Genomic DNA, 57,671 nt, shown 5'->3' with positions numbered 1-57,671 from the left:
GTCGCGTCCGTCGACCTCCCCGTCACCGGTCAGTTCACCCGGGCCGAGCCCGAGCAGCCGGCCCTGGGCTTCGGTCTCACGCTGGAACCGTCCGCCGTCGCCGAACTGCTGCTGCTGGCCGGCCCCGGCGACGTCCCCCGCACCGGCGCCGCACCGTCGGGCATCGCCGTCAGCGACGCCCCGGCCGCGCTGCTCGACGCCGTGGTCCGGCTGCTGCGCCTGCTCGACGAACCCCGCGACCGCGCCGTACTGGCCCCGCTGGTGAAGCGCGAGATCCTGTGGCGCGTGATCACCGGAGAGCAGGGCGCGACGGTACGTCAGCTCGGACTCGCCGACAGCGGCCTGAGCCATGTTTCGCGGGCCGTGCGCTGGATCCGCGAGCACTACGCCGAACCGTTCCGGGTGGAGGACGTGGCACGCAGGTCCGGCATGAGCGTCTCCGCGTTCTACCGCAACTTCCAGGCGGTGACCGCGATGAGCCCCATCCAGTTCCAGAAACAGATCCGGCTCCAGGAGGCCCGGCTGCTGCTCACCACCGACCCGGGCGATGTCACGGGGGTCGGTCACCGGGTCGGCTACGACAACCCGTCGCAGTTCAGTCGCGAGTATCGCCGCCAGTTCGGTCTGCCGCCGAGCCGGGACGCGGCCCGTCTGCGGGGCGCCGCACCCGGCCCGGCGGTCGCTCTTCCCTGACGAGATCTGCGCAGCGGAGAGGATCGTGCATGCGAGAGCGAGGATAGTTCTACCGTATGCCCAGGTCACAGCAGTTGAATGGAATCAATCGTTCTTCCGCGGAGCAGGAAAGTGTCTGCACCGCATGGATCCCGTCAACTCGCTGAGGAGCTCGGCATGAAGACCGTTCTGATCACTGGCGCATCGTCCGGATACGGACGCGAGACCGCTCTGCACTTCCACGCACAGGGCTGGAACGTCATCGCCACGATGCGCACCCCGCGTGCGGGGATCCTGCCCGAGTCGGACCGGCTCCGCGTCGTCCGGCTCGACGTCACCGACCCCGAGTCCATCACCGCCGCGTTCGAGGCCGCGGGACCGGTCGACGTCCTGGTCAACAACGCGGGCATCCCCTCGATCAGCGTCTTCGAGGGCATGCCCCTGGAGCGGGTACGCGAAGTCTTCGAGACCAACACGTTCGGCGTGATGGCCACGACCCAGGCGGTACTGCCCCAGTTCCGCGAACGCGGCTCCGGCGTGGTGGTCAACGTGACCTCCAGTGTGGTCCTGGGCCATATGCCGCTCTCGGCCGTCTACAAGGCGAGCAAGATGGCCGTCGAGGGATTCACCGCGTCCCTCGCACTCGAGCTCGCGCCCTTCGGCGTACAGGCCAGGACGGTGCAGCCGGGCGCCTGCCTGACGACCGGCTTCGCCGCCAACGCCACGAACGGCGCCTCGCCGGACGAGCTGGTCCCGGCCCCCTACGCGGCGTGGGCGAAGGAGGCCATGGGCGGCTTCACCGGCCAGGACCTGTTCACCAAGGAGAGCGACGTCGCCGAGACGGTGTGGCGGGCCGTGCACGACACGACCGGACGGCTGCGGTTCCCGGCCGGCCCCGACGCGGTCCGGCTCGCCGAGGCGAGGTGAGCCGGCCGCCGCCCGCCGGGGCCGGGCTCACCGGCGCTGAAGGCCGTGGCCGCCCTCCAGGGGTGCCAGTTGCCGGCTGAGCCTGAGTACGTTCTCGATGGCCCGCGGGTCGGCGGCGCCGCGGAAGAGCGGGACGGGCCGGGCCTCCGGGCCGATGAGCAGGCCGGTCCGCCCGTCGAGCGAGGCGTCGGTGGCGGCGAAGACGGACGGCCGGGCGGCCGCCGAGGCGGGGCCCGCGGTGGACCGTTCAAAGGTGCGGCGGACCAGCGGCCACAGTAGGCGCAGCGGCGGGGAGACGATCGTCGGTGAGGTCATGGTGCCGTCCGTCATGCCCGTGGCGGCACCGCCGGGGTCGGCCGCGAAGACGGTCACCCCGGTGCCGCGGAGACGTTCGGCGAGGTGCACGGTGTAGGCCAGGTTGGCGAGCTTGGCCCGGCCGTACCAGTGGAAGCCGTAGTAGCCGCCCGGAGGTTCCACCGCGTCGAAGGTGCGCTTCGCGGCCTTGATCGCGGCGGACGAGACATTGACGATCCGGCTCGGCGCGTCCGCCCGGAGCCGGTCGAGCAGCAATTCGGTCAGCAGATACGGCGAGAGGTGATTCACGGCGAACGATCCCTCGATGCCGTCGACGGTCTGTTGCCGTCGGGCGAACATCGCCCCGACGTTGTTGACCAGCAGCGCCAGCGGTCCTTCGGCCGCCAGCCGCGCGGCCAGCGCCCGGACCTGGTCGAGCGACGCCAGGTCGGCGGCCAGGAACCGTGGTTCGCCTCCGCCGGAGACCGCCGCGATCTCCTCCACGGCGCTCGCGCCCCGCCCGGGGTCACGGCCGACCACCGTGACCGCGAAGCCGCGCCGCGCCAGCCCCTTCGCCGTCTCCAGGCCGATGCCCCCGGTACCCGCCGTCACTACCGCCCGCCGACTCATGGCCACCCCTTCACTCCTTCGCCGCCGCATCGCACATCAAACGGATGAGTATCCGTTTCGGTGAGCGCACGCTAGCACATACGGATAGCTATCCGTTTACTGTGTGGGCGGCACGGGTCCGCAGAGGTGCGAGGTCGCGTAACGGCCCCCGTCAGCGGGGCGGGCGCAGGCCTTCCAGCAGGACGTCCAGATAGAGGTCCCTGACACCGCCGCCCCCGGAGCGCACGGCGTGTCCCACGCCGCACAGCAGACGGCGTACGTCCTCAGCGTCGACGGAGCTTCGTACCGCTCCGGACAGGCGGGCGCCGTCCAGCAGGCCCATGACCGTCCCGTCGAGCTCGGCCTTCATGTGCGACGTCCGTACGTCGGTGTCGCCCGCGGACTCCAGCACGGCCGCGAAGTCGGGATCGTCCAGCATCCGGTCGAGGGCGAAGCGCAGCAGTCGGCGCAGGCCCGTGAACGAGTCCTCCTCGGCGGCCGCCGCCTGTGCCTCCTCGACCAGTTCGCGAAAGCGGTCCGCCGAGAGGGCCTCCACCAGCGCGTGCCGGTTGGGGAAGTGCCGGTAGACCGTCCCGACGCCCACCCCGGCGAGCCGGGCGACGGCGTTCAGCTGCAATGTGTTGTCCCCGGCGGCCAACTGCCCGCGGGCAACCTGGAGAATGCGGGCGCGATTGCGTGCCGCATCGGCCCTCAGCTCCTTCTCCTGCCCTGCTCGCGGTGTCACCCACCCAGCATAGGCAGGCGATGAGGGCTCACGGAGCGGGCACCGTGATGACCGGGCAACGGGCCCGGTGCAGGAGGCCGTGCACCACGGAACCGACCTTCATCCCGGTGTATCCGCCCTGACCCCGGCGGCCCACCACCATGCCCAGGGCCCGTTCGCCGGCTTCGGCCAGAACCTCGACCGCGGAGCCGATCCGCACCTCGGGGCGCAGCTCCACATCGGGGTACTTCTCCCGCCATCCCGCGAGCGTCTCGGACAGGTGACGGCGCTCGTCGTGGAACAGGGTGTCGCCGGGGCTGAGCGTGAACACGGGCGGCTGCCACACGGCTATGGCGTGCAGCGCGCAGCGTCGGAGATCGGCTTCCTCGAAGGCGAGGGCCAGCGCGGCTCCGGTAGCCTCGCTGCCGTCGACGCCCACCACGAGGTACGGCGGATCCTGGCCGCCCTCGTCGCCATCGCCCACGACGACCACCGGGCAGCCCGCCTGGGCGGTGACGGGAACGACCACCGAACCGGAGCTCAGGATCTCCTCCACCCGACGCAGACGCCGTGTCCCCAGAACCACCAGGCGCACCTCACGGGACAGCAGGGCCAGTTGACGCCCCGGAAAGCCGTCCAGGAGCGAGCCGGTCACCTCGGCCTCGGGACTTCGTGCCTGTGCCCACGAGATCGCCTCCGTCAGCGTTCGCCGGCCGTCCTCCTCAAGTCTCCGGTGGTGCGGGCTGTCGTCGGCGTGCCGGGTTCCGCCCCGGGGCGGAACGGAGAGGGCGAGGCGGAGCTGAAGTCTCCGGAGCTGCGCCTCGTCGGCACCCCAGGCCACGGCCGGTTGCCAGCCACCGCGAGGGTCGACGCCCACCACGATCTCCTGACGGGTCTCTGTGCTGTCCATGGCCTGCTCCCGATGTTCGACTCCCCGGCCGAGCACGGCCGCGGCATCCCGGGGCGAGACTCTCCGCACGGACTGCGGCCCGCACGGACGCGGCGGCTCTCTTCCAGGCTTTGACACCTGCCCCTCCTCGCGAAAGGGGCCGCAGGGGCAAGCAGGGGGCCAAAGGGCCCATGCCGGCGGTCGCCCGCGCCGGAGCGGGGCACGGGCAGAACCGGTCGGGCCCCGGACGGGGCCGTTCGGCCCCGGTGCCCGGGGCGGGCGGTGCCGGCAGGTGATGACAGAAGCCCAACGCGAAGGAGCCGGTCAGACCATGTTCACGATCGAGCAACGCGTCACCTCGGTCATCCCTTCGCTCGTCGAGGAGGCCGCGGCCGCACCTCCATGCACAACGCGCAACCCTGGAGGTTCGTCCACCGCTCCGGAACCCGTCTTCTCTCGCTGTACGGCGATCCGTACCGTGTGCTGCCGGTCGGCGACCCGGACCACCGTGGTCTGCACATCGGATGCGGTGCGGCGCTGCTGAATCTACGGGTGGCTGCCGCGCATCGCGGGTGGAGTGCCGAGTGCGAGCTTCTGCCCGACCATCGCGACCCGTGGCGCCTCGCCGACATCACGCTGGAGGAGCAGGAGGAGAAGCGGCCCGATCCGGAGGAGTGGGAGGCGTCCGGGAACGCCGGCCGGCGGCTCGCCGATCTGCACCCTGCCGTGAAGCTCCGGCACACCAGCCGCTTTCCGTTCTCGGACGAGCCGATTCCGTCCGAGATCCTGGGCGGGTTGAGCGCGGCCGCGCTGCGGAAGGGGCGCGGCCGGCCGTTCCCGGAGCCTGGCACACCGGCACCGTGCTGGATCTGGTGCACGACGCGGAACTCTTCGAATCCGCCAGCGATGCCATGCGGGCCGAGATCATCACCTGGACCCGCACGGGCAAGGCCGGGGAGGGCCCGCCCGCCGAGGGCGTTCCCTCGTACGCCTTCGGCCCCCGGCAGCACGGTGCGACCGCCCCGGTACGGGACTTCGACATACCGGGCGGCTCGCCGGGCCGGACGCCGGCCGTGTTCGAGGAGCGGCCGCAGACAGCCCTGCTGGGAACGGAGGCGGACCTGTCCCCGGACTGGCTGAGGGCGGGGCAGGCCATGGAACGCGTACTTCTTCAGGCCACGGCCGACGGGCTCGCGGCCTCCTTGATCTCGCAGCCTCTGGAGTGGCCCGCGCTTCGCGACCTCACTCGTGACCCGAATTCCAGGATGGGCTACGTCCAGATGATTCTTCGACTCGGCTACGGACCCGCCGGACCGGCCACGCCCAGACGCCCCGTCACGGAGGTCCTGGACATCGTCTGACGCGCTCCGGTTCGACGCGGGCGGCCCGGCCACGGCCCGTACCGGCCGACCGCGCGGCCGCCGTTTTTGGTGTTGACTATCGTTTTCATATAGCGTTTCCCCACCAACGACGAAGGTGGTCCCATGGCAGTCCCGAAGCGGAAGATGTCCCGCAGCAACACCCGTCACCGCCGCGCCCAGTGGAAAGCGGTGACACCCCAGTTGGTGCCGGTCACGATCGACGGTTCCGTGTACCGGGTGCCGCAGCGGCTGGCGAAGGCCTACGAACGCGGCCTCCTGCACCCCGAGGGCTGATCCTCATGACGCGCGACCTCCTGCCCGTCACGGTGCTGTCCGGTTTCCTGGGGGCCGGAAAGACCACCCTGCTGAACCATGTCCTCGGCAACCGTGACGGCCTGCGCGTGGCGGTGATCGTCAACGACATGAGCGAGGTCAACATCGACGCGGCGCTGGTCCGCGAGGGCGACGCGTCGCTCTCGCGGACCGAGGAGCGCCTGGTCGAGATGACCAACGGCTGCATCTGCTGCACCCTGCGCGACGACCTGCTCGAAGAGGTGGACCGGCTCGCCCGCGAGGGGCGTTTCGACTACCTGCTGATCGAGTCCAGCGGCATCTCCGAGCCGATGCCGGTCGCGGCGACCTTCTCCTTCCCCCGCGACGACGGAGCGACGCTGGGCGACCTCGCCCGGCTCGACACCATGGTCACCGTGGTCGACGCGGCCGGCTTCCTCACGGAGCTGACAGCGGGCGACGGGCTCGCCGGGCGGGGCCTCGACCAGTACGAGGACGACGAACGCACGGTCAGCGACCTGCTCATGGACCAGATCGAGTTCGCCGACGTCATCGTGCTCAACAAACTGGACCTGGTGGACGAGCGGGAGCGGACACGGCTCGGCGCGGCGCTCCACCGCCTCAACCCCGAGGCCCGCCTCCTGCCCGCCACGCAGGGGCGCGTGGAGCCGGGTGACGTCCTGGGCACCGGCCTCTTCGACCTGGAGCGGGCCCAGCAGGCTCCCGGCTGGGTCCGGGAACTGAACGGCGACCACACGCCGGAGACCGAGGAGTACGGCATCTCCAGCACGGTGTTCCGCGCCGACCGCCCCTTCCACCCCGGCCGCCTGTGGGCGTTCGTCACCGAGGGCCTGGACAGCGGGCGGTACGGGCAGGTCCTGCGCTCCAAGGGCTTCTTCTGGCTGTCCAGCAGGCCGAGGGTGACCGGGCTGTGGTCACAGGCCGGCTCCGTCGCCCGCTTCGAGCCCTCCGGGGCACGCGACGCCGGCACCACGCAGGGCCAGGAGCTGGTCTTCATCGGCACGGACCTGGACGCGGACGCCTTGCACGAGGCCCTTGCCCGGTGCCTGCTGTCCGAGGAGGAGTCGTGGTTCACGGCCGCCGATCCGTTCCCGGAGTGGGAGACCCACGGCCTCGATGACGCGTGCGAACACGAGGAACGGGTGACCTCGCACCTCTGATCTCCGGACCGGGCGATGGTCGCAGCCACGGCATCGCCCGGTCCGGCCCTGTTGCACAAGTGAACCCCGCCAACCGGACTGCCGGTCGGCGGGGTTCACCCGTGGGCGGGCATCGCAGCCGCAGCCGTCACACCCGCCGCGGCAGCTGCCAGACCTCGGCGATCGCGTCGTCGGTCAACAGCGCACCGGGATCCCCCTCCGCGAGCAGCCGCCCGTCCCGGAGCAGCAGGAGATGTCCGGCCGCCCTGGCCGCCTCCAGGTCGTGCGTGGCCTGCACGACCGTCACGCCTTCCCGCGTCACCTCGGCGAGCACATCGGCGATCAGCCGCTGCGCCGTCGCGTCGAGACCCGTGGCCGGCTCGTCGAGCAGCAGCAGATCAGCCTCCTGCGCCAACCCCTGCGCGACCAGGGCGCGTTGGCGCTGCCCGCCCGACAACTCCCCCAGCTGCCGATGGGCGAGAGAGTCGACGCCGAGTCGGGTCATGCTCGCCTCCACCACCGCCCGGTCCCGGCGCGACAGCCGTCGCCACAGCCCGCGGCGCTCCCATCTCCCCATCGCCACCGCGTCCCGCACCGTCATCGGCAGCACGTCGGACGCCGCGCTCCGCTGGGCCACGTAGGCCACGCGCCGGTCGGTCCGGTGTTCCACCCGGCCCGCTGTCGCCCGGATCACACCGGCGACGACACCGAGCAGCGTGGACTTGCCGGAGCCGTTGGGGCCGACCACCGCCGTCGTGGTGAACGCCGGTACGTGCGCGGTGAATTGCTCCATGACCACCCGGCCCGGATACCCGGCCGCCACCGCGTCGAGCCTTACCTGCCACTGCATGCCCCGAACCTCTCCCTGTCACGATTTTGGAATGATAATCATTTTCATTGTAGTGTCCCGCTCCATGGAATGGTTGATGGGCCCCTTCGAGGTGACCTTTGTCCAACGAGCCCTGTGGGGCGGCCTGCTCGTGTCACTGATCTGCGCCCTGGCCGGGACGTGGGTCGTTCTGCGCGGCATGGCGTTCCTCGGCGACGCGATGTCGCACGGCATGCTTCCCGGCATCGCGCTCGCGTCGCTACTCGGAGGCAATCTGCTCGTCGGCGCCGCCGTGAGCGCGGCCGTCATGGCCCTCGGGGTGAGCGTCGTCGGGCGGTCGCCGCGCCTGTCGCACGACACGAGCATCGGCCTGCTGTTCGTCGGCATGCTGTCGCTGGGCGTGATCATCGTGTCGCGCTCGCAGTCCTTCGCGGTCGACCTGACCGGCTTCCTCTTCGGCGATGTCCTCGCCGTACGTCCGGAGGACCTGCTTCACCTCGGCGGCGCCGTGATCATCGCGCTGGTGGTCTCCGTACTCGGCCACCGCCCCTTCGTCGCCCTGGCGTTCGACGAGCGCAAGGCGCACACGCTGGGGCTCCGGCCGCGGTGGGCGCACGCGGCGCTGCTGGCCCTTCTCACGCTGGCCATCGTCGCCTCGTTCCACGTGGTGGGGACGCTGCTGGTCTTCGGCCTGCTGATCGCACCGCCCGCGACCGTGCTGCCCTGGGCCCGGCGCATCCCGGTGATCATGGCCGGCGCCGCCGTACTGGGCGCGAGCGCCACGTTCATCGGCCTGCTGCTCTCGTGGCACCTGCACACGGCGGCCGGGGCGAGCATCGCGGCGACGGCCGTCGCCCAGTTCCTGCTCTCCACCGCCGCCTCCGGCCTGCGCCGAAGCCGGGTCCGTACCACTCCCCCGGCCACCGCCACCCCCGACCGCCCCCACGCGAAGAGCGGACACCTGTCATGAGACTCCGGAAAACCCGTACCACCACGGCGCTCTGCTGCGCCGCCCTCGTCGGATCGACGCTGCTCGCCGGCTGCGGGAGCGGCGGTGACGCCCCATCCGCCCCGGTGGCGTCGAAGGCGCCGCCACCCCACGGATACGTGGAGGGAGCCGAGGAAACGGCGGAGCAGCAGTCCCGCCTCGTACTGGCGGAAGCCGGAACGGGAAAGGTCGAGATCCTGGACCTGACCACCGAGGACGTGACACCGCTCGCGGGCGTCAGCGGCCCGCGGGCCCTGCGCACCGACGGCCGGTTCGCCTTTCTGAGCGGCACCGCCGGCACCCATGTCCTCGACTCCGGCGCCTGGACCGTGGACCACGGCGATCACGTCCACTACTACCGGGCGGCGATCCGCGGCATCGGCCCGCTGACGACGACGGAGGCCGGTCGCGTCCACAGCGATCGGACCGTCACCGCGGTCTCGTCCCAGGACGGTGCCCGGCTGTTCGACCGCACGAAGCTGGAGGACGGCGCCGTTCCCCGCGGCAGCACGCTGGACGGCACGGGCGCCGGAGCGGTGGTCCCGTATCAGGAGCATCTGCTGGTCGCCGGAACGGGCGCCGACGAGGGCGCCATCGAGGTTCGCGACCGCGAGGGCACACGTGTCACCGTGCTGGAGGAGCCGTGCGACCGGGCGCGCGGCGAGGCGGTCACCCGCCGGGGCGTGGTCGTCGGATGCGCCGACGGCGCGCTGCTCGTCAGCGAGGACAAGGGCACGTTCGAAGCCGAGAAGATCCCGTACGACGCGAAGCCGCCGGAGCCGGAACGGGCCGTCGACTTCCGCCACCGGCCGGGCAGCACCACGCTCGCGGCCCTCTCCGGCGACGACGCCGTCTGGGTCCTCGACGTCACCGACCGCACCTGGGCACGTATCGAAACGGGCCCGGTCGTCGCCGCCAACACCGCCGGGGAGGGTTCGCCCCTGCTCGCACTCGGCAAGGACGGCGTCCTCACCGCCTACGACCTCACCACCAAGAAGGCCACCGCCCGCAAGCGGCTCCTCGCGAAGGCCGGAGCGTCTGCGGTGATCGAGGTCGACAGCGCTCGCGCGTACGTCAACGACGCCGCGGCGCGCAAGGTCCACGAGATCGACTACGCCGACCGCCTCCGGGTCGCCAGGACCTTCCCGGTCGGCATAGCCCCGACGTTCATGGTGGAGACGGGCCGATGAACCCGACCACCGCCGCTCCTCGCGGACATCGCGCACCCGCCCGTCTCGTCCTCGCCGCCCTGGCCGGTGTGCTGCTCCTGGGAGCGGGCGGGTGTACGGAGAACGACACGGGACGCGCCTCCGTGGTCGTCACCACGAACATCCTCGGGGACATCACCCGGAACATCGTCGGCGACGAGGCCGAGGTGACCGTGCTGATGCAGGCCGACGCCGACCCGCACTCCTTCGGCGTCTCGGCTCCGCAGGCGGCGGCCGTGGAGCGGGCCGATCTGGTCGTCCACAACGGACTCGGCCTGGAGGAGAACGTCCTGCGGCATGTGCGGGCCGCCGAGGACTCCGGCGTCTCCACCCTGGCGGTCGGGGAGGCCGTCGACCCGATCACCTACTCGGCCGGCGAATCCGCCCGCGAACCCGATCCGCACTTCTGGACCGATCCCGAACGCGTACGCAGCGCGGTGAAGGTGATCGCGCAGCACGTCGTCGAGCACGTGGACGGGGTCGACCGGTCCGTGGTCGAGAAGAACGCGTCCGCCTACGGGGCCCGGATCGCCGAACTCACCGGCTGGATGGACGAGCAGTTCGGCCGCATACCGCCCCAGCAAAGGCAGTTGGTGACCAATCACCATGTCTTCGGCTACCTGGCCCAGCGCTTCGGGTTCCGGATCGTGGGCGCGGTGATCCCGAGCGGGACCACGCTCGCGTCGCCGAGCGCCTCCGACCTGACGTCCCTCGCCACCGCGATCAGGACATCCGGGGTCCGGGCGATCTTCGTGGACTCCTCCCAACCCGACCGTCTCGCGCAGGTGTTGAAGCGCGAGAGCGGTGTCGACGTCGATGTCGTGCCGCTGTTCTCCGAATCGCTCACCGCGAAGGGGAAGGGTGCGGCCACCTACCTGCAGATGATGCGCGCCAACACCGAGTCCATCACCACGGGACTGACCACCGAATGAACGCCTCGCCGCGCACCCCGCGCGACGACCGGAGAAGGAAATGCATCTGATGAAGCACGCAGCACGCCCGAGGACGACGGCCGCCGTCGCCGCCCTGATCGTGGCATCCCTGGCCCTCACCGCCTGCGGCAACGACGCCGGGGACTCCGCGGCCGAGTCGACGGAGAAGAAGCCGGGTTCACCGGCCGCCCGGATCCAGGACCCGATCGTCACCACGTACGACGGAGGCCTGTACGTCCTGGACGGAGCGACACTGAAGCTCGCGAAGGACATACCGCTGGCCGGGTTCAACCGCGTCAATCCCGCAGGCAGCGAGCGCCATGTGATGGTCTCCACGGCCACCGGATTCCAGGTCCTCGACGCGGTGGGCGGAAAGCTCACCGACGTCGAGTTCGAGGGCAGCAAGCCGGGCCACGTCGTCCGCCACGCGGGCCGGACCGTTCTCTTCTCCGACGGCACCGGTGTCGTCACGGTCCTCGATCCGAAGGACCTCGGCGACACGAAGCCGAAGACCGAGACCTACACCTCCGCGGCCCCGCACCACGGTGTCGCGATCCAGCTCGCCGACGGCACCCTGGTGACCACCCTCGGCACGGAGGAGAAGCGCGTCGGCATCACCGTACTCGGCAAGGACCGCAAGGAGATCACCCGCAGCGAGGAGTGCCCCGGCGTCCACGGGGAGGCCACCGCCCAGGGCGAGGCCGTCGTCATCGGCTGCGAGGACGGCGTTCTCATCTACAAGGACGGCGCCGTCAAGAAGGTGAAGAGCCCGACGGACTACGGCCGGATCGGCAACCAGGCCGGTTCCGACGAGTCGCCCGTCGTCCTCGGCGACTACAAGAAGGACAAGGACGCCGAGCTGGAGCGCCCCGAGCAGGTGTCCCTCATCGACACCCGGACCGGCACGATGCGGCTGGTCGACATCGGCACGAGCTACACCTTCCGCTCCCTGGCGCGCGGCCCGCACGGGGAGGCTCTCGTCCTGGGCACCGACGGCAGCATCCACGTGATCGACCCCGACACGGGCAAGGTCACCAGGAAGATCGCCGTCCTCGACCCGTGGCAGGAGCCGCTGGACTGGCAGCAGCCCCGCCCGGCGCTGTTCGTACGGGACCACACGGCGTACGTCTCCGACCCCTCGGGCAAGAAGCTGCTGGCCGTCGACATCGAGTCGGGCGAGCGACTGGCCTCCGCCGACCTGCCGAAGGCTCCGGACGAGCTGAGCGGCGTCAAGCAGCACTGACGCCGAGGAGCGGGCGGGGAGCGCGGGTCCCGCGGGGTCGCGCCCCGCCCGCTCCTCGTGGGCGGCCCGGTCCGGCGCGCCCGGAGGCAGCAGCACCACGGCGGACTTAAACTGCGAGAAAAGCAGGATATGTCCGCCTTGGTGCCTGCGCGGAACAGTCCCGCGCCCCCCGCGAAGGAGTCTGCGAGATGTCCACGACCACGGCGCACCAGCCTCACCCCGCGCACCCGCACACACACGCCCCGGGATGCGGCCACGTGGCGATCCCGCACGGCGACCACATCGACTACGCGCACGACGGGCACCTGCACCGGGTGCACGAGGACCATGCGGACGAGTGCGCGACCACGTCGCACACGGTGCACGACGGACACGAGCACCGGCACGGAACGGACTGCGGTCACGTCGCCGTACCGCACGAGGACCACGTCGACTACGTCCACGACGGACATCGGCACGCCCAGCACGGCGACCACTGGGACGACCACTGAACGACCTCCGCCGGAGGGCCGTCGGGCGACATCGAAGGCGGGGGCGGTGAATCAGGAACGTCTTCTCCGGCACTACACGGCGCTGATGAGCGCCGTGCCGCAGTCGGTCTGGGTGCTGTCCGCCGACGGGGTCATCACGCTTCTGTCGCACAGCGGCATGAAGGAGCAGCTGTGGCACCCGGACGGCGAGGCGTCGTGGATGGACGCCGTACATCCGAAGGACCGGGACTGGTTCCGGCGGGCCTGGCGCAGGACCACCGAGGAGAGGTCTCCGCTCGACACGATCGTACGGGTGCGGCTCAAGGACGCCCCCGACCGTTTCCGCCACATCAAGATCATCGCCGTGCCCGTCCTGGACGAGGCAGGTGACACCGAATGGGTCGGCACGGCCGCCGACGCCGAGGAGCACTGGCGCAATCGGATGCGGGAGAAGCTGCTGGCCCGTATGGCGGCGGTACCGGCCGCGCACGACCTGTCCGAGGCGTTCCTGACGACCGCGGCCGCCGTCGTCCCCGAACTCGCCGACGCCGTCGCCGTGTTCCATGTGCAGGGCGAGCCCGGGCCCGGTCACGGGCTCGCCGACGGCATGGCGTCCGCGGCATCGACGGAGAGCGTGGGGCTGGCGCCCGGGCTGCCGTCGCTGTACCCGCTGGACCGGGACATCCTGTGGGGCGGGGCCCCACGTCAGGTCATCGAGAGCCAGGAGGCCCGCCTGCTGACCTTCCCGGCCGGGGAGCCTCCCGAGGACGGCCTCTCGAAGGCGTCCGTACGGTGGCTGCGCAAAGCCGGTGCGACCAGCGTCGCGCTGCTTCCCGTCGTGGTGGACGGCCGGGCCGTCGCCCTGGCCACCACGACGACCTGTCGGGGGAACCCGCCGCCGGACGAGGCCGATCTGAACCTGTTGCAGGACGTCTTCCAGCAGATGAGCGGCCCGCTGCGCCGAACCATGGAGCTGCAGAGAATCCGCGACAAGGCGCTCGCCCTGCAGCAGTCCTTCCTCTCTCCCCCGTCGGCCGTCGACGGCATCTCGATCACCGCGCTCTACCATCCGGCCGACTCGGCCGCGGAGGTCGGCGGGGACTGGTACGACGCGGTCAGGCTCTCGGAGGACGCGCTCGCCCTGTCCATCGGCGACATCGCGGGCCATGACCTGGACGCGGCCGCCGCGATGGGCCGTGTCAACAGCCTGTTGCGAGGGCTCGCCTACGACAGCGGGCCGGCCGCCAGCCCGGCGGTCACCCTGAGCCGGCTCGACCACATCGTGCAGGCGCTCGACGGGCCGTCGATGGTCACGGCGGTGCACGCGGTCATCCGCCGGCTGGCCCCTCACCTCTGGCGTGTCACCCTGTCCAACGCCGGTCACCCGCCGCCCCTGCTGATCCCTCGTGACGCGCCGCCGCGCTACCTGCACGACCTCGCGGCCCCGGACCCTCCGCTGTGCGTCACCGACGGCCTGCCGCGTACCGATCTCCACACGGTCATCCGGGAGGGCGACACCCTGGTCCTCTACACCGACGGGCTGGTGGAAACACCGGGTACGGACATCGGCGACAACCTCCGGCGTCTGCGCCGGCGCACCGAAGCCCTGGTGCGGGCGGGGGTGCCCCTGGCGACACTGATCCGAAGACTCCTGCCGGCCGCCCAGAACCGGCGGGACGACATCGCCGTCATCGCCCTGCAAGCCCGTTCGGGCCAGTAGCCCGGCGACGGAAAGAGGTGCGGTCCGGAAGCGTCACCCCGGCCCCGGCGGCCGGTCGTGGCCCCGGCCGCCCCGCTCACGTACCCGACACCGCCCGATACCGTCGAACCAGCCGCACCTGACCGAAAGAGGCCCCGCATGAGCAACCCCCAAGACCCGCAGAGCCGACTCGCCACCTCCCGCGCCCACTCCGCCCGGGTCTACGACTACATCCTGGGCGGGAAGGACCACTACCCCGTCGACGCCGAAGCCGGCGACGCGATGAGCCGCCACTGGCCCGCCCTGCCGGTCCACATGATGGAGAACCGCCGGTTCATGCACCGCGCCGCCCGTTTCCTCGCCGAGGAGTGCGGCATCCGCCAGTTCCTCGACATCGGTACGGGGCTGCCGACCCCTCCCAACCTGCACCAGATCGTGCAGGAGGTGGCGCCGGAGTCGCATGTGGTCTACGTGGACAACGACCCCATCGTGCTCGCGCACGCGCGGGCCCTGCTGCAGAGTTCGGCCGAGGGCGCCACCGCGTACGTGGACTCCGACATGCACGATCCCGACGCCATCCTCGGCAGCCAGGAGTTCCAGGAGCTGATCGACCTGGACCGGCCCGTCGGCCTGATGGTGATCGGCATCATGCACTTCATCCTGCCGCCCGACGACCGGCGCCTGATCAGCAGGCTGCTGGATCCGCTGCCGTCCGGCAGCTATCTGGCCATGACCATCGGCACCGCGGACTTCGCACCGGAGGAGGTCAACCGGGTGGCGGAGGAATACCGTCAGCAAGGTATGCCCTTCGTCCTGCGTGATCTGCCGACCGCCACCTCGTTCTTCGACGGGCTGGAGTTGCAGGACCCGGGAGTCACCCAGGTGCACACCTGGCGCCCCGGTCCGGAGCAGAGCGGCGTCGACGGCCGGGACATCGCCATGTACGGCGCGGTGGCCAGGAAGCCCTGACGGCCGGCGTCATCGGTCCCGGGGTGCGGCCGCCCGACCGACGGGGCCCGGGGCTCCGGCCTCCTCCGGTGGGGAAGACTGAGCCCCATGAACGACATGGTTTTCACCCGCCGGAGCGGCTGGATCCCGAACGTGGTCCGCGACGGCGGTGAACTGAGGCTGATGCTGGGCGCCGGGGCCGACGCCAACCATGAGCCCCGCACCTTCACGTTCCCGATGCGGGAGGCCCATCTCGCGGTGATCCGCGAGGATCTGGGCAGACACCTGCTGCTGTGGAGCGCGGTTCTTCCGCTGTGCGACGCCGCCGGCACCCGCGGCCCACTGGACGAGGGCGCCGCCGTCGCACTGCTGGACCCGATCCTCCTCTCCTCGCCCACCAACGTCGACGCGCTCTTCCGGCGCATCCCGTGGGACAGGGGCCGGCTCATCGCGCACGGGGCCGACATCGGTCTGCTGGAGAGCGGTGAGGTCTGCGCGGCGATGCGTACGGCGACGGAGACGGCCGACGCGAAACGGGCCCAGGAGTACCACGCGGACCGCCGTCGCGCCGAGCGCGGAGCCGTACTCGGCCCGCTCGACGCCGCGATTCTGCGGTACACGGGCCAGTATCTGCACGGGGCGACGATTCCGAGGCGGTTGCCCGACGCCGTCGCTCCCGCGCTGCTCCCCGAGGTCATGCGGGTGATCGCCACCGCGGAGCAGGCGTCCGCCGGGATGCGGATCAGCCGCGATCCGCGACGGGGAAAGCGTGCCACGGACAAGGGCGACTGGAATCGGATGGCGGCGGCGGTCGAGGCGGACGTGCGCCGTGCGCACCCCGCGCTCGCCGATGACGCGGTGCGCACCCTGAGCTTCCTGATGTGCTCGGAGGCCGCCCATCGCTCCAGGGACACACCCGTGGAGGATGAGGAAGAGGCTGCCGGGGACGGCGCCGATGCCGGCGGACGGGCGAGGAAGACGGCTCTGTCGTTCACCGACGACAAGGGCGCCGAGAGGAAGTGGCTCTCGGGCGGCTCCCGCACCGCCACCGCGGAGTTCTGGGAGTTCGTCGGCGAGCGCTCCGCCTCGGACAACGAGGTGTTCACCATCGAGGACGAGGCGATGGGCGAAGGGATCCAGCTCCACTTCTACGCGGACTCCATCGCCCGGGTCACGACGGTGCGTGCGGGTGTGGGCGGGGCGGATCCGGAGTACCGGGTCGAGTACAGCCTGGTCGACGGGATCGGCGGATACCGGAAGCTGGTAGGCGCGTTCGTCCGGGGTGGCTGCGCGGCGCTCGGACCGCACGGCCGCTGGATGTCGGACGTCGCCGAGTTCGAGCGCGCGCGCCGCCGCAGGAGCGGGGCCTGACGTCTGCGCGGCACAGAGGAGACAAGAGCACCCCTTAGCGGGACGCCCCGAAAAGATGGAGCCTGAACGCAAGCGCTTTCCCCATTCCACCGGTCTTCTCGGGCAGGAGTTGAGAGAACTCCGCCCCATGGATTTTCCAACGATAGACAGAAAGCGCTTGCCGACCCGTTGCCTTTTCCGTGGGGCCTGCCCTTCACTGTGAACGGCAGCCCGTCAGCCACTGGACCGCCGGCTGCCTTCGGCCCTCAAGGAGGAAGGCCCATGCGGCGTTTGGCCGTACTCGTCTCAGCCCTGTTCCTCGTCTCCCTCACCCAGGGTCAGGCCGCGGCCCAGCCCCCCGACATACCGCCCCAGGAACCGGGCGTGACCATGCGGGTGTTCGACGTACAGATGGCGTTGGAAGACTTCTGCACGCTCAAGCCGGGGCAGACGCCCAACGTCGACGAGTTGAAGCCGACCATCGACTGGACCACCGCCGAGGACTTCGGGCTGAGCGGCAAGTTCGTCACCGAGGTCACCGCGTACCTGAACGTCGAGTCGGCCGGGACGTACGACTTCCGCATCACCAGCGACGACGGCTCGCGGCTGATCATCGACGGCACGCAGATCATCGACAACGGAGGCAAGCACGGCGCCCAGCCCAAGGAAGGCTCGGCCGAACTGACCGAGGGCCACCACGCGTTGCGCATCGACCACTGGGACGGCGAGTACGACCAGCGTCTCCTGCTGGAGTGGCGACCGCCCGGGTCGGACGCGTACACCGTCGTGCCCACCTCGGTGCTGAGCACCGACGCCGACGTCACCCGGGTCACCTCGCCGGGCCGCAAGCTGTGCGAGGGCATCGACGAGTCACCGGGCGACGGCCTGCCGCTGGCCGGCGTGCACCCCGACTACACGCTGACCGATCTGCGCCCCGACGGTTTCGAACCGCAGGTCACCGGCATGGACTGGCTGCCGGACGGCCGACTGGCCGTCAGCACCTGGGGCGGCAGCAGGGAGAGCGAGCTCGGGCAGGTGTATCTGCTCGACAACGTCACCGGGAACACCGACCCGTCGAAGGTGACCAAGAAGCTGGTCGCCGAGGACCTGCTGGAGCCGATGGGCCTCAAGTACGTCGACGGCACCCTCTACGTCTCCGAGAAGGACGGTCTGACCGCGCTGGTCGACAAGGACGGCGACGAGGTCACCGACGAGTACCGCCAGATCGCGACCTGGCCGTTCGGCGGCAACTACCACGAGTTCGCGTTCGGGCTGCTGTACGAGAAGGGGCACTTCTACGTCAGCACGGGCATCGCCATGGTGCCGGGCGGCGCGACCCAGGACCCGCAGAACGTGCCCAACCGCGGCTCCACCCTCAAGATCAACAAGAAGACCGGCAAGGTGTCGTACGTGGCCGGGGGGCTGCGCACCCCGAACGGACTCGGCTGGGGCCCGGACGGCGAGATCTTCGCCACCGACAACCAGGGCGCCTACGTGCCGACGTCGAAGCTGGTGCGCATCAAGCAGGGCGCCTTCTACAACCACCACACCAACCCGGACGGCGTCTACGACGACCAGCCGGTGACCGAGCCCGTCCTCTGGCTGCCGCACGGCGAGATCTCCAACTCGCCGAGCAACCCGATCCTGCTGCCCGAAGGGCCCTTCGCCGGGCAGATGGTGTTCGGTGACGTGACCTACGGCGGCCTTCAGCGGGCGTACCTGGAGAAGGTCGGCGGCGAGTACCAGGGCGCGGTGTTCCGGATGACGCAGGGCCTTGAGGCCGGGGTCAACCGGATCAGCCTCGGCCCGGACGGGGCGATCTACGCCGGCGGCATCGGTGACTCCGGGAACTGGGGCCAGGAGGGCAAGCTCAAGTTCGGCCTCCAGAAGCTCGCGCTCACCGGCGACGACGCCTTCGACATGCGTGCCATGCGGGCGGTCGACGGCGGTTTCGCGATCGAGTACACCCAGCCGGTCTCCGAGGAGACCGCCGAGGACCTGGCGGCCAAGTACGAGGCCCAGCAGTGGCGTTATGTGGCGACCCCGAGGTACGGCGGCCCGAAGGCCGACGAGGAGACCCTCGACATCACCTCCGCGACGCTCTCCGAGGACCGCAGGACGGTGACGCTGAAGATGGACGGCCTGCGCCCCGGCCGGGTGGTGCACGTGCAGTCCCCGCGCCCGTTCGCGGCGGAGTCCGGAGCGGAGCTGTGGAGCACCGAGGCCTGGTACAGCCTCAACACGCTGCCCGACGGGTCGAAGCCGCCGCCGGTGTACGAGGCGGAGTCCGCCTCGCTGTCCGGCGGCACCAAGTTCAACGACAACCACTCCGGCTACTCCGGCACCGGCTTCATCGACAACAACTGGGAGCCGGGCTCCCGCACCACCTTCGCGGTGCGCGCCGACAAGAAGGGGAAGCACGACCTCGCCCTGCGGTACGCGAACGGGCAGAACTCCGACCCGGAGCCGAAGCCCCGGTCGATGACCCTGTACGTCAACGGCGAGCGCCACAAGCAGATCTGGCTGAACTCCACCGTCACCTGGAACACGTGGGCGACCCACATCGAATCGGTGCCCCTGCGCAAGGGCGCGAACACGATCACGTACGCCTATGAGCCCGAGGACGACGGTCATGTGAACCTCGACAACCTCACCGTCACCCCGACGAAGCGCACCACGCTCTTCGACGGCACGAACCTCGACGCCTGGGAGTCGAACGCCGGCGGTCCGGCGACGTGGCCGGTGGCGGACGGCTCCGTGGAGTCCCTCGGCGGAGACATCCGTACGAAGGAGAAGTACGGCGACTTCCGGATGCACGCCGAGTGGTACCAGCCCCACTACCCGCCGGAGGTCACCGGACAGGCCCGGGGCAACAGCGGGATCTACATCCAGGAGCGGTACGAACTCCAGATCCTGGAGTCGTTCGGGGTCGACGTACCCGCCACCAACGACGCCGGATCGATCTACCTGCGCAAGGCCCCCGACGTCAACGCCGCGACACCGTCCGGCACCTGGCAGCGCTACGACATCGAGTTCCGGGCGGCGCGCTTCGACAGCGACGGAAAGAAGGTGGAGGACGCGCGGGTGACTCTCCGGTGGAACGGCAAGCTGGTGCACAGAGACGTCGCCATCGCCGGACCGACCGGGGCGGGCCGCCCGGAGGGACCCGCCCCGGGCCACATCAAGTTGCAGGACCACGGGGACCCCGGTGAGAACCCGAGGTTCCGCAACATCTGGATCGAACGGCTCTGACACCCCGCGTTCCCACGGTGCGCCCTACGTGGTCGGATCCCAGGCAGCTGAGCACAGGGATTCGGCCACGGCGGCCGTGTAGCGGGCGGCGGCCAGCCAGTAGGCGGCGAAGCCGTCGGTGTCGGCCGGGAGCAGGCGGCCGAAGAGATCGCGGTCACGCTGGGCCGCCGAGGCGCACAGGGCGGTGAGGAGTGCGGCGGCCGTGGGAAGGCCGGCGCGGCGGATCCGCACGGCCTCGGCGGTGACATCGCCCAGCATGCCCAGGGCGGCGCGGCCCGCCGGAACCGTCTGTTCGACCCGGCGCTCCAGGAGGTACAGGGGCGACTGCGCGACGGAACCGGCGGGCCGCGGCGGGGCGAAGCGCGCGGGGGCGGCCGGGTCCGGGAGGTCGGCGCGGCGCAACCGGTCGAGGCCGAGGTCGACGGTGCCCTCGCCGGTGGGGTGCGAGCACGCGAGGAGGGTGAGCCGGGGGTGGGGTGCGGGAGCCAGGCGGCCGATGATCCTCAGCCGGGCGCCCGGCGCCGCGGCCAGCAGCGCCAGGTTGTCGCGGTGCGCCAGCGCGGGGTCGTCGTCGGCGACGGCGAGCCGGACGCGGACGCCTCCCTCGCACAGCGCGAGCAGACAGGTGCCGCCCGCCTCCCGTACCGCGCCGAGGAGTTCGACGTCCAGGAAGAGCAGGTCGCTGCCGCCGCCGTCCGGGTCCGCGTAGCGGGAGGTGGACCGCAGGGCGCGGGCGACCTGTTCGGACGGCGGTGTCTCCCAGAGGGCGGCGAGCGGCGGTTCCGTCCACGCCGCACCCCGGGCGGTGACGGCCTTGACGCCCTTTCCCGCGCCCAGTCGGCCGTCCGGCGAGACCGTCGCCCCCGACACGGCCAGGCCCGCCCGGCCCAGCTCCCGGTGGGTGAGCGCGCTGTCCCCCAGGCGCACCGCCCGGTCGGCCACGCCGAGGGCGCGCCCCGCGCCGCCGGGCGCCACATCGCCGACCGTGAAGAGCCGGCCGTCGGCTCCGGCGACCCAGGTGCGGACGCCGCCGTGGCCCGAGTCGGTGACCACGGGTTCGGTGAACAGGCCGTACAGCCGAAGCGAGCCGTCCGGAGTGTACGGGCGGCGCGCGCGGCCCCGGACGGCGGCCAGCTCCGCTCCGGACGCCGTCCCCACGCGGCGGGCGGTGCCCAGGAGTTCGGCCAGGGCGGTGACGAGGTCGGCGGTGCGGTAGGACGGGTCCCCGGCGCGGGCCGCGCGCAGCAGCGTGACGACCGCCAGTGCGGCGCCCGCAGCACGTGGCAGGTGACGGAGCCGCGCGGTGTGCGCGGCGCGGAGGAGGACCGACTGGGTGACCGCCCCGGCCCCGTCGACCCCGGCCTCCAGCACGGCCGCGCCCGCCGCCCAGAGGGCATCGGCGGCGGCACGCTGGGCCGGGTTCGCCGTCTCCGGCGGGGAGGGGGTGCCGGGGTCCGCCGCCGAGGCCGGCCGCGGGGCTTCGGGGACTTCGAGGGCTTCGCAGGGCTCGGGAGCTTCGAGGGCTTCGGAGGTGGGCTGTTCGGCGGGCTCCGGTGCCGGGTCGGCCGTGGGGGCGGCGCAGGCGGCGGCCGCGCGGTGAACGCAGGCGGGGGCGAGGAGGCAGCCGCAGCTGATGTCCTGCGCCTTCGCCACCACGCCGCCCGGGGCGTGCAGGCGCAGCGCGGTCTCGTCGTCCACCTCGATCGTCGTGGTGTCCCCGTCGCGGTGGGTCGGGCGGGCGGCGAGCTTGGTGACCGCCGCGTCCAGCCGCTTGCGCAGCCGGGGCGAGAGGTCCTCCACGAGCGTGGCCGTGACCTCCGGCGCCACGGGCGGCAACCGGTCGTCGTTCATGCGGTCTTCTCCCCTATCCAGCGGGCCAGTTCGAGTGGGCTGAGGGCCGCCACGGGCATCCCGGCGGCCACGAGCTGTCCGGCGACGCCCGTCGAGTAGCGGGGCCGGCCGGCGTCGTCGAGGCTCGCGCACCCGAGGACATGGCAACCGGTGTTCACCAGAGCCCGGACCTCGGCCAGCAGTCCGGCGAGCGGCGCTCCCTCCTCGAAGTCGCTGATGACGACGACGAGAGTGCGGGAGGGCACCTCGATCAGCCCGCGGGCGTGCCGGAGCCCGGCGGCGATGTGCGTGCCGCCGCCCACGCTCACCTCCAGCAGGAGGGAGAGGGGGTCGCGCACATGCCCGGTGAGGTCGACGACCTCCGTGGAGAACGCCAGGAAATGGGTGCTCAGGGTCGGCACCCCGGCGAGCACGGAGGCGGTCAACGCGGACCAGATCGTGGAGGCCTCCATGGATCCGGAGACGTCGGTGACCAGGATCAGGCGCCAGTCGGCCGACCTGCGGGCGCGACTGCGGAAGACGGGCTTCTCGGGGATCACCCGGATCGTGCCGTCGGTGGTCCGGCGGGCGGTGGCCAGATTGGCGCGCAGGGTGCGCGGCAGATCGAGCCGGCCTCCGGGGCGGCGGGTCGGCCGGGCCGTCGTCGCGCCGGTCAGCGCGGGCCGCAGCCGGGTGGCGAGTTGTCGGGTCAGTTCGTCGACGAGACGGCGCACCAGCGGGCGGAGCGCCGCGAGGCGGGCCTCGGGAAGGCCGCCGGCGTACTGCAGGATCGTCCGGAGCAGTTCCACCGAAGGGGTCGCGGCGGCGGGGTCGAGTTCGGCCAGGACGTCCTGCCGCCCGGTCACGGCCGCTGCGGCCAGGACCTCTTCACGGACGCCGGGGCCGAACAGGGCGGCCAGTTCCTCGGACCACTCGCGGACACCGGGGAACGCCGGCTCCCGGCCGCCGCCCGCTCCGGAGCCGTCCTGCCCGGGGAGGCCGCCGCGGGAGCCCTCGCCGTGTCCCGCGCCGTAGAGCTCGTCCAGCGCGGTCGCCAGCCGGGCGGCACCGGACGGCAGCCGCTCGGCGCTCCGGCCGAGCACGAGCCGCCAGCGGTCGGCGGGCGCGAGAGTCCGGGCAGGAGCCGGGGCCGGAGCTGGAGCTGGAGCTGGAGCTGGGGCCGGAGCTGGGGCCGGGGTCGCCTCGGTGGAGGAGGCTGTGGCGGGGGTCGCCCCGGCCGGGGGCACGGTGGTGAGGGGCGCGGTGGCGGCCTCGGCAGGGGGCATCGTGGTGGGCGCGACCTGGGCACCGGGCACGGAGGTGGGGGGCACATCGGCAGAGGCGGCCTCGGCAGAAGGCACGGTAGTGGGGGCGGCCTCGGCACGGGTTCCGGGTCCGAGGGCAGTGGTGGGTCGGGGCGCGGCGCGGTCGACGGACGGCGGTGGGAGCCGGTCGTCGTGGGCGGGTGCCGTGACCGGAAGGCCGAGTGCGGTCAGGAGCTCGCGGGCCGCGAGGTCGGCGGCCGTACGGCGGGCCAGCTCGGCCGGATCGTCCGCGTCCAGGTGGTCCACCCGTTCGCCCAGCCGCTCCTCGACGGTGCCCAGCAGGCGGTCCCGGGCGGCCGGACTGAGGGTGTCGAAGCCACCGCGCAGGGCGGGCAGCCGGGCCAGGAACGCGGAGTCGTCCAGCTCGACGACCCGGTCCAGCAAGGGGTCGAGGGCGCCGACCCCGACGGTCAGGAGCGGCCCCGCGACCGTCAGGACTCCGGTGAGGCGGGCGGTGAGCGTGGCCCGGGAGGTGCTGTCCACGGCTCCGTCCACCCAGGAGGCGACACGCTCCCCGAAGGTCTTGGCCTCCTCGTGGCCGGTCAGCACGCGGACCGCTCCGGCGGCCGCGGCGATCAATGGGGCGCCGTCGGCGGCCAGCCGGGCGAGGGCGTCGGTGAGCCGGATGCCTCCCAGCCGGTCGGCCCGCTGGGCCAGTTCGAGCAGGGCGCGGGCCTCCTCGGGCTTCTCGGAGCCGGTCAGGCCGTCGACCTGGCGCACCGCGGCGGCGGTCAGCAGCTCCGCCGCGTGCGCGGTGCGGGCAGCCCTCGCGGCGGCGGCGGCTTTTGGAGTCGCAGGGCCATGAAAGGAGTCTTCGGGGCCGTTCGATGAGCCTTCGGGGCCGTCCGCCGGGTCTTCGGGGCTGTCGGGGGCGGTGAGGCCCGGCAGATGGCCCGCGTCGATGCGGTCCAGCAGGTCGAGCCCGGCGAGGAGTTCGGGAAGGGTTCCGCTCGCGGGGAGCACGGCCGCCAGTTCGGTCAGCCGTTCGTCGGCCGGGGCGGGCAGCCCGCAGGCGGCGGCCTCCGCAAGGCCGCGCACGACCTGGGCCGCGGTCGGGCCGCCTTCCGCACGCTCGGCCGCGTGCCGCTGGCGCAACACGCCCTCGGCCGCCTGGGCCGGGGTGACACCGCGGGCCCCGGCCGCGGTGAGCATGGCGGCGGTCGCCGGGGTCCACCGGACCCGCCAGCGCGTCGTCAGCCCTTCACTTCCCGCCGCGCCGGTCACCTCCTGCTCCTGCGCGTAGGGGATGCCGCACACCGTCAGTCTGCGCAGCAGCAGTTCGCGGCGGCGGTCCAGGGCGGAGCGTGCCGGGTCGAGCCTGAGGTCGCGCGGCGCCTTCTCGTGCGTGTCCTGCGGCCCGGGGAGCGCGAGGGCCTCGGCCTCCGCCTCGACGGCGGGACCGAGGCCGCTGCGCGGAGCGGCGGGCGCGGGCCGCCCGGTGCGGGATCCGATGAGAACGCGTTCGAGGGCGTACGCGACGGCGCGGCCCGTGCCGTAGGTCTCGCCGCGGCCCAGCACCGTCTGCGCGGCTTCCAGGAGTTCACCGCGGCCCGGCGCGGGCAGATCGCGCAGCCGGGCCAGGTCTCCGGCGACCCGGACGATCTCCCGGCCGTCCGCCGGGCCGTACGGGTGGCCCTGTTCGCGCAGGGCGGCGCAGAGGCGTACGGCGGTGCGGACCAGCGCCTCGTGCACCGCGGCCGGATCCCCGGCGGCCTCCAGGACGGTGTGCTGCCACTCCGGGTCCCGGATGCCGGCCGGGTAACCGGAACGTGAGTCGAGCAGCGGGTACGTGTACGGGATCAGGGAGACCGTGGATCCGGCGGCCCCGGCAGGCCCGGCGGCGGCGTCGAGGTGGCCGGGGTGGCCGGGGCCGCCCGGCTCAGCCCCGGCCGCCGACGGCAGCAGCGCCGGGGTGTGGAAGGCGCCCACCACCACGGCGGGACGCCGCCCGCTCGCCAGGGCATCGGCGATGTGCCCGCGCATGCAGGCTTCGCGCACCAGGTCCGTACGCTGCACCCCTCCGCGCGCCTCGGCCTCATGGCGCAGCGCCCAGCCGGTGAGCAGGGCGGCGCGGCGGAGCGCCTCGGGTGTCGAACCGGGCGCCTTGGCCTCCACCAGGCGGTCCCACAGGTCGTCGCCCTCCCGGCCGGTGAGCCGGGACCGGAGCGCGACGGAGAGCCCGAGCCCCTCCCCCGGCACGGGTTCCGAGGACGCTCCGGGGCCGCCCTCCGACCACGCCCGGTCGGTCAGGGCCAGATCGCAGGCCACGGCCGGGACGCCGTTCCTCGCCGCCCAGCGCAGTGCGACCAGTTCGGGCGAGAAGTCCGCGAACGGGTAGAAGGCCGGACCCCGTTCACCCGCCGGGCCGGCGGCGGGCACGGCGGCCAGCGCCACCGGGGCCTCGGTCTCCTCATGGGCGAGCCAGCTCAGCCAGGGCTGGAACTCGGCGGGCAGTTCGACGAGGAGGACGTCGGGGGCCGCCGCGTCCAGCAGCTCCGGCAGGGCGGCCGCCAGCGAGGGTGCGTGGTGGCGTACCCCGATCAGGAACGGCGCCCCGGGACCGGAAGCCGCGAGGGCCGCCACCGCGGCCTCCGGGGTGGCCGGCCCGCCCGCCGGGTTCGGCACCGGGGAACCGGTCCGCGCGCCGGTGGCGGGCGACGCCCCGGCGGTGGCGCCCGGCCCGGGAGTGGTCGACTCGTTCATCTGTCAGTTCTCCAGCACCGAGCGCAGGTCCCACAGGGCGCGCCAGGTGGCCGAACCCTGCTCCGCGCGCCTGCGCACCGGCCCGTCCCAGTACCCCAGCAGCCGTGCCGTGTCGGCGGGGTCGTCCTTCCGGACGACCCCGAGCAGATGGCCGGGCAGCAGGGAGAGCACATCCCGGTCGCCGGGGAAATAGGCGGCGGCCAGGCCGAGGGCGCCCGCGACGGAGACCGCCTCCGCCGTGCTCATGACCGTCGAGGGGCGTTCGACCTCCCAGCCCTCCACGGAGCGGCCGTCGCGCAGGTCCCGGAAGGCGGTGACCAGCGCTTCGAGGACCGCGTCGTCCACCTGATAGGCGACGCCCACGCGTTCCACGGCGGCCCGCGACTGGCGCCGGACGAGCGCGGTCTCGGCGTCGACGTCCCCGATGGGGCCCACGGTCTCGAAGTTGAAGCGCCGCTTCAGCGCGGCGGACATCTCCGAGACGCCCTTGTCCCGGAGGTTGGCGGTCGCGATGAGCGTGAAGCCGGGGGCCGCGTGCACCTGGGCGCCGTCGCCGCCCGCCAGCTCGGGCACCGCGATCCGCCGCTCGGAGAGCAGGGAGACGAGGGCGTCCTGGACCTCCGGCAGACAGCGGGTGACCTCCTCGACGCGGGCGACGGCGCCCCGGGTCATGGCGGTGAGCACCGGGGAGGGCACGAGGGCCTGCTCGGTGGGCCCCTGGGCGAGCAGCAGCCCGTAGTTCCAGCCGTACTTGAGCTGGTCCTCGGTGGTGCCCGCGGTGCCCTGCACGGTGAGCGCGCTGGTCCCGCAGACGGCCGCCGACAGCAGCTCGGAGAGCATGGACTTGGCGGTGCCGGGTTCACCGACGAGGAGCAGCCCGCGCTCCCCGGCGAGGGTGACCACACACCGTTCGACCAGGGCGCGCTCGCCGACGAACTTCTGCTCGATCACCAGTCGGCGCGGCACTCCGGCCGCGGGCCGGGCTCCCTTCGGCAGGCTCAGTGCGTCCGCCGCGCTGCCCATCACGAAGGTGACGACGGCACGGGGGGTGAGCAGCCAGCCGGGCGGGCGCGGCCCCGGGTCGTGGGCGGCGAGGAAGGCGAGCTCGGTGGCGTACCGGTCCTCGGGCAGCATGATCTGCCGTGGCGCGCGGCCGGGCGCCGTCGCCTGGCCCGGGACGCCGTCCGTGGTGGCGCTGTCCGTAGTGGTCGTGGTGTCGTTCGTCATCGGCGGCGGCCCTTCCGGGTGGCGCGGGTGTTCAGTTCTTCGAAGGCGGGGGCGTCGCCGCCCCGGACCCGGGCCCAGGCCGCTGCGTACAGCGCGGGGACGGGCAGGTGGGGCAGGGTCCGGGCGGACCCTGCCAGGGGGTACAGGCCTTCCTTCCAGGTCTCCAGCGGCAGTCCGGGTGCGCCGCGCTCCAGCCAGCCGCAGGGAAGGAAGAGGGTGCGGCCGGCGCGCGAGCGCTTCGCCTCCACGACGAGGTCGGTGGCGGCGAGTTCGGTGCGCGCCTTCTTGATCCGTGCGGGCTTCCACCCGGTCCAGCGGACGCAGTTGCGGTCCGTGGGGTCGGGCAGGGCGAGCAGCATCAGGTAGAGCGCCGCGGCGTCGGCGCTCAGGGCGAGGGCGTCGGCCGCCTCGGCCACCAGGTCCGGTACCGCGAGCGTCGGGTCCTGGGCCGGGTGGGGCACGGAGCCGTCGGGTGCGCCCGCCTCGGCCAGGCTGTCGCTCTCCTGGCTCAGCAGGGCGCGCAGGGCGAGCAGATCGCCGGTGCGCTGATGGCCGACGGTGCCCTCGACCAGGCCGAACGCCGGGTCGTCGGGGCCGTCGAGAGCGGCCGGGCGGATCAGCAGCTTCTCGCTGTCGCCGTACCCGGGGGCGAGGAGCAGCGCCGATCCGGCCCGGACCAGTCCGTCGGCCTCGGCGCCGCCGGACTCGGGGAGCCCGTGCGCGGCGCGGATCGCGGGGCCGAGGGAGACCCCCGACTCGGTCCAGTCCAGGCCGAGGTCCAGGACCAGTCCGGGGTCGGCGAGGCGGCTGCGGAGGGCCGCGAGGCCGACCGGCAGGTGGGCCCGCAGGGGGTGACCGTACGGCAGCGTGTACGCGAGGGTGCGCAGGGCGGTCAGGGCGTTCGAGACCGCGCCGCGTGCGCTCACCCGGTGGAGGGCCGGGCGGGTGCTCCCGTCCGGTACGGGCGTGCCGTGGGCGAGCCAGCCGCGGGTGCCCGCGTTGAGGATCAGATCGACGGAGGCGGGCGTGGCGCCGCTGAGGTCGAGGTCCAGTTCCTCGGGGACGCGGACGAGGGAGCCCAGGCGTTCGCGCCACACCTCGGCGGCGGCCCGGACGTCGGGGCCCGTGGACCACAGCTCGGCCGGGTCTTCGGGCAGCAGCGCCCGGAGCACGGTGTGCCGGTCGTCGCGGGGCAGGGCGTCCAGCCGGTCCTGGGCCGTCTCGAAGGCGCGGGTCTTCGCGCCGAGGAGGGTCAGCGCCTCGGCGCCGGGCTCCTCGACGGCGGCCGACAGCAGTGCGGTGGCCTGGAGGGGGCCGATTCCGGTGGCCGTGTGGAACGCCTCGGCGGCTTCCGGACGCCAGGGCGCCGGGCCCTTCTCCCGTACCAGGGTGGTCAGCCGGGTGAGCCGGTCGCGGGCGATGCCCTGCCGGTGGACGTGCTCGCGTTCGAGGGTGAAGCCGGGGACGGGTCCGAAGGCTCCGGTCGGGTCGTGGTCGAGGGCGAGCCAGCGGGCCGCGTCGTCCTGGAAGTTGCGGCCGTGGTCGGCCAGGATCACGACGGTGCGGGAGCCCTTGCGCAGCACCTGGCCGAGGCGGTGCACGGCCTCGGGGCGCCCCGTCCGGCCGAGGCTCGCCGTGTCGAGCGGCTCGACGAGGTCCACCCGCCGGACCGTGCCCGCCGGGTCGGCCAGCGGGCCCGCGGCGAGCGCTTCCAGCAGCACGAGGAGCCCGGCGCGGTGCTCGGCGGACGTGGCCTCCGACGCGGCCCGGTAGGCCAGTTCGGGCAGCTTGTCGAGAAGAGTGGTCCAGGTGAGGGATACCGAGGGCACCGTGTACTCGTCGCGCTGCCAGCCGTCCACGGAGGTGAAGGGGACCTTCGACGGCGTGGGCGGACCGAACGCCGGCTCACCGCCGAGGACGTGGTTGACGGCGAGGATCTGCCGGATCGCCGTCCACCGGTGTCCGCCACCCCACCAGCTGCCGCGGATCTGTTCGGAGCCCCAGGCGGTGGCGGCCCGCAGGGTCGTGTCGTCGCCGTGCTCGGGCTCGTGGTCGAAGAACATGCCCTGGGTGCGGGCGGTGTTCCGGGGCGTGACCGGCTGCGCGGGTGCGGGCGGCTGCAGGTACTGGGCGACCGCGACGGCCCGGTCCACCGCGTTCTGTACGAGCGCGGTGACGCCCGCGAGGAGCCGTACGTCGGACACCTCGGGCAGGACCCGGGCGACGGCCTCCTGGCTCATCTCCCGCGACGAGGGTCCGGTGTACTCCTCGACCGCCCGGAACGCCTTCAGGTACCGGGCGATCGCGGCGGCGACCTCGTCGAACAGTTTTTCGGCCCGGGCGTCCGTCAGCTTCCGCAGGGCGGCGGAGCCCCGCTCGTCCCTCGGGCGCAGGGCGTGCCAGTAGGCGGCGGGAGGCACGTAGGGGGTGCCCGCGGCGTCGTTCCCGCCGGAGGAGTCGGTGCCGACGGACCACAGGCCGCAGCCGGAGCCGTCGGTGTCCGCCGGGTGCGCTTCGACGGACCGGTGGCGCAGGACCGCGACGGGCCGCGATCCGCCGGGCAGGGTGAGGGCGCCGAGCGGCACCACGGTGGCGCCGTCGGGCAGCGGGTGGGGCAGGGAGACCGTGTGGCCGTCGGGGGTTCCGGCGACGGTCCGGTCCCCGTCGGCCGGGGCGGCCGTGCCGGGCTCGGTGGCGGTACGGCGGACCCAGCGGCCGAGGACCGTGCCGTCCGTGCCGAACGGGGTGGTCTCCAGGCCGGGCTGGAGGGGCAGCACCTGGCAGTGCTCGGCGAGCAGCCGGGTGCCGTCCCGCACTCCGGAGCGGAGGAAGGCCGGGAGGGAGGCGCGGCCGTGGGCGCCGCTGACCGGGTCGTACTCCAGCCATACCGTCCGGGTGCCCTGGTGGCCCTCGCGCCAGTGGCCGGTTCCGTCGGCGAGGACGGCGCGCTGGGGCGGGAGGGTGGTGTCGCCCGCGTGCAGGGCCTTGCCGCCGGTGGCGCGGCCGCCGCCGGGCAGCGGTACGCAGACCTCGTCCGAGAGGCTGGGGCGGCCCCAGCGGGGGACCTGGTCGCCGCCGACGGTGAAGACCTCGGCGGGGCGGTGCGACCAGTAGCCGCGCTGCTTGCCGTCCTCCCACCAGATCACCAGCAACTCGCCGTCGACGAAACGGAAGGCAGGCGTCCGCCACTGGTCGGTGGAGGGAGGCAGCCGCAGGGTGTGCCGCAGCAGAACGCCTTCCGGGCCGACGACGACGGCCCGCTCCTGCGTACTCAGGATCAGCGCGGGCCAGGCGCCGGTGACGCCGACGTTCTGCGACCGGTTGTGCCCCTGCCGCGATGCGGTGGCGGCCTCGGCGGCCAGTTCGGCGTAGGTCTCGTCCAGCGCGGACCAGCCCAGCTCGTCGAGGACGCCGGTGCGCAGGGTGGCGGCGAGCAGGGGAACGACATCGTGCTCTTCGAGGAGGCGCGCGGCCTCCGGGGCGACGTCCGCGACGACGGCGCGGAACGGCGAGAGCTTGTTGAGGGCGATGCGCAGCCCGGGGAGTCCGCGCGCGGCGGTGTACTCCTCGGCGCAGGCGGTCAGCCATTCGCGCAGGAGGACGGAGAGCACCGGGTGCTCGGCCAGCTTCGCCATACCGGCGTCGCTCAGACGCTGGCCGCGCCCGTCGCCGAGCCCGCCGACGTTCCGGCGCAGCAGGTCGCGGAATTCCGGGTGTTCGGCGACGGCGGTGAGATCCCGCCGCCCGGGCGCCTCGTCGGCGAGCCACTGGCCCAGTGAGAAACCGTGCGACCGCCCGTGGCCGCGGCCCGTCTCCTCCTCGTCCGGTTCGGCGACGGGGACCCCGGAGGCCAGGCAGAGGTCGAGGAGGTCCAGGTCGGCGGTGCGCTGCCAGCTGCCCTGGAACAGTTCGACGGGGCGCCCGTCGGCGCGCAGCCGGTCCGTCATCCGGGCGGCGAGGTCCAGGGTGCGCGGGCTGCGGCCCGAGGTGGCCCGGTTGCGGCGTCGGTGCGCCTCCCAGCGGGCGAGCCAGTCAGCCGGGGAAACGGTCGCTTCGAGGGGGCCGGCGGAGTCGGCGGACGCCCGGTCGGCGGCTTCCGGGAGGGCGGTCAGCAGTTCCTCGGCGCCGGACTCGGTCAGCAGCGCGAGCCAGCCGGACTCGCCGTCCGCGTCCCGGCCGCCCTCGCTGAAGGTCTCCGGGAAGAACCCGAGCAGCCGGGCCCGCACGGACCCGTCCGTCCGGGCGAGAGCGATGAGCGCGGACCCGTAGGTCGCCCAGAACGAGGCAGGGGCGCGGACGACTCCGGGAGAGCCGATCAGATCGGCCACCAGCTCGCGTTCGGCGCTCTCGCGGTCCAGCCCGGCGGCCTTGATCAGCGTGCGTACGTCCTGCGGAAGCGCCGCGTAGGGCGGCATGCCGGCCGCGCAGCGCTCGACCAGCAGTCGGCGGAACTGCGCCCAGGCGTCCGCCGGCGCGAGCCGGGCCACCAGGTCGCGCACATACTGCCGCAGTGCCTTGACGGTCAGCGCGCCCGCGAGGGCGAACTCCAGGAAGACGGCGCGCTGCCGGTCCTCGTCCACGACCAGCCCGTGGACCCGCTCGGCCTCGCGGGCCTTGCCGAAGAAGGAGGCGGCGTAGGTGGCGTTCTCTGCCTGGAGGAAGAGGCGGGCCACCTGCTCGTAGTAGGTGGGGAGGAAGTGCGGCACGGCCCGGCCGAGCCGGGTGCCGAGCTCGTCGAAGCCCTCCTTGGCCGCACCGGCGCGGGTCTTGGCCTGCCGGCCCAGCCGCTCGATGTCCTTGACCAGGGCGAGGGCGTGGTGCCCGTTGGCCGGGTCGTTGACCAGGGCCCAGGCCGGGAAGCCCAGGGTCTCGCGGCGCACCTGTCCCACGACGGGGGCGTCCGCGGTCCGGGCCAGCCCGAGGAATTCCAGGGCCAGGTCCTCGGCCTCGCCGAGGGTGCCGGTCACGAGCCGGACCACCGGGCGGTCCCCGAGGGCGGCGTGCGTGTAGGTGCGGGCGGTCAGGGTGTCGGCGTCGTCCCGGTCGGTGGTGCCGGCCGGGAGGATCGCGCCCGCGTCCAGCAGGGCCGCCGCGCGGGCCTCGTCGGCGACGGCGGAGGCGCTTCGGCCCCGCTTCTGGGCGGGAAGGGGCGCCGAGCCCGCTGCCGTCGTGTTCGCTTCGGTGTTCGTCGTGATGCTCATGCCGCCCGCTCCTCGTCCTCCACGTCGCGACCGGCGTAGAGCGCCGCCGCCATGCGCATGCCCTCGGACCACGCCACGGCGCCGACCTCGGCCGCCGTCAGCGCGCGCCCCGACGCGTCACTCCAGCCCAGAGGGCCCGTCTCGGTGTCGTACGCGTCGTATCCGTCGTGCTCGCCGATCCAGATGCGCGCCTCGACCCCGGCGCCGTCCTCGACGACCGGGCAGACCGCGTATCCACCGCGCGACCGGTACCCGAGCTGGGTGACGCGGCCGTGCAGGAAACGCAGTTCCTTGAAGACGCCGCCGGCGTAGGTGTCCACGGAGGTGGTGTCGGGGGCGAGGCCTGCGGGTCGGCGCCAGACCTCGCGGAACAGCTGCTCCACGTTCTGGCGGACCTCCAGCTCCACCGCGAACTCCCGGAGCTCGTCGAGGTCGTCGAGCAGGACGGGGTGGGGCACGCGGACGACGTCCGGGGTGATGCGGACGGTGTCGCCGTCCAGGTCGACGAGGCCGAGGCCACGCTCCGGATCGACATCGCGCAGGAACCCGGCGACCCCGCCGTCCTCACCGGTGACCACCACGTCCCGCAGGGCCGCCTGCCACGCCGGGTCGGGCCAGACCCGGGCGAGCACGGCGGTGGGAACGGGCAGCGACCGCACCATCCACTGCTCGACGTCGCTCAGGCACCGGCGCTCGTGCCGGTCCAGCCACTCGGTCAGCTGCCGGAGACCGACCACCGCCGGATCGTCCTTCAACGAAGCCGGGACGGACTTCAGCCGCCGGCCCTTCCCGTTGCGGCAGACCACTTTGCCCGCCTCCAGAGCGACTTCGTAGTCGCCCGCCGAAACCCACCCCATGCGCTGTTCTCCCCGTTGTTCCGGACAGCCGCCGCACCGGCGGCACGCTGATGAATCCCGTCGACGGCAACACACCGTGACGAGTGGGAAAAACTCTAGACGGCGCCAGTGACAACGCGGAGGGCGCGGGGCACGGGGCCCGTACGGTTCCGCCCGATATCGCTTGCTCCGGCCTGTCCGGGCACCGAGAATCTGCTTCTGCCCGCCGACCCGACCAGCCGAGCATCACGAAGGACTCCGTGAACCCCTCCGATCTGCGCGCCAAGGCTCCCTCGCTCGCGGCCGCCATGGCCGCCGCCGACCACGGCCCGGGCGTCCAGCTGTCCCAGACACACCACCGCGCGGCGCTCGTGGCGGGCTGGGACATCACGCCTGGCTCGACCGTCCTCGAACTCGGCTGCGGTCAGGGCGACATGACCGCCGTCCTCGCGGAAGCGGTGGGACCCACCGGGCGCGTGGTGGCCACCGACGTGGCCGAACCCTCCTACGGGACGCCGGTCACCCTCGGAGAATCGGCGGCCCGGCTCTCGGCCGGCCCGCTCGGGCCGCGCATCGACTTCCGCTTCACCACCGACGTACTCGACGCATCGGTCGCGTTCCCCGAGAACGCCTTCGACCATGTGGTGCTCGCGCACTGCTCCTGGTACTTCGCCTCGCTCGGGCAGCTGCGCGACACACTCGCCCGGGTACGGCCGTGGGCGCGACGCCTGTGCTTCACCGAATGGGACCTGACCCCCGCGTCCGACGACCAGCTGGCGCACCTCCTCGCCGTGCTGGTCCAGGGGCAGATCGAGGCGGCGGGATCGCACGGTCAGGGCAACGTCCGCACGCCGTTCTCCCGCGAAACGCTGCTGCGGCTTCTGCCGGAGGCCGGCTGGACGGCGGACGGGTGTCGACCTGTCGACACCGGAGACCTGCAGGACGGCGACTGGGAGGTCGCCGCCTGCCGCGACCTGACCGCATCGCAGGAGCGTATGGCCGCGCTGCCCGAGCCACTGCGGCAGCTCGTCCTGAGCCAGGCCGACGTTCTCCGGGCCGTCGCCGAGCCGCGCGGCAATCGCGCGCTCCCCGCGTACACGGTCACCGCGCGCTGAACACCTCCCGGGTGCGGCTGCCGACCCGGCGTCGCACGTGAGAGTGTCCGGCGCTGTGGGTACTCGACGGCAGGTACTCGACGGCGGTTCCTACCCGCGGTACGTCTTCAGAAGCCGCCGCAAAGGCCACACCGTAGCCGACGATCCCGTCGCGGTACGCCTGGTGGATGGCACCGCGCTTTCCGTGGCACACGTCCCTCGCCGGCTTGTGGCGGGACTCCTGCACGGTGAGCTGCCGGTTGATCTGTCGGCGTTAGGTGTTCGTCTCCGGCTCCACCCGCGGCAGGTGCTCGGTCGTGGCGATACGCGCGTACTCCGCGAACGCCGCCCCCAGCGGCATCGGGCGCCCGTCGCGCCGGCGGAGAGGCCGGCCCGAACGCCATCCAGGTTCGGCACCAGGATGTCCTTCTCTTGGATGGATCGCCCGGAAAAGCACCCGCCCGCTCGCCCGCGCTCTCGACCAGGACCCCCACTCCCCTGTATCTACACGCAGTTCGGCACCGACGCGTGTTCCATCGCGCAACAGAGCGGAGCCGAGCAGCCACACTCCACAACGCAGTCAACCTGACCATCACGCCCGCCCCAAGACGACCGTCCGGCCACCCGCGTATGCTCGGGCCTGAGTGAGGGCGAGTGCGGCAGCACTTGGCTGTATACGCGGAACCCCCAGCGCCGGGCCTCCGTCCCGCGTAACCGTCGCAAGACCGGAGTGCACGCGTCCGCACAGCCCATACAAGGCGGAAAGATCATCCGCTGACGCTGGGAGTCTCCTGGGACTTTCGGGGGCCTTCGGCTGCACCAAGAGACAAGATCGCGAAACAACCGAAATGCCGTTCCCGCAGGTCTGCACTCAGCGTCGCCTGTAGCGCCCGCACCGGACATCATGTGTACGGCAAAACCTCAGGGCTGGAGCCCTCCGCGGCCGGTTCGAGGATGGCGACACACGCCACATGATGCGTCATCGGAATGTGTCGATCCGAATCCCACCAGTGCCAGGAGAGGGCTGTCCTGAGCCGGTCGTTCCCGTGCTTTCTTGACAGGGTCTCCCCCTTGATCGAAACTTTGCGGCCTGCTCAAGCTTGTCTGCGTGATATCCGAGAAGGACACACGATCAGGAGTGGATAGCCGTGATCGCCAACCGACTGGATCTGCCCGCGCCCTGGGCCGCGTACCCGCTCAGCGGGTCCCCCGAGGAGGGTCACCTGGTGTCCCGCTGGATGAGACAGGAGCATCTGGAGCGTACGTGGCACCAGCCATGGTCGCCGGAGCGCTGGAGGGAGGAGTTACGCCGACTGCACGGAAGTGACGGAGGCGGACCCTTTCGTATCACCTACGAAGGAAGGCAGTTCGCCTATATCGAGGTGTACCGGCCCTTGGACTCGAACATCGCCGCGTTCCACGCCTGGGGCCGCCATGATCTGGGCTTCCACATAGCGATCACCGACGACAACCTGATCGGCCGAGGTCTGGGAACCGCCTTCGTAGGCGACCTCGTGCAGACCCTGTTCCGGTGCTGGCCCGAGGCCGGATGCGTCGCCGCCGAGCCGGACGTACGCAATCTCGCCTGCCGCACCGTCATGGAGCGTGCGGGAATGGCCCTGGTCAGGACGGTTCAACTGCCGCACAAGAAGGCGGCCCTGCATGTGCGCTCCCGCTCGCGGGCCCCGATGGTGACGGGCACCGGACAGGCAGGGGAGCCACGCCGTGCGGAGTGATACGGGCGGCCCGCCACCGCGCATCACGGCCGAGGGGCAGTCGGCCCGGATCGCGGCCAGCAGCGTCCTCCTGGCCCTTCACCAGTCCGGGGGCGTGCTGGTGCCCCTGCTGGTCGGCGCCGCGATCGACACCGCGTTGGGTGAGAGTCCGTCCGTGCTCCTGTGGTGGTGTGCCACCCTCGCCGCGGTGTTCGCGCTGACGGCGTTGGCCGGGGCGCTGGGCAGCGGGATGAACTACGCCGCGGAGCTGTCGTGGGCCCATGGCCTGCGGATCGCGCTGGTGCGGCGCATCCTGTCACCACACGGCATCGCCGCCCATGGGCACGGCGACGGCGGGCTGACCACCCTGGTCCTCAGGGACACCCGGCAACGGGCGGAACTGGCGACCGTGGCCGGTACCGTCGTCCCCGCTCTCGCCTCGATGGTGGTCGGCTTCACGGCCCTGCTGACGGTGTCCCCGGCACTCGCCGGGCTGCTGGCCGCCGGGATCGGGACGACGCTCGCGCTCTCCCGGCTGCTGTCCCGTCGGCTGGTCGCCCGGATCGACGCGGAGCGCGGCGGCCTGCTGGACATCGGAGCACACGCCGAGGACCAGCTCACCGGCTTGCGTACGCTCAAGGGTTTCCATGCCGAGGCCGAGAGCATGGAGCGCTACCGGCGGCTGAGCCGGGACGCCGTGGAGGCCAGGGTGGCGGCCATCCGCTGGGAGAGCGCCTACCGGGCCGTCAACGCGGCGGCTTCAGGGCTGCTCATGGTGGGGGTGATCTGGTTCGGCGGTGCTGCCGTGCTGGACGGAACCATGACGATCGGCAGTCTGGTGGGGGCCGTGGGGTTGGTGCAGGTGATTGCCACCGCCCTGGAACGCCTCACCTCCATGGGAACGCTGGTCGCCCGCGCGTCCTCCTCCCGTACCGCGATCGACGAGGTGGTGAACGCACCCGCCCGGGTGCCCGACGGGCCGCTGACGCCTCCGGCGCCCGGTCCGGGGGCGCTGCGCCTGAGAGGGGTGCGGAGCGGGCCGCTGCTCGGGCTCGACCTGGATGTCCCGGCCGGCTCCCGTGTCGGCATCGTGTCCCGGACGGACGGGGAGAGCGACGCTCTGCTCAGCCTGCTGGCGCGGGAGAGCCCTTACGAGGGGAGCGTGCTCCTGGACGGCGTGGAACTGTGCGAGATGCCCCTCGCCGCCGCCCGGGAGCGGCTGGCCGTGAGCCGGCACGACGCCGACCTGTTCCCCGGCTCCGTTCTGGAGAACATCGCGTCCGGTCCGGATGCCGCCCACCGTGCCGCCCGCTCGATCCGGGCGGCCGCCGTCGACGAGGTGGCCCGGGCCCTTCCGGACGGTCTCGGCACCGAGATCACGGAGCGGGGCCGCTCCCTCTCCGGCGGCCAGCGCCAACGGGTGGTGCTCGCCCGTGCCTTGGCCACCGATGCGCCGGTACTGGTGCTCGCCGATCCGCTCAGCGCCACCGACGCGGCAACCGAACACCGGGTCTCGCTCGGTATCCACCGGGCCCGCGCCGGGCGCACCACCCTGCTGCTGACCAGCAGTCCCGCGGTGCTCGCCGGCTGCGACCTGGTGGTGGTGCTCAACAGCGGGCGGGTCGGGATCTCGGGTACGCACGCAGAGCTGTCGCGATACCCGGCGTACGCCTCGGCGGTGTTCGCGTGAGCGTTGCCGAGGAACTGCCGACCGCGGGGATGAAGAAGACCTGGCAGGTGGTGCGGGAGTGCGGCCGGGGTCAGGCTGGTGCGGCCTGGACCGCGGTGGTCTGCCTGGCACTGAGTTCGGCATCGGTGCTGGTGGTGCCCCTGCTGGTCGGGCGGATCGTGGACATGGTCACCGGTTCGGGCGACGGCCGTCCGCTCGGGCCGGCCGCCGTCGGAGCGCTCGCCGTGACAGCGGTCGGCGCTGTCCTCGCCGCGGTCGGCACCGGCCGTACCGCCCTGGTCTGCGAGAACGTGCTGGGACGGGTGCGCGAGCGCGCCCTCGGTGTGGTGCTGGGCCTGCCGTTGCCCACGGTGGAGCGGGTGGGACGGGGCAGCGTGCTCAGCCGGACCGTCGGGGACGTGGGAGTCGCCTCCGACGTGGCCCGGGGGGCGCTGCCCGCCTTCCTCTCCGCGCTGCTGACGCTGCTGGTCACCGGCTTCGGGCTGTTGGCGCTGGACTGGCGCCTGGCCGTCGCTGGCGCGCTGCCGCTGCCGGTCTGGGCGGTGGCCACCCGGATCTACCTGCGCCGCTCGGGACCGCAGTACGCCCATGAGCGCACGGCCGAGGCACGGTTGAGTCAGTTCTTGCTGACCGGAATCTCGGGTGCTCGTACGCTCCGTGCCCTACGGCTGGAGGAGACCCACCGTAGCCGGATCGAGGAGCGGTCCCAGGCGTGGTCGACGGCGGCTCTGCGTACCTGCGTGACCCGGATCCGGTTTTCGCTCCACCTCAACGGGGCGGAACTGTTGGGCCTGTTGGCGGTGTTGCTGACCGCCTCGGCACTGGTGCGGACGGGATCGCTGTCGCTCGGCGCGGCCTCGGCAGCGGTGCTGCTGCTGATGCGGGTCTTCGAACCCGTCGGGACGCTGCTCTATCTGCTGGACGAGGTGCAGTCCGCCGGGGCCGCGCTGGCGCGGCTGGCCGGCATCGTCGGGTCCCCCGCGGGAGGAACAGAGGACTCGGCACGCTCCGGTCGTGCGATGCCGAGCGACGGTGAGCTGACGGTGTGCGGTCTGGAGTTCGACTACGGGGACGGCCGACCGGCGGTCCGGGACGTGTCGTTCCGGGTCCAGCCGGGTGAACGCGTGGCGATCGTCGGGCCCAGTGGTGCGGGGAAGTCGACGGTCGTGGGGATCGTCACGGGGATGCACACGCCCTGCCGCGGCAGTGTGACGCTGGGCGGGGTGCCCGTCCAGCGGCTCGACCCGAGGGCAACGGGGCTGGTCACCCAGGAAAGCCATGTCTTCGCCGGTTCGGTCCGGGACAACCTCTCGATCGCCCGGCCCGACGCCGACGAAGCCGCGCAGACCGCCGCACTGGCCCAGGTGGGTGCGGTGGGCTGGGTCCTGGAACTGCCCGAGGGCCTGGACACGGTGGTCGGGCGGAGCGGACGGACGCTGTCCTCCGTCCAGCGGCAGCAACTCGCCCTGGCCCGGCTGGTGCTCGCGGATCCTCCGCTGGCTGTCCTCGATGAGCCCACCGCTGAAAGCTACGGCGGGGACCGGGCGGCGGTGAACGCCGCCGTCGACGCCGCGCTCAAAGGGCGCACGGGTATCGTCGTCGCCCACCGGCTCAGCGACGCCCGCGCCGCCGACCGGGTTCTGGTCCTCGACGAAGGCCGGGTGGTCGCGTTCGGCACGCACGACGCGTTGCTGCGGGACGGCGGTCTCTACGCCGAACTGTGGTCCACCTGGCAGGCTTCTCGGTCCCCCGCCGGGCGCGGCGGCCCCTGAGGCGACAGGCGTGGGTGGGCCCACCTCGCGGGCCCACCCACAGGAGATCCCCGTACCCGCTCAGCGGTGCCGGACGCCGCCGTCGGCTCGGGACTCGATCTCGCCGGCCAGCGACATGAGCTTCGGCTTCTTCATCAAGGTGCGCACGGGAACGCGTACGCCGAAGTGCTCCTTGACGCGCGCGATGAGGCGCATGGCGGTGAGGGAGTGGCCGCCGAGGTCGAAGAAGCTGTCCTCGTCCCGGACATCAGGCTGGTCCAGCACCTCGGAGAACAGCCTCCGCAACACGGCGACCGTCTCCTCACCCGCCACCACGCCCGACTCCGACTCCGACACACGCTCACTCACCGACGGAACCCGCTCGACCGCGCGGATCACCCGCTCCTCCCCCGCCACCGCACCGTCCAGCAACCTCTCCATCCCGTCCACCACCGCCTCGACCGTCGAACGGTCCAACACCTCCGAACCGAACTCCACCGTCAACTCCATCCCCCCACCCGGAAGTTCACTGAAGGCAATCGCGAGGTCGAAGGCGGCTTCGCTGGAGGCGACGGGAAACGGCGTGCTGACCGCTTCCCCGTCGAGGTCGGGAACCAGTCGCGTGTGGTGCTGTTGGGCGAGGAGAACCTGGAAGAGCGGGTTACGACTCGGATGCCGCGGCGGATTCACCGCCTCCACCACACGATTGAACGGCACATCACCCCGATCGAACGCACACAGATCCGCATCCCTCACCCGCACCAACAACTCACCGAACGACACACCACCACCAACATCACACCGCAAAGCAACGGTATTCACGAAAAACCCGACAACCTCCTCCAACCCCTCCCCCCGACGCGTCGACACCGGACACCCCACCACCACATCCGAACCCGCCCCCGACTCCGCCAACACCGCCACCAACGCCGCATGCACCACCATGTACACACTCGACCCCACACCCCGCGCCAACCCCCGCACCCCCGCATGACGCCCACCCGACCACCGCCGGACAAACCTCTCCCCCCGCACCACCGGCACATCAGGCCGCACCCGATCCAACGGCACCCCCGACTCCACCGGCACACCACGCAAAAACCCCCGCCAAAAACCCACACCACCGGAATCCGGCTCGCTCCGCGACGTGCGGCGCTGCCATCGGGTGTAGTCCGCGAACTGCGGGTGAGCGGGGGCGCTCAGCACCGGGCCGCCTCGCAGCCGGGCCGCGTACGCCCGGGACAGGTCCGTGGCGAGCCGCAGCATCGACCGGTCGTCGGTGATCATGTGGTGCAGGCAGAACAGAACTACATGGTCGTCGCCCCGGAGCCTGAACACCCTGACACGGACGGGAGGTTCGTCCTGCAGGCGGAAAGCCGCCCGGGCCGCGGCGGCCACCGCGTCCGCCACCTTCTCCTCGTCGATCGAGAGTTCCGCGAAGTCCAGCGGCGAACGGCCGGGGGGGAGGACATCCTGCACGGGGACGCCGTCCACCTGGGGAAACCGGGTACGCAGGATCGCGTGATTGGCGATCAGATCCTCCATCGCCCCGCGCAGCGCGGCCGTATCGAGCGAGCCACGCGTCCGCCATGCCCACGGCACGTGGTACAGCGTGCCGACGCCGGACATCGCCTCCAGGATCCAGAGCCGCTCCTGCTCGTACGAGAGCGGCGTCGGCCCCTGGCCGGGCGCAGAGCCGCCGAGCTCCGGCGGGGCGGACGGATCAGCCGGGAGGTGGCCCGCCAGACCGGCCGGTGTCGGGTGGCCGAAGAGGGCGGCGACCCGGGGACGTACGCCCAGTTCGCGTTCGATGGCGTTGATGAGGCGCATGGCGGTGAGGGAGTGGCCGCCGAGGTCGAAGAAGCTGTCCTCGTCCCGGACATCAGGCTGGTCCAGCACCTCCGAGAACAGCCTCCGCAACACGGCGACCGTCTCCTCACCCGCCACCACGCCCGACTCCGACTCCGACTCCGACTCCGACACACGCTCACTCACCGACGGAACCCGCTCGACCGCGCGGATCACCCGCTTCTCCCCCGCCACCGCACCGTCCAGCAACCTCTCCATCCCGTCCACCACCGCCTCGACCGTCGAACGGTCCAACACCTCCGAACCGAACTCCACCGTCAACTCCATCCCCCCACCAGGAAGTTCACTGAAGTCGATGGCCATGTCGAAGATGGCCTTGCCGGTGCTGACCGGGAGGGTGGTACCGGGCGCATCTCCGAGGCCGGGGGCGCGGCCCACGTGGTGCTGTTGGGCGAGGAGAACCTGGAAGAGCGGGTTACGACTCGGATGCCGCGGCGGATTCACCGCCTCCACCACACGATTGAACGGCACATCACCCCGATCGAACGCACACAGATCCGCATCCCTCACCCGCACCAACAACTCACCGAACGACACACCACCACCAACATCACACCGCAAAGCAACGGTATTCACGAAAAACCCGACAACCTCCTCCAACCCCTCCCCCCGACGCGTCGACACCGGACACCCCACCACCACATCCGAACCCGCCCCCGACTCCGCCAACACCGCCACCAACGCCGCATGCACCACCATGTACACACTCGACCCCACACCCCGCGCCAACCCCGCACCCCCGCATGACGCCCACCCGACCACCGCCGGACAAACCTCTCCCCCCGCACCACCGGCACATCAGGCCGCACCCGATCCAACGGCACCCCCGACTCCACCGGCACACCACGCAAAAACCCCCGCCAAAAACCCACACCACCGCTCTCGGGATCTCCCGCGGGAGCGTCGTGCACGCGCCGCTGCCAGGCGCTGAAGTCCGCGAACTGGAGCGCTGGGCGGGCCGGGGGTTCGAGTCCCGGATCGAGCCGGGCCGCGTAGGCCTGCGCGAGCTGCGTCGCCAGCCGGTCGACGGACCAGTCGTCGACGACCATGTGGTGCAGGCAGAACAGGACCGTCGGCGGGGTGTCAGGTGCGGTGAGGACGCGGACGCGCCACGGGGGCCGGGTCTCCAGGTCGAAGGACTCCCGGGCGGCTTCCGTTATCGCGGCGGTCAGGTCCTGTCCGTCGACGGGAAGAACGGCGTAATCCGGGGAGTACTCCTGCGGCGGAAGGATCTCCTGTCGCGGGGTACCGTGCACGGCCGGGAAGCGGGTGCGCAGGATGTCGTGGCAGGCGGCCAGGTCCTCCAGCGCCCCGCGCAGAGCTTCCGGGTCCAGGTCGCCGTGCACCTGCCAGGCCCAGGGCACGTGGTAGTGCGTGCCGCCGCCCGACAATGCCTCCAGCAGCCAGAGCCTTTCCTGCTCGTAGGAGAGGAGGAAAGGCTCGTTGCCTAGCTGACCGGGCCGCGGCCGGTCCGGGCCACTGCTGGTGAGACGGTCCAGGAGGTCGCGTACCCCGCGGGCGGCGAAGACGTCCCGCATCGCCGGTTCGCGCCCGAACAGCCGTCGGCACTCGGTGGCGAGCCGCATGGCCGTCAGCGAGTGGCCTCCGAGCCCGACGAAGTCGAATCCGTCGTCGAACTCCTCCTCGTCGCAGCCGAGCACGGCCGAAAGCAACTGCCGCAGAGCCACCTCATCGGCCTCACCGGCATCAGCGGGCAGCTGAGCCGTGGCCTTCCGGAGGACGCTGCGCCGGTCGAGCTTGCCACTCGGCAGCGTCGCCAGACCGGACACCGGGACCAAGAGGCTGGGCACCATGTAGGAAGGCAACGTCCGGGCCACATGACGACGCAGCTCCCGGGCGTCGATCTCCGCTCCTTCGGCGGGCACGACGTAGGCCGCCAGCTCCGCGCCACCCGCGGTGTCGTCGTGGGAGGTGACGACGGCCTGGGCGACCGAAGGGTGACGCAGCAGGACGGACTCCACGTCGGTCGGCTCGATGCGGTGGCCGCGGATCTTCAGTTGGCCGTCGACCCGGCCGAGAAACTCCAGGACGCCGCTGCCGTGGCGGACGGCCCGGTCCCCGGTGCGGTACATCCGCGCACCGGGAGCGCCGTAGGGGTCGGCCACGAAACGCTCGGCTGTCAGGCCCGGGCGGTGGAGATAGCCTCGGGCCAGTCCGTCACCGCCGAGGTACAGCTCTCCCGGCTGTCCCGCGGGGACCGGTCGCAGGGAGTCGTCGAGGAGGTGGGCGACCGTGCCGGGGTCCTCGGTGCCGAGCGGTGCGACCGCTCCGTCCCAGGAGGCGTCGTAGTCCCAGAGGGTGGAGTTGACGGTGACCTCGGTGAGGCCGTAGCACGCGACGACTCTGGCCCGCCGTGCCCAGCGGCCGGCCAGGGCCAGCGGCACCTTGTCGGCACCCGTCATGATGGTGAGGCCATCGGGCAGAGGGCCTTCCTCCGGGAGCAGTTCGAGGAAGGCCGGCGGCAACGCCGCATGGGTGATGCGCTGTTCGCGGAGCAGTTCGAGGAAGGCTGTTTCGGCCACCCGGCGTTCACCGGGGACCACGACGAGAGTTCCACCGAGCAGGAGAGCCATGAACATCTCCAGGAAGGCCACGTCGAAGCTCATCGACGTGAACTGCAGGACCCGGCTGTCCCGGCCCGCGCCGAACCCCTGAACCGCGGTGGCCAGCAGGCTTCGCAGTCCGGTGGACGTGAGGATCGTCCCTTTGGGGCGTCCGGTCGTTCCGGATGTGTAGATCACGTAGGCCGCGCTCTGCGCAGGGGCGGTCCGTCGCGGAGGGAGGGAGCGGGCGGTGTCCGGGGCGAGCGGTCCGGCGTCGCCGGAGGCCGGCTCGACGGTCACGGTGCGCAGGCCTACGGCCAGCTCACGCGTCGTCCCGTCGGCGTCCGGCGCGATGACCAGGACCGAGGGCGCCGCGTCCTCGATCATGAAGGCGAGCCGATCGGCCGGATAGTCAGGATCCAGCCAGAGGCACACGCCGTTGACCTTCGCGACCGCCAGCCAGGCCACGGCACACAGTTCCGACCGCCGCAGGGCGATGCCCACGATGTCGCCATCCCCGACGCCGTGCTCCGCCAGACGCGCTGCGATCAGATCGGATTCCTGGTCGAGTCGGGCATAGGTCAGCCGGCGTCCCTCGCAGAGCACGGCGGGATGGTCCGCCCGCGCGGCGACCTGTTCGGAGAAGATCTCCGCGATGAGGGATCGGCTCTTTCCCGCCATGTGTGCGGTCCTTTCTCCGGAGGCGCCAGGACCCCGTTCGGCACGGACGGCCGGGGTTCGCCGGGGGTTCTCGGTGCGGGATGCTAGCCGGATCCCGGGGTGGCCGACGAGGGTTCGCCGAGGCCGACCGAAAAGCGCTCACCATGCCGTTCCCACACGTCCGGGGCACCCTGGACAGCCGATCTGTGGTGTGCCAGGGTGCTCGGACCTCCTCGCCCGACAACGTTGTACAGGTGTTGTGTTGAGCGTGATTGGTGAGATTGACCCGCCGGACGGTGGGGAAGTGACGATAACTGGAAGGTGGCTCTCCGCCTTTCACGAGACCACGTCAGGCCACGGGACGACCGCGCGCGGGATCCCACTCTGACCGCCGGGTCCGGGATCGGCGGCCGGAGCTTCTACCCACCCCGGGCGCCGACGTCCGCTCTCGCGGGCGGCACGAGAAAGTCCTCACCCTGAGCGAGGAGTAACTGGATGATAGGCAAAACCGGCCCGGACACCTGTGTGTTCACGTCCGAGGAAGACCTGGTCGAGGCGGCGCTGACCTGGAAACGGGGGGACCCATTCCCCCTGTTGGCGGGCAGCTCGCTGACGCGCTTCCTCTCTCTCGACGACGGCGCGTTACCCGCGGTGGCGACGACGCCACGGGTCGGATCCGTGGTGTCGACCGGTGGAGAGGTGGGCCGCGCCTGTGGGCGGCTGCTCGCCATCGCGACGGAGCGGCCGCATCTCCACGTTCCCGTCGGGGATGTCGTCCGCACGGTCGGGGAGCAGAGCGGGCCGGTCGCCGTGGTCGCCCTGGCGGACGAGCTGGAGAACGCCGGGGACTGGCCGGGAGCTCGCAACCCGAGGGCCGGTGTGGTGAGCGCCCGAACCCCCGCGTCACTGGTCTGCCTGGTGTACCGGAGCCTGGTTCCCGAGCACCGTTCCAGCCCCGGCGCCTTCGTCGTGACCAACTCCTTCCACAGCGACGACCTGTCGGCCGACGCGGTCGAAATGGATGAGCTGGACGCCCTCTACGGGACGCGGCACCAGCTCGTCACGTACCACCTCCACGGCCGCGAGTGCAGCGTCGGCCTGCCCGATGGGGTGATCTGCGGGCGTACGGACGAGGGCGCCGGCTTCCTGGGCCTTCCATCACTCCCCGGGGCCGCCACCGCTCCGGGACCGCTCGTCCCCGAACGCCCCCTCCCCGCCGATCTGCGCATCCCTTCCTGCCTCCGCGGCGAGGGCTGCTTCCGGGCCGACCTGGAGGAAGGACAGCGCGTCCGAGCCGCCGATCTGCACGCGGTCCTCGTCTTCTCGCAGAGCTGCGGCGCCGTGTCCGCCGGTGTCAGCCCCTATCCGGAGGCGGTGGGTATCGGGGGCGGCTTCCTCGAAGGAACCGCCGTCGCGGTCATCGGCGGCATGGGCTCGCACAACGCCGAGCCCGGCGCCGAGCAACTGCTCGACCGCGGGCTGCGCGCCGGGCTGCCGCTGGGCGAGATCGTCGCGGAGATGAACAGCGGCCAGGACGGCGCGCGCGGTGGTCTTGCGGTGTTCGGCCTGGCGGGCGACCCCGGGCTCGTACTTCGCTACACCGGCGGGCCTCCCGAGCCGGAGCAGACCGCGACCACCGCATCGGCCCTGGAAAGGCTGCACTACCTGCACGACTCCGTGATCCCCGGCTGCGAGCGGCTGGCGTGGCTGGAGGCCGACGTCGACGAGGAACCGCTGCGGGTGGCGCGCGCTCGCGTCCGCGCCCTGGCGGAGGAGCCGGACCGTCCCGGACTCGGCGAGGACGTGAGCGCTCTGGAGGACGAGATCGCCGTCGTGCAGGAGGAGTTGATCGCCCGGACCGCAGCCATGATCCAACGGGACGGAGCCGATTTCCTCGGGGACGCCTCTCCCGCCTTCCAGCGGATGGCGCGCCGCGACGCGCCCTGCACCAGCTGCGGGACCGACCGGGGCCAGCACCTCGTGCTGCGGCACGCGGTGGACCACCGGCTGACCGTCCAGACCCTGCAGTGCCGCCGGTGCGGCGATGTCTGGTGGTCCACCGAGGAGGGTGAGCCCACTCTCTCCATCGGTGGACGCGTGGACACCGACGCCGACCGGGCCGCGCCCGGCACCCTTACCCGGACCGTCACCAACACCGGTGACCGCACTGTGCGCGGTGCGGTGGGTATGGCGTTCCGCGCCTTCTACGACCCTCCCGTGCTGCCGGTGTGGCACAGCGAGGCGGTCACTGTCCCGCCCGGAGGCTCCCACACCTTCACCGCCTCCCTGGCACTGCCGTCCCAAGGAGCGCGCCCCGATGTCCACTCGGGGTTCGTCATCGCCCTTCTCGACGGCGTCCACCTGATGAGTCCGGTCATTCTGCGGCTCTCCTGAACCCATCAGCGCCTCTCTTGGCAGAGTTGTTCAGCCAAGAAATCGACCGGCCCGCCCCCCTTTCCCCAACCTTTCGCGGCCGGGCCGGTCGAAGGTGGACCAGGCGGCGGGAAAAAGTCGACGGAGCGAGATCTCCCGCTCCTTTCACTTTCTCCCCACCTCACACGTATACGACCACCCTTGTGGGAACGCGCCGAAACCCACTGGGAATTCAGTCCTGCCTTACCGAACTGTGTCCGGGCACCGCCAAGATTTCATCACCTCCGTGCGAAAAGAGGGGGATGACATGAGCGCGACAACATGCAAGGATTCTTCTCGCGGAGTTCCGCCCTCCTTTTGACTCACGGAAGAGTGGAACGCAGACGCATCGAATCGATCCCATGGAAAGGGTGTACCTCTATGGCAGCGCCGAGGGAACGCAAGGACGACCATCTGCTGTACGCCGACGCCGTCGGCTCCCGTGGCAAGTCGGGCGTCTGGTTCGGAGAGCGCGAAGCCTTCCAGACGCGTCAGCAGGACGTCATGGAAGACGTCAAGGAAAAGATCAACTGGGTTCCGCTCGAAAACGCCGTCATGGCCGTGAGCCTGGACCCGCCGGGGATCGTCGTCATGGCCCCCAACCCCTCGCTCCCGGGGATCATCGTGCTGGCCGACGGAGCCACGCCGGAGAACTCCGAGCAGCTGAAGTCCCAGTACACCTCCATCGTCAAGGAGGTCATGGACAAGCAGGGCCTCACGGTCGAGACGTACGACGACGAGACCGAGGAGCCGCAGGCCGGCTGAGCACTCCGGTCCGACGGTGGGGCCCGCACGGGCCCCACCGGTAAGAATCCGGCATGACCGAGCGAGTGAGGAAACTTCGAATGGACAAGGCGACGACTCGGCCGGTCGAACGGGCATGGGATCGGTATTTCCTGTTCGACCTCGGCGAGAGTGCAGCGATCTTCGACCCAGTCCGGTTGGAGACGGTGTACCTCGACGCCGCGGAGACCCGCGCGGTGCGCGAGGGCGACGACGGGCGGATCGCGGACACTCTCTCGGAGTACGGGTTCACCCCCGGGAACGGAGACGCCGTGGACCTTCCCGGCGATGTCGTGAACCACCTGGCACACCTGGGGATCAGCGGTCAGCCGAGCCATATCGCCGGATACCGCATTGTGGTGACGGACAAGTGCAACATGAAGTGCTCGTACTGTTTCGTCGACACCAATACGGGAGCGCCGGACCTGACCGAGGAGGACCTGCGCCTCGGTCTCGACCTGCTGTTCGAAGTGAATCGGGGACGGCCGGAGGTCACTTACCAGTGGTTCGGCGGCGAGCCGACCATCCGGCCGGACCTGATGATGGCGGGAGACCATTACGCCCGCGAACTCGCCGAGAAATTCGACGTCGGCAGCATCCAGCCGACGGTCGTGACCAACGGCGCGAAGATCAACGATGATCTGATAGCCCACTTCAAGGAATTCCGGTACGGCGTCGGGGTCTCCATCGACGGCCCGCCCCCGACCAACGCCAACGAACGGCTGCTCCTGTCGGGCAAGCCCGCCGACGAGCGCATCCACCGCAATATCCAGCGGATGCTGGAAGCCGGCATCCATGTCGGCGCCAACGTCACCCCCACGCAGTGGAACGTGCACGAACTGCCCGAGATCGTGGACTACATCCTGTCGCTGGGCATCAAGTTCCTCTACGTGAACACGCCGATCCCCGCCCACGGCACCTGGATCGCCCACGGTCCGGAGCTGGCGCGCAACCTCTACCAGGCCCGTATGCGGGCCCTCTCGCGCGGCGGCATGCTCTTCTCCCACCTCGACCGCATCTACCAGGCGCTGGACTCCCGTCGGCCGCGGGTCTACGAGCACCTCCAGGGATGCGGCGGAGTCAACGCAGCCCTGCTCCCCGGCGGCCGGATCAGCCTGCTCGACCTCAACTGGCGGGACCCGCGTTTCATCTTCACCCTCGACCAGATCCGCGAGGACCACTCGCTGCTCGGGCGGGCCGCGAAGGACCTGCACCCCTTCGACGGCTGCAAGACCTGCCCGGCGCTCGCGATCTGCGGCGGTCCCTCGCAGAACGAACGGCTGCTGCGCCGCACCCAGATCCCCACCGACGACTTCTGCGGCTTCTTCAACGAGGGGCTCGCCCTCGCCGTCGCGGACAACACGGCACTTCAGTGATACACGGGAGCGCTCCGGCCACCGGCCGGAGCGCTCCTCCCCGCACCATGACCGCCGACGAACAACGGAGGACGCCACGGTGACCGACCAACTCGTCCGGGGCGACCGGAATCCAGCCACGGCGGAGACGACGTCGCACCCCCCGGTGACCGGGCTTCTGGTCGCCGTCGACGAACGGTGCGACCTGGGCTGCAAGTTCTGCCTGCGCGCCGATGTCGGCCGCTCCGCGCTGGACCTTCCGACCTACGCCCGCGCCCTGTCCCGCTGCAAGGAGCTGGGGGCCACCTCGGTCTGCCTCACGGGCGGCGAGCCCACGGACCACCCGGACTTCAGGGAACTGGTCAGGGTGGCCGTCCAGTTCGGATACGCCTGCTCCGTGGTCACCGCGGCCCGCGAAGGGCGCCGGCTCGACGCCTTGGCATCCGTGGCGGGCCTGCTCTCCCATGTCACGGTCTCGGCGGACAGCCTGGGTGCGCAGCGGGTCGGGGCCACCGAAAGGACCATCACGGGCAGCGCCGCGGTGTTCGACGCGCTCGGTCACGGACGCGCCAGTCTGCACGTCACCGTGTGGGAACTGGAGGACGCCGACCTGGAGGCGATGGCCGCCATCGACGCGGCCTTCGGGGTGGAGTTCGAGCTGAGTCCACTGCTGCTGACAGACCATCAACTCAAGAAGGCGACCCCCGAAGCGGTGCGCAGCCGCTATGCGGGCGACCTGGCGGCGCTCCGGGATCGATTCGGCCTCTCGGACCGCTTCACCGACGCACTCGCAGCCCTGGACCGCAGCCTTGCCGGCACCCTGGACCGCACCTGCTCCAGCGACCGGCTCTACCTCTCCCCGCGAGGCGCGCTGCGCCGCTGTCCGTACGACAGGAAGAACGAGGTCGACGTCAGGCTGTCGCGCAAGGCTGTGGCCGACGGGGTGCGAGCACTCCACACGTCGCCTTCCGCGGTGGGGTCCCGCTGTGCACTGCTCTGTGGAGAGTGAGGAAGAGATGACACGCGTCGTGCTGGGCACCATGCGGACCTCGGGCAACTTCAACAGCCTGATGGTCGTCGACCGCGACACCCATCGGGCCGCCGAGGTCGTGCGAATGGCTCGCAAACTGAACCTGGACGGGCTGGACACCGCACCGATCTACGCTCGCACGCTTGCCGAGAGCGATCTCGGCGAGCTCTGCCACGACCTGCCGGTGTGGACCAAGGTGGGGGTGGACGTCCGTACCCCGTTGCCCACACTCGACTACAGTCTGCCCACCATGGCCGCCACCTTGGCCGAATCCGGCCGACGCCTGAGGCGCTCGTCGGTCGACTGCGTCCTGGTCCACAATCCGCCCATCGAGGTCTTCAGGACGTTCGACTGGCCCGAGATGCACCGCCTCCTCGTGCAGGAGGGGCCGGCCCGGGACCTGGGCGTCTCCGTGCTGGACCCCTCCGAGATCGCGCTGGTCGCGGACGTCGGCACGCCGCTGGTGACCATGGTCGAGACAGCCGTCCTCGAGCGGCATCCGGAGCTCGCACTCCGGCTCCGCGACGCCGGGCACCGGCTGGTGCTGCGGAGCCTCTTCGCCGGGGGCCGCTCCATCCGGACCCTGCCCGCGGAACGCCGGGCGCAAGCAGTGACCGAGCGCCTGACCGCGCTCACGGCCGCGTTCGACCCCTGGGCCCTGGTCATCGCACCCAGGACTCCGGAGCAGTTCGCCGACTACCTCCCCGCTGTCGAGCACCTGCGCGCGGAGACCTCCCGGTGACCTCCACCCCCCACCTCCTGCTGGAGCGCTTCGGCTTCTGTGTGCTGCCCGGCGCCGCACTCCCCCTGCTCCCGGATCTTGAAAAGGCGTTTGCAGCACTGCTGCCCGAGGAGGAAGCGCCGGCCACGGAGCGCCGCACGCGCTTCCACGCGGTCGAGCACGCTCCCGGCATGGCCGTCGCCGGACGCGTCCCCGCGCTGGACGACCTCCTGTCCCGCACGGGCGCCGCCTCCATGGTCACCAGCGACGTCAACGTCCTGGTCGGCGACTCGTACTGGCACTCCGACGGCTTCTACGCGGAGGGACTGTATCTGCGTGCCGTCGTCTACGGGGAACCCACGGACGCCGACACCGGGGCGCTGCGGGTCATCCCCGGCTCGCACCGGGTCGAGGGAGGGTGGCAGGGCGAGCCGGTGCGGCAGTTGATGCGACACGACCAGACGCTCGGGCTGCGCGGCGGCGAGGTCCCGGCCACCGTGCTCCCCACCGACCCCGGCGACGTCATCGTCTTCAACACCAACGTCCTGCACTCCGCCTGGAACGGCGGCCGGCGTCGGCAGTGGGCGTGGAACTTCGCCCGACAGCCGGTCACGGCCTCCGAACGGACGGCCGCCTCGCAGTACGTCCTCAACCGATTCGTGAGTGGAACAGTGAGGTTCACCTGACATGACCACCGAGCTGCCCTCACCGCGTCGACGGAGGTTCGACCTCTTCGGCTTCGAGGTCTTCCGGGGGCTGCTCGCCGGATGTACCGATGACGCCTTCGCCGATGTGGAGGCGGCACTCGCGTCCGGCAGCAATGTCCGCGGCTCCCGGGAGCGCAGGGCCGTCCCGGGTTTTCTGGGCCGCTCCGCCGCCCTGTCCAGAGGATGCGCCGACGTCTGCCTGGAAACCCTGGCCGCTGAACTGCTCGGCGGTCCCAGCGTCTACCTCTACGGCGACGCGAGCGAGATCCACGGCGACACCTACTGGCACTCCGACGTGGAAGGAACGGACGACGCCTCCAGCGCGGTGGAGGGGTCACCGGCGCGTCTGGTGAAGTTCGTCCTGTACGACAAGCCTCTCGACGGCTCCAACGGCGCGCTGCGCCTGCTGCCGGGAAGCCATCGCGCCCCCGCCGCCTACCCCACCACCGACCTCGCCCCCGAAGACCTGCCGGCCCATGTCCTGCCGGTCGAACCGGGAGACGTCATAGCGTTCGACCCGCGCGCCCGCCACGCCGCGCTGGGCGGGGCGATCCGCCGTCAGATCGCCGTAGCCTTTGCCCGCAGGCCGGAACACGCTTCGGCGCAGCAGCAGTTGATGAGCCTCGTGATGGCGGACAAGACAGTAGTCTGAGTCCCGGGCAGGCACTCGATGGATGGCCTCTGACCGTACCCAGAACACCTCAGCGCCGGCTGCCTCCAGCAGCCGACCGTGCACCAGAAACACGAGCCGATGAACCTCCCCCTCCCTGCGACGGCCTCTCACTCGGTCCTGGACCAAGCCCGAGCGGCCTGGTCCCTACTCGCCGGAGCAGACGCCTCATTCCTCCCCGGCAGTACGAGCATTGTCGTCGCCCCGGCCTCCCGGTTGAGTCCGCCGGGCTGGATGGCGGTGGTCGTCCTGGGCGACGCCGCGCTGGTGACCGTGCCCACTGCCCGTATGGCCGACCGGGCCACCACGGCTCTCCGTGACCTCGGAACCCAGGAGTTGGCGGACCCCGACCGGCTCCATGACCGGCTTCGCATCAACGAGGTACTGGGCCCGGCGCATCTGCTGTTCCTCACGCCCTCCCGGTTCCGCCCGGTCCCGTCCGTCGCCGAGCGGGTCCCGGGCGACGATCCGTTGCTCCTGGCCCTCCTCGACCGGTGCGGCCCCGGAGACGCCGACGAAAGCGCGCTCGCGGATATCACGAGTTCGGCGAGGGTGCTGCGGCGGGACGGCCAGATCGCGGCCGCGGCAGGACACGAGCTCTGGCCACGAGGCACTGCCCACCTCAGCATCCTCACCGATCCCCGCCATCGCCGCCGGGGCCTCGCCCTGGACGTCGCGTCGGCCGCCGTCGCGGACGCACTGTCACAGGGCCTCCTGTGTCAGTGGCGTGGCCGCACCCTGGCCTCCCGGAGGGTCGCCCAAACACTCGGCTTCCAGGAGACGGGCTTCCAGCTCAGCCTACGACTCTCCGAAAGCTGACCCCTTACGAGCTTACGAACTGGTGCTTGATAGCAGGTGAGGGGTGTTTGCCCAGGTCATGGGCCAGCGGCCGGTGGACGATCCTTTCCGCAGATCGGCCGAGCGACTGGTCCCTTCCGGGACATCTGACCAGCGGCGTGCAGGGGGTCTTGACCCGGCGTCGCCCGCCCTCGTCGCCGCTACCCCCTGAACGTCTCCAGCAGCCGCAGCCACACCTCGCTGATGGTCGGGTACGCCGGGACCGCGTGCCACAGGCGGGCGATGGGCACCTCCCCCGCGACGGCGACCGTCGCCGAGTGCAGGAGTTCGCCGATGCCCGGGCCGACGAAGGTGACGCCGAGGAGGATCTCGCGGTCCAGGTCCACGATCATCCGGGCGCGGCCCCGGTAGCCGTCGGCGTAGAGGCCGGAGCCGGCGACCGAGGCGAGGTCGTAGTCGACGGCGCGGACCCGGTGGCCGGCGCGTTCGGCCTCGGCGAGGGTGAGGCCGACCGATGCGGCCTCCGGGTCGGTGAAGACGACCTGCGGGACGGCCGCGTGGTCGGCGGTGGCCACATGGGCGCCCCAGGGGGCTGTGTCCGCGGTGGCCTTCTCGGCGCGGGCGGCGATCGCCGCGCCGGCGATGCGGGCCTGGTACTTGCCCTGGTGCGTCAGCAGGGCGCGGTGGTTGACGTCCCCGACCGCGTACAGCCAGTCCGTGCCCTCGACCCGGCAGCTGTCGTCCACGGTGAGCCAGGAGCCGGGTTCCAGCCCGATCGTCTCCAGGCCCAGGTCGTCCGTGCGCGGGGACCGGCCGGTGGCGAAGAGGATCTCGTCGGCCTCGACGCGGTCGCCGTCGTCCAGTTCGACGGTGACCGGGCCGTCCGGCGCGGGCCGCCGCACCTCGGTGACGGAGACACCGGTACGGATCCGGGCCCCGGCCTCCGTCAGCGCGTCGGCGATCAGCTCGCCCGCGAAGGGCTCCATCTTCGGGAGCAGGCCCTTGCCGCGGATCAGCAGGGTCACCTCGGAGCCCAGCGCCTGCCAGACGGTCGCCATCTCCACGCCCACGACTCCCCCGCCGACGACCACCAGCCGGCCGGGCGCCTCCTTGGCGCTGGTGGCGTCCCGGCTGGTCCAGGGGCGGACCTCCTCGATGCCGGGGAGAGCGGGGACGACGGCCCTGGTGCCGGTGCAGACCGCGACCGCGTGCCGGGCGGTGAGCCGGTGCTCCGTGCCGTCGGGGGCGGTGACGGAGACCTCGCGCGGACCGGTCAGCCGGCCCGTACCCCGGTACACGTCCGCTCCGACGCTCTCCAGCCAGGCCACCTGGCCGTCGTCCTTCCAGTGGCTCGTCTCCTCGTCCCGGTGGGCGAGGACGGCGGCGACGTCGAGCGGGCCCTGCACGGCGTCGCGCAGACCCGGCACCCGGCGGGCGTCGGCGCGGGCGACGACGGGGCGCAGCAGCGCCTTGCTCGGCATGCAGGCCCAGTAGGAGCATTCGCCGCCGACCAGCTCGGACTCCACCACCGCGGTGGTGAGCCCTGCGGCGCGGGCCCGGTCGGCCACGTTCTCGCCCACCGGCCCCGCGCCGATGACCACCACGTCGTAGGACGAGGGCTCGGAGCGCTCGGGGTTCTTCGCCGCATCGGGCATGGAAGCTGCATCAGTCATGGAAACAGTCTCCTCGCGGGTGTGCGCCCCGGCCACATGGGCAGGCGGAATAGCGCAAGAGCAGTCACCGTTGTGCCGGACAGGACCCGACAGGACCCCCACGGGCACAGGAAGAGGTACCCCAAGCATGAGCACCGTCGAGCTCACCAAGGAAAACTTCGATCAGGTCGTCAGCGACAACGAATTCGTCCTGATCGACTTCTGGGCTTCCTGGTGCGGCCCCTGCCGACAGTTCGCGCCGGTCTACGACGCGGCCTCCGAGCGCCACCCCGACCTGGTCTTCGCGAAGGTCGACACCGAGGCGCAGCAGGAGCTGGCGGCCGCCTTCGAGATCCGGTCGATCCCGACCCTGATGATCGTCCGCGACAACGTCGCGGTCTTCGCGCAGCCCGGCGCACTGCCCGAGGCGGCCCTGGAGGACGTCATCGGACAGGCCCGGAAACTGGACATGGACGAGGTCCGCAAGTCCGTCGAGGAGCAGAAGCGGGCGGCCGAGGCCGGGGAGGGGCAGCCGGAGCCCCAGTAGCCGCCCGACCGGCGCACGGCACCGAGTGAGGGGCCCTGACCCGCACCGCGGACATCGCGGTGTGCGTGGCGGGCCCCTCAGTCGTGGCGTCCCCCGGCGTGGTGCCCTCAGTCGTGTGCGGCAGCCGTGACGGGCGGAGGCTCGTGATCCTCAGGACGCCGGGCGCTCGCCCTCGGCGCCCGCCACGCGGACCGACATGCCGTAGTCCAGTTCCTCGCCGTCAATGAGCACGGCCTCCACCGTCCGGGTCGCCGGGTCGACGTCCGCCTCCATGCCCTCCCCCGCGTACCGGGGATAGCCCGAGGCCCCCGTCTCGCCGGTGGCGGCGACGACCGCGGACCGGATCGGCCGGCCGGGGGCTCCGGTCCGCGTTCTGCTGTGGTCGGGGATGAGGAGGAGCTCGTAACTCTGCGGATGGCTCATGCCTCCGACGCTAGACATCCGCCGGGCGCCGCGCATGTCGTCGCGCCGGAGGCGGTCAGCTGGATTCGCGGTGCACGGCGCTGGTGCGGAGCAGGTCGTGGTGGAACGGCGGCCCGCCCGGGTGCTGGACCATGCGGTCGATCGTCTCGGCCAGCGGCTGCGGCATCGCCAGTTCCATCCGTACGGTGCTCAGCCTGGGGCGCAGCAGTCTGCCGATCAGCAGGTCGTCCGCGCCGATCACCGCCGTGTCGGCGGGCACCGCGACGCCCGCGTCCTGGAGGGCCCGCATCAGCAGCATGGCGTACTCGTCGTTGTACGCGAACACCGCGTCCAGGCCCAGTTCCGGCCAGCGGGCCGCCAGCTGGTGCGCGGAGTCCTCCTCGTACCGCAGCGGGAGCGGGCAGACCCGGGCCCCCACCGGTTCGGCGGCGCGTCGTGCTCCGGTGAGGCGGGGTTCGGAGAAGGGCGACCGGCCCGGTTCCTGGGGCATGACGACCCCGATGTGGCGACGGCCCCGGGCCACCAGATGTTCCACCGCGCTGGCTCCGACCTGGCGTTGGTCCATCACCAGACCGTGCGCTCCGGCCACCGGGTCTGGGCCCAGGGTGATCACCGCCTTGGCGCCGGAGCGGGTCAGGATGCCGGTGCCGTGCGGGGTGAGGGCGATGCCCGGCGGTACGACGACGGCGACGGGCCGCAGTTCGGCCCAGGCCGTGGCCGCCTCGTCGGCGGTGAGCCCGACGCTGCCGTACTGGACGACGGTGTAGTCCAGGCGGCGCAGCCCCGACTGGAGTTCCTCGAAGAAGTACTGGTGCAGCGGTCCCGCCGGTATGTGTCCGGACGGCAACAGGACCATGCGGCTGTGTCCGGCGCGCAGACTGCGGGCAGCCGCGTGCGGAACGTAACCGAGTTGGAGGGCGGCCTCCCTGACCCGGCGTCGGGTGGGTTCGCTGATCCGGACGGTGGCGTTGTTGTTCAGTACGTACGACACGGTGGCCCGGGACACTCCGGCGAGGCGCGCGACGTCCGCGCTGGTCGGAACGGAGACTTCGGCGGGCTGCTTGGGTAACTGGCTCATGGCGTCGGGCAGTCTTCCAGACCCGTGGGAGCGGGTTTCGGCCCGGGGCCCGCAGCACCGGTCACGGTGGCCGGAACGCCGCCCCGCGGCTCCGGTCCGACGCCCCCCTCCCGGCATCGGGCGGTGGAGGTTCTACGGTGTTGCGATGACGTTCCACGACAGCGCGTACCGATCCGACAACCCCTTTGACGTGCCCGGCAGCAGCGGGCCGACCGCCACCGTGCAGGCCGATCCCGATGATGTGGGGTCCGTGCGCACCTCGTACGCCCCCGATCGCGACGGCGATCCCGACCCCGGCGAGATCGTCTGGACCTGGGTGCCCTTCGAAGAGAACGACGGGCGGGGGAAGGACCGGCCGGTGCTCGTCGTGGCCCGTGAGGAGGCGGGCACGCTGCTCGCCGTCCAGCTCTCCAGCAAGCAGCACGACCGGGACCACGAGTGGGTGGCGCTGGGCGCGGGCCCGTGGGACAGCTCGGGGCGGCCGTCCTGGGTCGATCTGGACCGGGTGCTGCGGGTCCACGAGGACGGGATGCGCCGGGAGGCGTGCGCCCTGGACCGGGAGCGTTTCGACCTGGTCACCGGGCGGCTGCGCGAGCGGTACGGCTGGAGCTGAGCGGACCCGCTGCGAGCACGGCGGCCGGCATCAGGTCAGGTCAGGTCAGGTCAGCCGAAGGTCCGGGCGAAGGCGGCCCGGACGGCGGAGTCGGGGTCGCGGTCCAGGATGCCGAACACGATCTGCTCGAAGTGGCCGCCGAACCGGCCGCCCGCGCCCAGCAGCGCCCGGAACGCCTCCGCCACCTGGGCCGGGTCGTTCCGGAAGACCCCGCAGCCCCATGCCCCGAGGACGAGCCTGCGGTAGCCGCGTACGGCCGCGACCTCCAGCACCCGTTCGGCCCGGGAGGCCAGGGCGGCCGGGATGCGGTGGGCCTCCTCGGGGGTCTGCCGCTGGATCACCCCGGCGTTGGGCGCGGGCGAGGTGAGGAATCCGGCGGTGTACGGGGCGTCCAGGAAGCGGCCCCGGTCGTCGCGGAAGACCGGCACACCGGGCGAGTGGATCACCCGGTCGGTGTAGAAGGCGCTGCGTTCGGCGCGGTGGTGCGCGTAGTACTCCGGGGCGCGCAGCAGGGTCGCGTGGAGCGCCGATCCACGGCACAGGGCCTCCTCCTGGGCCTGTGCCCCGTTGA

The 57,671-nt window shown here is 71.9% G+C and carries 42 protein-coding genes and 2 pseudogenes (2 of these 44 cut by a window edge); 28 read left to right on the top strand and 16 right to left on the bottom strand.

The window, feature by feature from the left end; translation table 11 throughout:
- Together KV381_RS34020 and KV381_RS34015 are read left to right on the top strand one after the other, a co-directional pair.
- Positions 1–693, top strand: the 3' portion of a protein-coding gene (locus tag KV381_RS34020) for an AraC family transcriptional regulator (RefSeq protein ID WP_030081708.1). It extends 210 nt beyond the left edge of the window; 693 of the gene's 903 nt are visible here — the last part of the coding sequence; its start codon lies beyond the left edge, outside the window; the stop codon is at positions 691–693.
- A gap of 156 nt (positions 694–849) precedes the next feature.
- Positions 850–1,599, top strand: coding sequence for an SDR family oxidoreductase (locus KV381_RS34015; RefSeq protein ID WP_218787011.1), 750 nt, complete (start codon positions 850–852; stop codon positions 1,597–1,599).
- A gap of 27 nt (positions 1,600–1,626) precedes the next feature.
- Here KV381_RS34015 and KV381_RS34010 read toward each other — a convergent pair whose 3' ends face one another.
- From KV381_RS34010 to KV381_RS34000, 3 genes are all read right to left on the bottom strand, one after another.
- Entirely contained in the window at positions 1,627–2,523 is an 897-nt protein-coding gene (locus KV381_RS34010; RefSeq protein ID WP_086779658.1) for an SDR family NAD(P)-dependent oxidoreductase, read from the bottom strand.
- Positions 2,524–2,674: 151 nt separating this feature from the next.
- Entirely contained in the window at positions 2,675–3,247 is a 573-nt protein-coding gene (locus tag KV381_RS34005) for a TetR/AcrR family transcriptional regulator (RefSeq protein ID WP_050495642.1), read from the bottom strand.
- Between the two features lie 28 nt (positions 3,248–3,275).
- Positions 3,276–4,136 carry a universal stress protein gene (locus KV381_RS34000; protein ID WP_030081700.1) on the bottom strand — a complete coding sequence of 287 codons (861 nt, stop codon included), beginning with the start codon at positions 4,134–4,136 and terminating at the stop codon, positions 3,276–3,278.
- A gap of 310 nt (positions 4,137–4,446) precedes the next feature.
- On the opposite strand from KV381_RS34000, the pseudogene KV381_RS33995 reads away from it, so the two are divergent.
- The 3 genes and pseudogenes from KV381_RS33995 (at position 4,447) to KV381_RS33985 (ending at position 6,948) form a co-directional block, all read left to right on the top strand.
- A pseudogene (locus tag KV381_RS33995) lies at positions 4,447–5,476 on the top strand (nitroreductase).
- Between the two features lie 123 nt (positions 5,477–5,599).
- Positions 5,600–5,770: a 50S ribosomal protein L32 gene (rpmF, locus tag KV381_RS33990; RefSeq protein ID WP_030633672.1), complete on the top strand. Its 171-nt coding sequence runs from the start codon at positions 5,600–5,602 to the stop codon at positions 5,768–5,770.
- Positions 5,771–5,775: 5 nt separating this feature from the next.
- On the top strand, positions 5,776–6,948 hold the full coding sequence (locus tag KV381_RS33985) for a GTP-binding protein (RefSeq protein ID WP_218787010.1): 1,173 nt from the start codon (positions 5,776–5,778) through the stop codon (positions 6,946–6,948).
- Positions 6,949–7,075: 127 nt separating this feature from the next.
- Here the strand turns inward: KV381_RS33985 and aztA are convergent, their stop codons facing one another.
- On the bottom strand, positions 7,076–7,777 hold the full coding sequence (gene aztA / locus KV381_RS33980) for a zinc ABC transporter ATP-binding protein AztA (RefSeq protein WP_218787009.1): 702 nt from the start codon (positions 7,775–7,777) through the stop codon (positions 7,076–7,078).
- Positions 7,778–7,841: 64 nt separating this feature from the next.
- Here aztA and aztB point away from each other — a divergent pair, with 64 nt between their 5' ends.
- The 9 genes from aztB to KV381_RS33935 all read left to right on the top strand — a co-directional run bounded on the left by aztB (position 7,842) and on the right by KV381_RS33935 (position 19,846).
- A complete protein-coding gene (aztB, locus tag KV381_RS33975) occupies positions 7,842–8,726 on the top strand; it encodes a zinc ABC transporter permease AztB (protein ID WP_218787008.1) in 885 nt (294 codons plus the stop codon).
- Positions 8,723–9,934 carry a hypothetical protein gene (locus KV381_RS33970; protein ID WP_218787007.1) on the top strand — a complete coding sequence of 404 codons (1,212 nt, stop codon included), beginning with the start codon at positions 8,723–8,725 and terminating at the stop codon, positions 9,932–9,934. The genes aztB and KV381_RS33970 overlap by 4 nt, the downstream gene beginning before the upstream one ends.
- Positions 9,931–10,884 carry a zinc ABC transporter substrate-binding protein AztC gene (gene aztC / locus KV381_RS33965; RefSeq protein ID WP_218787006.1) on the top strand — a complete coding sequence of 318 codons (954 nt, stop codon included), beginning with the start codon at positions 9,931–9,933 and terminating at the stop codon, positions 10,882–10,884. The genes KV381_RS33970 and aztC overlap by 4 nt, the downstream gene beginning before the upstream one ends.
- Positions 10,885–10,933: 49 nt before the next feature.
- Positions 10,934–12,127: a zinc metallochaperone AztD gene (gene aztD, locus KV381_RS33960; RefSeq protein WP_218787005.1), complete on the top strand. Its 1,194-nt coding sequence runs from the start codon at positions 10,934–10,936 to the stop codon at positions 12,125–12,127.
- Positions 12,128–12,315: 188 nt separating this feature from the next.
- Positions 12,316–12,618 (top strand): hypothetical protein, encoded by a 303-nt coding sequence (locus tag KV381_RS33955; RefSeq protein WP_030633661.1) that lies wholly within the window; start codon positions 12,316–12,318, stop codon positions 12,616–12,618.
- A gap of 46 nt (positions 12,619–12,664) precedes the next feature.
- Positions 12,665–14,317, top strand: a complete 1,653-nt coding sequence (locus KV381_RS33950; protein ID WP_086777238.1) for a SpoIIE family protein phosphatase — start codon at positions 12,665–12,667, stop codon at positions 14,315–14,317.
- Positions 14,318–14,455: 138 nt separating this feature from the next.
- A complete protein-coding gene (locus tag KV381_RS33945; protein ID WP_030081684.1) occupies positions 14,456–15,265 on the top strand; it encodes an SAM-dependent methyltransferase in 810 nt (269 codons plus the stop codon).
- An 87-nt stretch (positions 15,266–15,352) separates the two neighbouring features.
- Positions 15,353–16,615: a DUF6357 family protein gene (locus tag KV381_RS33940; RefSeq protein WP_218787004.1), complete on the top strand. Its 1,263-nt coding sequence runs from the start codon at positions 15,353–15,355 to the stop codon at positions 16,613–16,615.
- Between the two features lie 261 nt (positions 16,616–16,876).
- Positions 16,877–19,846 carry a family 16 glycoside hydrolase gene (locus KV381_RS33935; RefSeq protein WP_218787003.1) on the top strand — a complete coding sequence of 990 codons (2,970 nt, stop codon included), beginning with the start codon at positions 16,877–16,879 and terminating at the stop codon, positions 19,844–19,846.
- A 24-nt stretch (positions 19,847–19,870) separates the two neighbouring features.
- Here the strand turns inward: KV381_RS33935 and KV381_RS33930 are convergent, their stop codons facing one another.
- From KV381_RS33930 to KV381_RS33910, 5 genes are read right to left on the bottom strand one after another with little or no spacing between them, the layout of a single operon-like run.
- Complete coding sequence (locus KV381_RS33930) at positions 19,871–21,697, bottom strand: hypothetical protein (RefSeq protein ID WP_086777241.1); 1,827 nt, start codon at positions 21,695–21,697, stop codon at positions 19,871–19,873.
- Entirely contained in the window at positions 21,694–25,704 is a 4,011-nt protein-coding gene (locus KV381_RS33925; protein WP_218787002.1) for a DUF5682 family protein, read from the bottom strand. Before KV381_RS33925 ends, KV381_RS33930 begins: the two co-directional genes overlap by 4 nt.
- 3 nt (positions 25,705–25,707) lie before the next feature.
- Positions 25,708–26,931, bottom strand: a complete 1,224-nt coding sequence (locus tag KV381_RS33920) for an AAA family ATPase (protein ID WP_030081673.1) — start codon at positions 26,929–26,931, stop codon at positions 25,708–25,710.
- Positions 26,928–32,132, bottom strand: a complete 5,205-nt coding sequence (locus KV381_RS33915) for a hypothetical protein (protein ID WP_218787001.1) — start codon at positions 32,130–32,132, stop codon at positions 26,928–26,930. The genes KV381_RS33920 and KV381_RS33915 overlap by 4 nt, the downstream gene beginning before the upstream one ends.
- Positions 32,129–32,989 carry a DUF4132 domain-containing protein gene (locus tag KV381_RS33910; protein ID WP_193464677.1) on the bottom strand — a complete coding sequence of 287 codons (861 nt, stop codon included), beginning with the start codon at positions 32,987–32,989 and terminating at the stop codon, positions 32,129–32,131. The genes KV381_RS33915 and KV381_RS33910 overlap by 4 nt, the downstream gene beginning before the upstream one ends.
- Positions 32,990–33,228: 239 nt before the next feature.
- Between KV381_RS33910 and KV381_RS33905 the strand changes: the two genes are divergently transcribed.
- On the top strand, positions 33,229–34,083 hold the full coding sequence (locus tag KV381_RS33905; protein ID WP_218787000.1) for a class I SAM-dependent methyltransferase: 855 nt from the start codon (positions 33,229–33,231) through the stop codon (positions 34,081–34,083).
- 145 nt (positions 34,084–34,228) lie between these two features.
- Here the strand turns inward: KV381_RS33905 and KV381_RS36800 are convergent.
- Positions 34,229–34,453 (bottom strand): annotated as a pseudogene (locus tag KV381_RS36800) (Tn3 family transposase); the annotation flags it as partial.
- Positions 34,454–35,210: 757 nt separating this feature from the next.
- Here KV381_RS36800 and KV381_RS33900 point away from each other — a divergent pair.
- From KV381_RS33900 to KV381_RS33890, 3 genes are read left to right on the top strand one after another with little or no spacing between them, the layout of a single operon-like run.
- Positions 35,211–35,798, top strand: a complete 588-nt coding sequence (locus tag KV381_RS33900; RefSeq protein ID WP_218786999.1) for a GNAT family N-acetyltransferase — start codon at positions 35,211–35,213, stop codon at positions 35,796–35,798.
- Positions 35,788–37,467, top strand: coding sequence for an ABC transporter ATP-binding protein (locus tag KV381_RS33895; protein WP_193464675.1), 1,680 nt, complete (start codon positions 35,788–35,790; stop codon positions 37,465–37,467). Before KV381_RS33900 ends, KV381_RS33895 begins: the two co-directional genes overlap by 11 nt.
- The gene (locus tag KV381_RS33890) at positions 37,464–39,239 is read left to right on the top strand and encodes an ABC transporter ATP-binding protein (RefSeq protein ID WP_146065409.1); all 1,776 of its coding nucleotides are present in this window, start codon (positions 37,464–37,466) and stop codon (positions 39,237–39,239) included. Before KV381_RS33895 ends, KV381_RS33890 begins: the two co-directional genes overlap by 4 nt.
- Positions 39,240–39,299: 60 nt before the next feature.
- Here the strand turns inward: KV381_RS33890 and KV381_RS36795 are convergent, their stop codons facing one another.
- Complete coding sequence (locus tag KV381_RS36795) at positions 39,300–41,759, bottom strand: condensation domain-containing protein (RefSeq protein WP_256995261.1); 2,460 nt, start codon at positions 41,757–41,759, stop codon at positions 39,300–39,302.
- Entirely contained in the window at positions 41,660–44,332 is a 2,673-nt protein-coding gene (locus tag KV381_RS33875; protein ID WP_218786998.1) for a non-ribosomal peptide synthetase, read from the bottom strand. The genes KV381_RS36795 and KV381_RS33875 overlap by 100 nt, the downstream gene beginning before the upstream one ends.
- A gap of 474 nt (positions 44,333–44,806) precedes the next feature.
- Here KV381_RS33875 and KV381_RS33870 point away from each other — a divergent pair, with 474 nt between their 5' ends.
- The 8 genes from KV381_RS33870 to KV381_RS33835 all read left to right on the top strand — a co-directional run bounded on the left by KV381_RS33870 (position 44,807) and on the right by KV381_RS33835 (position 52,808).
- Positions 44,807–46,705 (top strand): hypothetical protein, encoded by a 1,899-nt coding sequence (locus tag KV381_RS33870; RefSeq protein WP_218786997.1) that lies wholly within the window; start codon positions 44,807–44,809, stop codon positions 46,703–46,705.
- A gap of 399 nt (positions 46,706–47,104) precedes the next feature.
- Positions 47,105–47,488 (top strand): hypothetical protein, encoded by a 384-nt coding sequence (locus KV381_RS33865; protein ID WP_030622852.1) that lies wholly within the window; start codon positions 47,105–47,107, stop codon positions 47,486–47,488.
- A 185-nt stretch (positions 47,489–47,673) separates the two neighbouring features.
- Positions 47,674–48,882 (top strand): radical SAM protein, encoded by a 1,209-nt coding sequence (locus tag KV381_RS33860; RefSeq protein WP_050495647.1) that lies wholly within the window; start codon positions 47,674–47,676, stop codon positions 48,880–48,882.
- Between the two features lie 79 nt (positions 48,883–48,961).
- Entirely contained in the window at positions 48,962–49,870 is a 909-nt protein-coding gene (locus KV381_RS33855) for a radical SAM protein (RefSeq protein ID WP_050495637.1), read from the top strand.
- A gap of 7 nt (positions 49,871–49,877) precedes the next feature.
- Complete coding sequence (locus KV381_RS33850; RefSeq protein WP_030622856.1) at positions 49,878–50,633, top strand: aldo/keto reductase; 756 nt, start codon at positions 49,878–49,880, stop codon at positions 50,631–50,633.
- Positions 50,630–51,298: a phytanoyl-CoA dioxygenase family protein gene (locus KV381_RS33845; RefSeq protein ID WP_193462851.1), complete on the top strand. Its 669-nt coding sequence runs from the start codon at positions 50,630–50,632 to the stop codon at positions 51,296–51,298. Before KV381_RS33850 ends, KV381_RS33845 begins: the two co-directional genes overlap by 4 nt.
- 1 nt (position 51,299) lies before the next feature.
- On the top strand, positions 51,300–51,971 hold the full coding sequence (locus KV381_RS33840; RefSeq protein ID WP_030622858.1) for a phytanoyl-CoA dioxygenase family protein: 672 nt from the start codon (positions 51,300–51,302) through the stop codon (positions 51,969–51,971).
- A 252-nt stretch (positions 51,972–52,223) separates the two neighbouring features.
- The gene (locus KV381_RS33835; RefSeq protein WP_234024604.1) at positions 52,224–52,808 is read left to right on the top strand and encodes a GNAT family N-acetyltransferase; all 585 of its coding nucleotides are present in this window, start codon (positions 52,224–52,226) and stop codon (positions 52,806–52,808) included.
- 179 nt (positions 52,809–52,987) lie between these two features.
- Here KV381_RS33835 and KV381_RS33830 read toward each other — a convergent pair whose 3' ends face one another.
- Complete coding sequence (locus KV381_RS33830) at positions 52,988–54,442, bottom strand: NAD(P)/FAD-dependent oxidoreductase (RefSeq protein ID WP_218787350.1); 1,455 nt, start codon at positions 54,440–54,442, stop codon at positions 52,988–52,990.
- A 145-nt stretch (positions 54,443–54,587) separates the two neighbouring features.
- On the opposite strand from KV381_RS33830, the gene trxA reads away from it, so the two are divergent.
- The gene (trxA, locus tag KV381_RS33825) at positions 54,588–54,986 is read left to right on the top strand and encodes a thioredoxin (RefSeq protein WP_030622863.1); all 399 of its coding nucleotides are present in this window, start codon (positions 54,588–54,590) and stop codon (positions 54,984–54,986) included.
- 150 nt (positions 54,987–55,136) lie between these two features.
- On the opposite strand, the gene KV381_RS33820 is transcribed toward trxA, so the two are convergent.
- Both KV381_RS33820 and KV381_RS33815 read right to left on the bottom strand, forming a co-directional pair.
- The gene (locus tag KV381_RS33820; RefSeq protein ID WP_030081637.1) at positions 55,137–55,409 is read right to left on the bottom strand and encodes a hypothetical protein; all 273 of its coding nucleotides are present in this window, start codon (positions 55,407–55,409) and stop codon (positions 55,137–55,139) included.
- 55 nt (positions 55,410–55,464) lie between these two features.
- On the bottom strand, positions 55,465–56,487 hold the full coding sequence (locus tag KV381_RS33815) for a LacI family DNA-binding transcriptional regulator (protein ID WP_218786996.1): 1,023 nt from the start codon (positions 56,485–56,487) through the stop codon (positions 55,465–55,467).
- Between the two features lie 145 nt (positions 56,488–56,632).
- Between KV381_RS33815 and KV381_RS33810 the strand changes: the two genes are divergently transcribed.
- A complete protein-coding gene (locus tag KV381_RS33810; RefSeq protein ID WP_030081633.1) occupies positions 56,633–57,100 on the top strand; it encodes a type II toxin-antitoxin system PemK/MazF family toxin in 468 nt (155 codons plus the stop codon).
- Between the two features lie 50 nt (positions 57,101–57,150).
- Here the strand turns inward: KV381_RS33810 and KV381_RS33805 are convergent, their stop codons facing one another.
- Positions 57,151–57,671 carry the 3' portion of a TIGR02452 family protein gene (locus KV381_RS33805; RefSeq protein ID WP_218786995.1) on the bottom strand. It continues 301 nt past the right edge of the window, so only the last 521 of its 822 coding nucleotides appear in the window; its start codon lies off the right edge, out of view; the stop codon is at positions 57,151–57,153.

Origin of the sequence: Streptomyces sp. WY228, from assembly GCF_019287315.1 — a bacterium.
Classification (GTDB): Bacteria; Actinomycetota; Actinomycetes; order Streptomycetales; family Streptomycetaceae; genus Streptomyces; species Streptomyces caviscabies.
This window is presented reverse-complemented; position numbering and strand designations above follow the sequence as displayed.

Coding starts and splice junctions, on each gene's coding strand:
- KV381_RS34015 (WP_218787011.1), top strand. CDS start 850: ATGAAGACCGTTCTGATCACTGGCGCATCGTCCGGATACGGACGCGAG.
- KV381_RS34010 (WP_086779658.1), bottom strand. CDS start 2,523: ATGAGTCGGCGGGCGGTAGTGACGGCGGGTACCGGGGGCATCGGCCTG.
- KV381_RS34000 (WP_030081700.1), bottom strand. CDS start 4,136: ATGGACAGCACAGAGACCCGTCAGGAGATCGTGGTGGGCGTCGACCCT.
- rpmF (WP_030633672.1), top strand. CDS start 5,600: ATGGCAGTCCCGAAGCGGAAGATGTCCCGCAGCAACACCCGTCACCGC.
- KV381_RS33985 (WP_218787010.1), top strand. CDS start 5,776: ATGACGCGCGACCTCCTGCCCGTCACGGTGCTGTCCGGTTTCCTGGGG.
- aztA (WP_218787009.1), bottom strand. CDS start 7,777: ATGCAGTGGCAGGTAAGGCTCGACGCGGTGGCGGCCGGGTATCCGGGC.
- aztB (WP_218787008.1), top strand. CDS start 7,842: ATGGAATGGTTGATGGGCCCCTTCGAGGTGACCTTTGTCCAACGAGCC.
- KV381_RS33970 (WP_218787007.1), top strand. CDS start 8,723: ATGAGACTCCGGAAAACCCGTACCACCACGGCGCTCTGCTGCGCCGCC.
- aztC (WP_218787006.1), top strand. CDS start 9,931: ATGAACCCGACCACCGCCGCTCCTCGCGGACATCGCGCACCCGCCCGT.
- aztD (WP_218787005.1), top strand. CDS start 10,934: ATGAAGCACGCAGCACGCCCGAGGACGACGGCCGCCGTCGCCGCCCTG.
- KV381_RS33955 (WP_030633661.1), top strand. CDS start 12,316: ATGTCCACGACCACGGCGCACCAGCCTCACCCCGCGCACCCGCACACA.
- KV381_RS33945 (WP_030081684.1), top strand. CDS start 14,456: ATGAGCAACCCCCAAGACCCGCAGAGCCGACTCGCCACCTCCCGCGCC.
- KV381_RS33940 (WP_218787004.1), top strand. CDS start 15,353: ATGAACGACATGGTTTTCACCCGCCGGAGCGGCTGGATCCCGAACGTG.
- KV381_RS33935 (WP_218787003.1), top strand. CDS start 16,877: ATGCGGCGTTTGGCCGTACTCGTCTCAGCCCTGTTCCTCGTCTCCCTC.
- KV381_RS33930 (WP_086777241.1), bottom strand. CDS start 21,697: ATGAACGACGACCGGTTGCCGCCCGTGGCGCCGGAGGTCACGGCCACG.
- KV381_RS33925 (WP_218787002.1), bottom strand. CDS start 25,704: ATGAACGAGTCGACCACTCCCGGGCCGGGCGCCACCGCCGGGGCGTCG.
- KV381_RS33920 (WP_030081673.1), bottom strand. CDS start 26,931: ATGACGAACGACACCACGACCACTACGGACAGCGCCACCACGGACGGC.
- KV381_RS33915 (WP_218787001.1), bottom strand. CDS start 32,132: ATGAGCATCACGACGAACACCGAAGCGAACACGACGGCAGCGGGCTCG.
- KV381_RS33910 (WP_193464677.1), bottom strand. CDS start 32,989: ATGGGGTGGGTTTCGGCGGGCGACTACGAAGTCGCTCTGGAGGCGGGC.
- KV381_RS33875 (WP_218786998.1), bottom strand. CDS start 44,332: ATGGCGGGAAAGAGCCGATCCCTCATCGCGGAGATCTTCTCCGAACAG.
- KV381_RS33870 (WP_218786997.1), top strand. CDS start 44,807: ATGATAGGCAAAACCGGCCCGGACACCTGTGTGTTCACGTCCGAGGAA.
- KV381_RS33865 (WP_030622852.1), top strand. CDS start 47,105: ATGGCAGCGCCGAGGGAACGCAAGGACGACCATCTGCTGTACGCCGAC.
- KV381_RS33850 (WP_030622856.1), top strand. CDS start 49,878: ATGACACGCGTCGTGCTGGGCACCATGCGGACCTCGGGCAACTTCAAC.
- KV381_RS33840 (WP_030622858.1), top strand. CDS start 51,300: ATGACCACCGAGCTGCCCTCACCGCGTCGACGGAGGTTCGACCTCTTC.
- KV381_RS33835 (WP_234024604.1), top strand. CDS start 52,224: ATGGCGGTGGTCGTCCTGGGCGACGCCGCGCTGGTGACCGTGCCCACT.
- KV381_RS33830 (WP_218787350.1), bottom strand. CDS start 54,442: ATGCCCGATGCGGCGAAGAACCCCGAGCGCTCCGAGCCCTCGTCCTAC.
- trxA (WP_030622863.1), top strand. CDS start 54,588: ATGAGCACCGTCGAGCTCACCAAGGAAAACTTCGATCAGGTCGTCAGC.
- KV381_RS33820 (WP_030081637.1), bottom strand. CDS start 55,409: ATGAGCCATCCGCAGAGTTACGAGCTCCTCCTCATCCCCGACCACAGC.
- KV381_RS33815 (WP_218786996.1), bottom strand. CDS start 56,487: ATGAGCCAGTTACCCAAGCAGCCCGCCGAAGTCTCCGTTCCGACCAGC.
- KV381_RS33810 (WP_030081633.1), top strand. CDS start 56,633: ATGACGTTCCACGACAGCGCGTACCGATCCGACAACCCCTTTGACGTG.